At 64.3% G+C, this 54,607-nt stretch carries 61 protein-coding genes, 1 tRNA gene and 1 pseudogene (2 of these 63 only partly in view); 34 read left to right on the plus strand and 29 right to left on the minus strand.

All coding sequences use genetic code 11. From position 1 onward, the window contains the following. Positions 1-754 carry the 5' portion of a TPR domain-containing protein gene (locus tag K3148_RS08825; protein ID WP_221424461.1) on the minus strand. Its footprint begins 302 nt before the window's first position, so 754 of the gene's 1,056 nt are visible here — the first part of the coding sequence; its start codon is at positions 752-754; its stop codon lies off the left edge, out of view. A gap of 176 nt (positions 755-930) precedes the next feature. On the opposite strand from K3148_RS08825, the gene K3148_RS08830 reads away from it, so the two are divergent. The 8 genes from K3148_RS08830 to K3148_RS08865 all read left to right on the plus strand — a co-directional run bounded on the left by K3148_RS08830 (position 931) and on the right by K3148_RS08865 (position 12,549). Then, positions 931-1,788: a hypothetical protein gene (locus tag K3148_RS08830; protein ID WP_221424462.1), complete on the plus strand. Its 858-nt coding sequence runs from the start codon at positions 931-933 to the stop codon at positions 1,786-1,788. After that, positions 1,788-3,563: a cytochrome c3 family protein gene (locus K3148_RS08835; RefSeq protein WP_221424463.1), complete on the plus strand. Its 1,776-nt coding sequence runs from the start codon at positions 1,788-1,790 to the stop codon at positions 3,561-3,563. The genes K3148_RS08830 and K3148_RS08835 overlap by 1 nt, the downstream gene beginning before the upstream one ends. A gap of 238 nt (positions 3,564-3,801) precedes the next feature. After that, positions 3,802-6,546, plus strand: coding sequence for a cytochrome C (locus K3148_RS08840; protein ID WP_221424464.1), 2,745 nt, complete (start codon positions 3,802-3,804; stop codon positions 6,544-6,546). A 21-nt stretch (positions 6,547-6,567) separates the two neighbouring features. Next, positions 6,568-9,459 carry an SPOR domain-containing protein gene (locus K3148_RS08845; protein ID WP_221424465.1) on the plus strand — a complete coding sequence of 964 codons (2,892 nt, stop codon included), beginning with the start codon at positions 6,568-6,570 and terminating at the stop codon, positions 9,457-9,459. 48 nt (positions 9,460-9,507) lie between these two features. Then, positions 9,508-11,448: a heme lyase CcmF/NrfE family subunit gene (locus tag K3148_RS08850; RefSeq protein ID WP_221424466.1), complete on the plus strand. Its 1,941-nt coding sequence runs from the start codon at positions 9,508-9,510 to the stop codon at positions 11,446-11,448. Continuing rightward, positions 11,445-11,975: a redoxin family protein gene (locus K3148_RS08855; protein ID WP_221424467.1), complete on the plus strand. Its 531-nt coding sequence runs from the start codon at positions 11,445-11,447 to the stop codon at positions 11,973-11,975. Before K3148_RS08850 ends, K3148_RS08855 begins: the two co-directional genes overlap by 4 nt. Beyond that, complete coding sequence (locus K3148_RS08860) at positions 11,972-12,364, plus strand: cytochrome c-type biogenesis protein (protein ID WP_221424468.1); 393 nt, start codon at positions 11,972-11,974, stop codon at positions 12,362-12,364. Before K3148_RS08855 ends, K3148_RS08860 begins: the two co-directional genes overlap by 4 nt. Beyond that, positions 12,364-12,549 carry a hypothetical protein gene (locus K3148_RS08865; protein WP_221424469.1) on the plus strand — a complete coding sequence of 62 codons (186 nt, stop codon included), beginning with the start codon at positions 12,364-12,366 and terminating at the stop codon, positions 12,547-12,549. Before K3148_RS08860 ends, K3148_RS08865 begins: the two co-directional genes overlap by 1 nt. On the opposite strand, the gene K3148_RS08870 is transcribed toward K3148_RS08865, so the two are convergent. The 8 genes from K3148_RS08870 to leuC all read right to left on the minus strand — a co-directional run bounded on the left by K3148_RS08870 (position 12,550) and on the right by leuC (position 18,110). Then, positions 12,550-13,332 carry an NUDIX hydrolase gene (locus tag K3148_RS08870; protein WP_221424470.1) on the minus strand — a complete coding sequence of 261 codons (783 nt, stop codon included), beginning with the start codon at positions 13,330-13,332 and terminating at the stop codon, positions 12,550-12,552. A 532-nt stretch (positions 13,333-13,864) separates the two neighbouring features. Continuing rightward, positions 13,865-14,194: a Grx4 family monothiol glutaredoxin gene (gene grxD, locus K3148_RS08875; protein WP_221424471.1), complete on the minus strand. Its 330-nt coding sequence runs from the start codon at positions 14,192-14,194 to the stop codon at positions 13,865-13,867. Between the two features lie 38 nt (positions 14,195-14,232). Then, the gene (locus tag K3148_RS08880; RefSeq protein ID WP_221424472.1) at positions 14,233-14,466 is read right to left on the minus strand and encodes a BolA/IbaG family iron-sulfur metabolism protein; all 234 of its coding nucleotides are present in this window, start codon (positions 14,464-14,466) and stop codon (positions 14,233-14,235) included. Between the two features lie 4 nt (positions 14,467-14,470). Then, on the minus strand, positions 14,471-14,797 hold the full coding sequence (locus K3148_RS08885; RefSeq protein WP_221424473.1) for a DUF1476 domain-containing protein: 327 nt from the start codon (positions 14,795-14,797) through the stop codon (positions 14,471-14,473). Between the two features lie 72 nt (positions 14,798-14,869). Further along, positions 14,870-15,868 carry an NADPH:quinone oxidoreductase family protein gene (locus tag K3148_RS08890; RefSeq protein ID WP_221424474.1) on the minus strand — a complete coding sequence of 333 codons (999 nt, stop codon included), beginning with the start codon at positions 15,866-15,868 and terminating at the stop codon, positions 14,870-14,872. Beyond that, a complete protein-coding gene (gene leuD, locus K3148_RS08895; RefSeq protein WP_221424475.1) occupies positions 15,865-16,476 on the minus strand; it encodes a 3-isopropylmalate dehydratase small subunit in 612 nt (203 codons plus the stop codon). The genes K3148_RS08890 and leuD overlap by 4 nt, the downstream gene beginning before the upstream one ends. After that, on the minus strand, positions 16,476-16,634 hold the full coding sequence (locus K3148_RS08900) for an isopropylmalate isomerase (RefSeq protein ID WP_221424476.1): 159 nt from the start codon (positions 16,632-16,634) through the stop codon (positions 16,476-16,478). The genes leuD and K3148_RS08900 overlap by 1 nt, the downstream gene beginning before the upstream one ends. A gap of 39 nt (positions 16,635-16,673) precedes the next feature. Continuing rightward, positions 16,674-18,110, minus strand: a complete 1,437-nt coding sequence (gene leuC / locus K3148_RS08905; RefSeq protein ID WP_221424477.1) for a 3-isopropylmalate dehydratase large subunit — start codon at positions 18,108-18,110, stop codon at positions 16,674-16,676. Between the two features lie 90 nt (positions 18,111-18,200). Here leuC and K3148_RS08910 point away from each other — a divergent pair, with 90 nt between their 5' ends. Genes K3148_RS08910 through K3148_RS08920 form a run of 3 tightly spaced genes read left to right on the plus strand, consistent with a single transcriptional unit; the run spans position 18,201 to position 19,924 of the window. Continuing rightward, on the plus strand, positions 18,201-18,623 hold the full coding sequence (locus K3148_RS08910; RefSeq protein ID WP_221424478.1) for an acyl-CoA thioesterase: 423 nt from the start codon (positions 18,201-18,203) through the stop codon (positions 18,621-18,623). Positions 18,624-18,665: 42 nt separating this feature from the next. Beyond that, the gene (locus K3148_RS08915; protein ID WP_221424479.1) at positions 18,666-19,427 is read left to right on the plus strand and encodes a fatty acid desaturase; all 762 of its coding nucleotides are present in this window, start codon (positions 18,666-18,668) and stop codon (positions 19,425-19,427) included. Continuing rightward, entirely contained in the window at positions 19,424-19,924 is a 501-nt protein-coding gene (locus K3148_RS08920) for a sterol desaturase family protein (protein ID WP_221424480.1), read from the plus strand. The genes K3148_RS08915 and K3148_RS08920 overlap by 4 nt, the downstream gene beginning before the upstream one ends. Before the next feature lie 37 nt (positions 19,925-19,961). Here K3148_RS08920 and K3148_RS08925 read toward each other — a convergent pair whose 3' ends face one another. From K3148_RS08925 to K3148_RS08985, 13 genes are all read right to left on the minus strand, one after another. Then, complete coding sequence (locus tag K3148_RS08925; RefSeq protein WP_006833396.1) at positions 19,962-20,120, minus strand: YqaE/Pmp3 family membrane protein; 159 nt, start codon at positions 20,118-20,120, stop codon at positions 19,962-19,964. Between the two features lie 74 nt (positions 20,121-20,194). Continuing rightward, positions 20,195-20,557, minus strand: a complete 363-nt coding sequence (locus tag K3148_RS08930; RefSeq protein WP_247711531.1) for a YbaN family protein — start codon at positions 20,555-20,557, stop codon at positions 20,195-20,197. Continuing rightward, positions 20,544-20,951: a SufE family protein gene (locus K3148_RS08935; RefSeq protein WP_221424481.1), complete on the minus strand. Its 408-nt coding sequence runs from the start codon at positions 20,949-20,951 to the stop codon at positions 20,544-20,546. The genes K3148_RS08930 and K3148_RS08935 overlap by 14 nt, the downstream gene beginning before the upstream one ends. A gap of 43 nt (positions 20,952-20,994) precedes the next feature. Continuing rightward, complete coding sequence (locus K3148_RS08940; protein WP_221424482.1) at positions 20,995-21,168, minus strand: hypothetical protein; 174 nt, start codon at positions 21,166-21,168, stop codon at positions 20,995-20,997. After that, positions 21,165-21,401 (minus strand): hypothetical protein, encoded by a 237-nt coding sequence (locus K3148_RS08945; RefSeq protein WP_221424483.1) that lies wholly within the window; start codon positions 21,399-21,401, stop codon positions 21,165-21,167. The genes K3148_RS08940 and K3148_RS08945 overlap by 4 nt, the downstream gene beginning before the upstream one ends. A 40-nt stretch (positions 21,402-21,441) precedes the next feature. After that, positions 21,442-21,729, minus strand: coding sequence for a hypothetical protein (locus K3148_RS08950; RefSeq protein WP_221424484.1), 288 nt, complete (start codon positions 21,727-21,729; stop codon positions 21,442-21,444). Then, on the minus strand, positions 21,726-22,022 hold the full coding sequence (locus tag K3148_RS08955) for a hypothetical protein (protein WP_247711532.1): 297 nt from the start codon (positions 22,020-22,022) through the stop codon (positions 21,726-21,728). Before K3148_RS08955 ends, K3148_RS08950 begins: the two co-directional genes overlap by 4 nt. After that, positions 22,022-22,330, minus strand: a complete 309-nt coding sequence (locus K3148_RS08960; RefSeq protein ID WP_221424485.1) for a hypothetical protein — start codon at positions 22,328-22,330, stop codon at positions 22,022-22,024. The genes K3148_RS08955 and K3148_RS08960 overlap by 1 nt, the downstream gene beginning before the upstream one ends. Continuing rightward, complete coding sequence (locus K3148_RS08965; protein ID WP_221424486.1) at positions 22,330-22,638, minus strand: hypothetical protein; 309 nt, start codon at positions 22,636-22,638, stop codon at positions 22,330-22,332. The genes K3148_RS08960 and K3148_RS08965 overlap by 1 nt, the downstream gene beginning before the upstream one ends. Before the next feature lie 32 nt (positions 22,639-22,670). Continuing rightward, positions 22,671-23,048: an envelope stress response membrane protein PspC gene (gene pspC / locus K3148_RS08970; RefSeq protein WP_221424487.1), complete on the minus strand. Its 378-nt coding sequence runs from the start codon at positions 23,046-23,048 to the stop codon at positions 22,671-22,673. Continuing rightward, positions 23,045-23,341 (minus strand): envelope stress response membrane protein PspB, encoded by a 297-nt coding sequence (pspB, locus tag K3148_RS08975; protein WP_221424488.1) that lies wholly within the window; start codon positions 23,339-23,341, stop codon positions 23,045-23,047. Before pspB ends, pspC begins: the two co-directional genes overlap by 4 nt. Positions 23,342-23,344: 3 nt before the next feature. Beyond that, positions 23,345-24,142: a phage shock protein PspA gene (pspA, locus tag K3148_RS08980; RefSeq protein WP_221426670.1), complete on the minus strand. Its 798-nt coding sequence runs from the start codon at positions 24,140-24,142 to the stop codon at positions 23,345-23,347. A 101-nt stretch (positions 24,143-24,243) separates the two neighbouring features. Next, the gene (locus tag K3148_RS08985; RefSeq protein WP_221424489.1) at positions 24,244-24,396 is read right to left on the minus strand and encodes a hypothetical protein; all 153 of its coding nucleotides are present in this window, start codon (positions 24,394-24,396) and stop codon (positions 24,244-24,246) included. Positions 24,397-24,553: 157 nt separating this feature from the next. Between K3148_RS08985 and pspF the strand changes: the two genes are divergently transcribed. The 10 genes and pseudogenes from pspF (at position 24,554) to rbfA (ending at position 35,740) form a co-directional block, all read left to right on the plus strand. Beyond that, positions 24,554-25,585, plus strand: coding sequence for a phage shock protein operon transcriptional activator (pspF, locus tag K3148_RS08990; RefSeq protein ID WP_221424490.1), 1,032 nt, complete (start codon positions 24,554-24,556; stop codon positions 25,583-25,585). A gap of 200 nt (positions 25,586-25,785) precedes the next feature. Next, on the plus strand, positions 25,786-27,324 hold the full coding sequence (locus K3148_RS08995; protein ID WP_221424491.1) for a type II secretion system protein GspD: 1,539 nt from the start codon (positions 25,786-25,788) through the stop codon (positions 27,322-27,324). 294 nt (positions 27,325-27,618) lie between these two features. Next, the gene (locus K3148_RS09000; protein WP_247711534.1) at positions 27,619-28,749 is read left to right on the plus strand and encodes a S8 family serine peptidase; all 1,131 of its coding nucleotides are present in this window, start codon (positions 27,619-27,621) and stop codon (positions 28,747-28,749) included. Between the two features lie 190 nt (positions 28,750-28,939). Continuing rightward, positions 28,940-29,497: a ribosome maturation protein RimP gene (gene rimP / locus K3148_RS09005; protein WP_221424492.1), complete on the plus strand. Its 558-nt coding sequence runs from the start codon at positions 28,940-28,942 to the stop codon at positions 29,495-29,497. Further along, positions 29,497-31,137 (plus strand): transcription termination factor NusA, encoded by a 1,641-nt coding sequence (gene nusA / locus K3148_RS09010; RefSeq protein WP_221424493.1) that lies wholly within the window; start codon positions 29,497-29,499, stop codon positions 31,135-31,137. The genes rimP and nusA overlap by 1 nt, the downstream gene beginning before the upstream one ends. Beyond that, on the plus strand, positions 31,118-31,846 hold the full coding sequence (locus K3148_RS09015) for a DUF448 domain-containing protein (RefSeq protein ID WP_221424494.1): 729 nt from the start codon (positions 31,118-31,120) through the stop codon (positions 31,844-31,846). The genes nusA and K3148_RS09015 overlap by 20 nt, the downstream gene beginning before the upstream one ends. Before the next feature lie 20 nt (positions 31,847-31,866). Then, the gene (gene infB, locus K3148_RS09020) at positions 31,867-34,383 is read left to right on the plus strand and encodes a translation initiation factor IF-2 (protein WP_221424495.1); all 2,517 of its coding nucleotides are present in this window, start codon (positions 31,867-31,869) and stop codon (positions 34,381-34,383) included. After that, a complete protein-coding gene (locus K3148_RS09025) occupies positions 34,380-34,799 on the plus strand; it encodes a PaaI family thioesterase (RefSeq protein ID WP_345719528.1) in 420 nt (139 codons plus the stop codon). The genes infB and K3148_RS09025 overlap by 4 nt, the downstream gene beginning before the upstream one ends. Before the next feature lie 53 nt (positions 34,800-34,852). Continuing rightward, a pseudogene (locus tag K3148_RS13910) lies at positions 34,853-35,143 on the plus strand (DUF1697 domain-containing protein); the annotation flags it as partial. Between the two features lie 195 nt (positions 35,144-35,338). Then, entirely contained in the window at positions 35,339-35,740 is a 402-nt protein-coding gene (gene rbfA, locus K3148_RS09035; RefSeq protein WP_221424496.1) for a 30S ribosome-binding factor RbfA, read from the plus strand. On the opposite strand, the gene K3148_RS09040 is transcribed toward rbfA, so the two are convergent. Next, on the minus strand, positions 35,741-36,304 hold the full coding sequence (locus K3148_RS09040; RefSeq protein WP_221424497.1) for a YceI family protein: 564 nt from the start codon (positions 36,302-36,304) through the stop codon (positions 35,741-35,743). It abuts the gene before it with no gap. A 44-nt stretch (positions 36,305-36,348) separates the two neighbouring features. Then, positions 36,349-37,986 (minus strand): AbgT family transporter, encoded by a 1,638-nt coding sequence (locus K3148_RS09045; protein ID WP_221424498.1) that lies wholly within the window; start codon positions 37,984-37,986, stop codon positions 36,349-36,351. Between the two features lie 95 nt (positions 37,987-38,081). Here K3148_RS09045 and K3148_RS09050 point away from each other — a divergent pair, with 95 nt between their 5' ends. The 7 genes from K3148_RS09050 to K3148_RS09080 all read left to right on the plus strand — a co-directional run bounded on the left by K3148_RS09050 (position 38,082) and on the right by K3148_RS09080 (position 45,050). Then, positions 38,082-38,660, plus strand: coding sequence for a thymidine kinase (locus tag K3148_RS09050; RefSeq protein ID WP_221424499.1), 579 nt, complete (start codon positions 38,082-38,084; stop codon positions 38,658-38,660). Positions 38,661-38,699: 39 nt separating this feature from the next. Further along, positions 38,700-39,389: a site-2 protease family protein gene (locus K3148_RS09055; protein WP_221424500.1), complete on the plus strand. Its 690-nt coding sequence runs from the start codon at positions 38,700-38,702 to the stop codon at positions 39,387-39,389. Beyond that, positions 39,386-40,306 carry a tRNA pseudouridine(55) synthase TruB gene (gene truB, locus K3148_RS09060; RefSeq protein ID WP_221424501.1) on the plus strand — a complete coding sequence of 307 codons (921 nt, stop codon included), beginning with the start codon at positions 39,386-39,388 and terminating at the stop codon, positions 40,304-40,306. Before K3148_RS09055 ends, truB begins: the two co-directional genes overlap by 4 nt. A gap of 5 nt (positions 40,307-40,311) precedes the next feature. Continuing rightward, complete coding sequence (gene rpsO, locus K3148_RS09065) at positions 40,312-40,581, plus strand: 30S ribosomal protein S15 (RefSeq protein WP_221424502.1); 270 nt, start codon at positions 40,312-40,314, stop codon at positions 40,579-40,581. 178 nt (positions 40,582-40,759) lie between these two features. Then, a complete protein-coding gene (gene pnp / locus K3148_RS09070; protein ID WP_221424503.1) occupies positions 40,760-43,048 on the plus strand; it encodes a polyribonucleotide nucleotidyltransferase in 2,289 nt (762 codons plus the stop codon). Between the two features lie 179 nt (positions 43,049-43,227). Beyond that, positions 43,228-44,289: a class I SAM-dependent methyltransferase gene (locus K3148_RS09075; protein WP_221424504.1), complete on the plus strand. Its 1,062-nt coding sequence runs from the start codon at positions 43,228-43,230 to the stop codon at positions 44,287-44,289. A gap of 80 nt (positions 44,290-44,369) precedes the next feature. After that, on the plus strand, positions 44,370-45,050 hold the full coding sequence (locus K3148_RS09080) for a spermidine synthase family protein (RefSeq protein ID WP_221424505.1): 681 nt from the start codon (positions 44,370-44,372) through the stop codon (positions 45,048-45,050). Here the strand turns inward: K3148_RS09080 and K3148_RS09085 are convergent. Beyond that, complete coding sequence (locus tag K3148_RS09085; RefSeq protein ID WP_221424506.1) at positions 45,047-46,237, minus strand: GGDEF domain-containing protein; 1,191 nt, start codon at positions 46,235-46,237, stop codon at positions 45,047-45,049. The genes K3148_RS09080 and K3148_RS09085 overlap by 4 nt on opposite strands. 253 nt (positions 46,238-46,490) lie before the next feature. Then, complete coding sequence (locus K3148_RS09090; protein ID WP_221424507.1) at positions 46,491-47,168, minus strand: GcrA family cell cycle regulator; 678 nt, start codon at positions 47,166-47,168, stop codon at positions 46,491-46,493. Positions 47,169-47,241: 73 nt separating this feature from the next. On the opposite strand from K3148_RS09090, the gene K3148_RS09095 reads away from it, so the two are divergent. After that, entirely contained in the window at positions 47,242-48,147 is a 906-nt protein-coding gene (locus K3148_RS09095; RefSeq protein ID WP_247711535.1) for an ABC transporter permease, read from the plus strand. A 54-nt stretch (positions 48,148-48,201) separates the two neighbouring features. Next, positions 48,202-48,277 (plus strand) — tRNA-Ala (locus K3148_RS09100). Positions 48,278-48,283: 6 nt separating this feature from the next. On the opposite strand, the gene K3148_RS09105 is transcribed toward K3148_RS09100, so the two are convergent. Together K3148_RS09105 and queF are read right to left on the minus strand one after the other, a co-directional pair. Next, complete coding sequence (locus K3148_RS09105; protein ID WP_221424508.1) at positions 48,284-49,078, minus strand: DUF1499 domain-containing protein; 795 nt, start codon at positions 49,076-49,078, stop codon at positions 48,284-48,286. Between the two features lie 14 nt (positions 49,079-49,092). Next, positions 49,093-49,551 carry a preQ(1) synthase gene (queF, locus tag K3148_RS09110; protein WP_221424509.1) on the minus strand — a complete coding sequence of 153 codons (459 nt, stop codon included), beginning with the start codon at positions 49,549-49,551 and terminating at the stop codon, positions 49,093-49,095. Between the two features lie 103 nt (positions 49,552-49,654). Between queF and K3148_RS09115 the strand changes: the two genes are divergently transcribed. Genes K3148_RS09115 through K3148_RS09130 form a run of 4 tightly spaced genes read left to right on the plus strand, consistent with a single transcriptional unit; the run spans position 49,655 to position 53,910 of the window. Beyond that, on the plus strand, positions 49,655-50,764 hold the full coding sequence (locus tag K3148_RS09115; protein WP_221424510.1) for a hypothetical protein: 1,110 nt from the start codon (positions 49,655-49,657) through the stop codon (positions 50,762-50,764). A gap of 37 nt (positions 50,765-50,801) precedes the next feature. Then, entirely contained in the window at positions 50,802-51,635 is an 834-nt protein-coding gene (locus tag K3148_RS09120; protein ID WP_221424511.1) for a sulfurtransferase, read from the plus strand. A gap of 2 nt (positions 51,636-51,637) precedes the next feature. Further along, complete coding sequence (metC, locus tag K3148_RS09125; RefSeq protein WP_221424512.1) at positions 51,638-52,849, plus strand: cystathionine beta-lyase; 1,212 nt, start codon at positions 51,638-51,640, stop codon at positions 52,847-52,849. 2 nt (positions 52,850-52,851) lie between these two features. After that, positions 52,852-53,910, plus strand: coding sequence for a mechanosensitive ion channel family protein (locus tag K3148_RS09130; protein ID WP_221424513.1), 1,059 nt, complete (start codon positions 52,852-52,854; stop codon positions 53,908-53,910). 9 nt (positions 53,911-53,919) lie between these two features. Here the strand turns inward: K3148_RS09130 and K3148_RS09135 are convergent, their stop codons facing one another. After that, on the minus strand, positions 53,920-54,607 hold the 3' portion of the coding sequence (locus K3148_RS09135; RefSeq protein WP_221424514.1) for a 2OG-Fe(II) oxygenase. Its footprint extends 395 nt past the window's final position; only the last 688 of its 1,083 coding nucleotides appear in the window; the start codon falls outside the window, past its right edge; its stop codon occupies positions 53,920-53,922.

A 54,607-nucleotide genomic window follows, 5' to 3' on the forward strand; every position in this document is an offset into this window, starting at 1 on the left:
GCGGGGCGGCGTTGAGGCGATCCGAAACATCGGTGCCAAGCTCGGCGGCGAGCGCGTCGATATCGCGGCGCACGTCGGCCTGCCACGGCGCATCGGGCGGGGCGGCGTTCGCGAGTTCGATCCACAGGTCGAGCGCCTCCTTTTGCTTACCCTGCTGCGCCAGCCAGCGCCCGCGGAAATAGCGCGCGCGCGGTTCGGTGGGATCGATGGCGAGCGCCTGCTCGAAAGCCTGCCGCGCGTCGGCCGTGACCTCGCCCTCCGCGACCGCGACCAGCGCTTCGCCATAGCCCGAGCGGGCCGCGGCGCTTTGCGGGAGCAGCTCGATCGCGCGCTCGAAAGGCGCAATCGCCTGCTGCGGGCGGTTGGTCATGAGATAGGACCAGCCCAGCATCCGAAAGCCCTCGCCATCCTCGGGGTTCGCCTCCAGCCGCGCGGCGAGCCGGTCGATCATCGTGTCGACGTCTTCAAGCTGCTGCCCGCTCTGGTTGAGCGCCATGGCGCTTCCGGGCACAGCGCTCGTGGCCGAGCCATCGTCTTGTGACCTCAGCAGCAGCACCGCCAAGGTCGCGGCCACCAGCACACCGGCCCCGATCAAGAGCAGCCGCGTGCGGTCGAAAGCGGGCTTGGCGGGGGCATCGCCGGTCACGGTTTCGCCGGTACCGGTTGCGCGCGCCGACTGGCTCTGCTGCCAGAGGCGCATGGCGACAATACCGACGGCCATACCGGCCAGCGCGGTCAGGATCGTAGCAAGCACTCGAAATCTCCCAATACACGTGCTTCGCGACCGCATTGGGCTTTTGCCACTTGCCCGGCACTATACTGATCGGGACGCGCTTCGCCACGAAATATCCGAAAACTTGCGCGGCGGGTTTCTGTTACCTAAGATCGGATCGGGGCGTGTGACCACGTTTAGAGGCGGAGCCCACCGCCATGGATACGATAACTACCCAGCCCGTCGGCCGCATTCGCCGACTGCGACTCAGGCCTCGCCAGCCCGAGCGCCTCGCTTCGGTTATCGTCCTGGCCCTTGTTCTCGCCGCGCTGGTCTACGGCTTTCTCCATCGCAACGACAGCTGGCTCGATCCCGAGGATGGGGTCGGCTACTGGCTGGGCATCGCAGGCGCTTCGATGATGCTGATCCTGCTCATCTACCCCTTGCGCAAACGCAATCCCAAGCTGCGCCCGCTGGGATCGGTGGGGTTCTGGTTCCGCTTCCACATGCTGCTTGGACTGCTCGGGCCTGTAACGATCCTCTACCATTCGCGCTTCGGCTGGGGCTCGCTCAACAGCGGAATGGCGCTGATGGCGATGATCATCGTCGCCTCGAGCGGGCTGATCGGACGCTTCCTCTATTCGCGCGTCCACCGTGGCTACTCGACCCGCACCATCGCCATCCGCGACCTGAAGCGCGACATGGACGAACTGCTGGACGACCTCGAGCACGAGCATATCGGCGACGCTTACGTCATCGACACGCTGCACGACCTTGAGGATCGCGCGCTGGCATCGGGCCGGTCCTTCTGGTCCGGGGCTCGGTCCTTCGTCAGCCTGCGCCTGCGCTCGCTGATCATCCGGCGCGAGATCCGCCGCCAGTTGCAGGACCCGGACGCAAAGCATCGGGAGGAACTGCTGCTGGGGCTGGAAGATTTCTTCCGCGCGACTCGCCGCGCGTCCAGCTTCGCCTTCTACAGCCGCCTGCTTCGCCTGTGGCACTATCTCCACCTGCCGCTGTTCGTGCTGCTGGTGGCGGCTGTCACGCTCCATATCGTTGCGGTGCACCAGTACTGATGCGCAGCCTGCGCGCCTTGATCACGCTGTTGCTGCTGATGGCAGCCGCGCCGCTGATGGGGCAATCGATCATCGAGCGGCTGGTCACGCCCGGCCCGCTGTCGCAGCCGCACGCAAAGCTGGAGGACAGCTGCAATTCCTGCCACGCCAACTTCCGCAAGGAGGCGCAAAACTCCAAATGCCTCGCCTGCCATACCGATGTCGCCTCCGACATCCGTGCCGGTGCCGGCTATCACGGGCGCAGTTCCAACGCGCGGCGCAGCGACTGCAAGACCTGCCATACCGAGCATAAGGGACGGCGCGCCAACATCGTGCGGCTCAACACCCGCACCTTCAACCACGATTTGACCGATTTCCCGCTGCGTGGCGGCCATGCGAAGGTCTCCTGCGCCTCGTGTCACACGGGCGGCAAGGCCTACCGCCTCGCGCCGACCACCTGCCGCGGCTGCCACAAGAGCGACGATCCGCACAAGGGCCGCCTCGGCCCGCGATGCCAGGATTGCCACCAGGTCTCGAGCTGGCAATCGCTCAAGCCCTTCGACCACTCCAAGACCGGCTTCCGCCTCACCGGCGCGCATTCGGGGACGAGCTGCATGTCCTGCCACAAGGGTCAGCAATGGTCGGGGCTGACGACGAGTTGCTACGGCTGCCACAAGCAGGACGACGCGCATAACGGGACGCGTGGGACCAATTGTTCGAGCTGCCACACGACCAGTTCGTGGCGCGACGTGAAGTTCGACCACGACACGACCGGTTTCTCGCTGATCGGGGCGCATGCGCAGGCCAGTTGCTCCTCGTGCCACGGGGCGAACAATGCGATCAAGAACCCGCCGACGACCTGCTACGGCTGCCACGAGAAGGACGACAGCCACCAGGGCGCGAACGGGACGCAATGCGCGGATTGCCATGTCCCGCAAGGCTGGTCGCGCATCCAGTTCGATCACGACCGGCTGACCGACTTCCCCCTGCGCGGCGCGCACAGGCAGGCGAGCTGCGAAAGCTGCCATATCCACCCGCCGAAGGTCGCCGCTCCGCCGACCACCTGTTTCGGCTGTCACGAGGAAGACGACAGCCACAAGGGCGGCAACGGCACCGACTGCGCGCGTTGCCATACCGAAACCGACTGGGAGGCGGTGGAATTCGACCACGCCACCATGACCGGCTTCCCGCTGCTCGGCAAACACGCCCAGGCACGCTGCGAGGATTGCCATATCGAGGCCTCGGACCAGGTGAAGCTGGTGCCGCAATGCGCGTCCTGCCACTATGAGGACGACGTCCACAAGGCGGAACTCGGCCCCTCATGCGGGCGCTGCCACGACTCAAACGACTGGACGACCAACATCAGCTTCGACCATGCGCTGACCAGTTTCCCGCTGCTGGGCAAGCATGCCGATATCGATTGCACGGACTGCCACGCCGACCAGACATTTACGGTCAAGGGCCCGCAATGCGCCGATTGTCATGTCGACGAGCACCACGAAGGCCGTCTCGGCACGCCCGCACAATGCGGGAATTGCCACAACGCCAGCGACTGGAAGGCGTGGAGTTTCGATCACGATACGCAAACCCAATTCCCCCTCACCGGCAAGCACAAGGGGCTGGTATGCGAATCCTGTCATGCGAGAGCGGGGGACCCGGCCGAACTCTCGTCGACCTGCGCCGATTGCCACCGCCGCGATGATGTCCACCGCGGCGAATTCGGGACCGATTGCCAGCGTTGTCATGTGACGGACGACTGGTCGAAGGTCATTTTGCCCGAGGATCGCGGCAAATAACTGGAACCCCGGTCCGATTTATATTCTTTTTGCCGATGAAGCGCCCCGTGCATACGACGAACCGATGGTCGGACTCTATCGCGTGGGCTGCCATTCTGACAGTTTGCAGCGCGAGTGGCTGGGGGCTGCCGCTTGATGAAAGAAGATCACGTCGGTTTTCTCGGGTCGTCGAGTTGCCGAGGGCACCCCAGTGTTGAACAAGCTTTCGACACTAATTATGATGGTCTTGGCCAGCTTCATGCTTCTGGCCGCCCCTTCGTTCGGCCAGCAAGAATCGCGTTTCGAGAACTTCGATCACTTCTCCACCGGGTTCCCGCTGACCGGCCAGCACGCGGCCGTCCAATGCGAATCGTGCCACATCGACGGGCAATTCAAGGGAACGCCGACACGCTGTGCAGACTGCCACAATTCGGTGAGGGCGGAAGGCAAGCCCGCCAACCACCCGCAAACGCAGGCCAATTGCGATAGCTGCCACGCAACCAACCAGTGGACGATAAGTCGCTTCGACCACAGCGGCGTCACCGAACGTTGCGCCTCCTGCCACAACGGAATCCAGTCGAGCGGCAAGCCGGCCAACCACGTGCCTAGCTCGCAGGAATGCGAGAACTGCCACACGACTTCCAGCTGGACCAACGCGACCTTCGATCACAGCGCGGTGACCGGCAATTGCGTGTCCTGCCACAACGGCACGACGGCGACGGGCAAGCCTGCCAACCACATCCCCTCGAGCAATGTCTGCGAGGACTGCCACCGGACCACCGCCTGGGTGCCGGCAAACTTCGATCACGCAGGGATCACTGGCAATTGCTCAAGTTGCCACAATGGGACGACGGCGACGGGCAAGCCTGCCAACCACATCCCCTCGAGCAATGTCTGCGAGGATTGTCACCGGACCACCGCCTGGGTCCCTGCGAGCTTCGACCACGAGGGCATCACTGGCAATTGCTCAAGTTGCCACAACGGGACGACTGCGACCGGCAAGCCGGCCAATCACATTCCTTCGAGCAACGTCTGCGAGGACTGCCACAGGACAACGGCCTGGGTCCCTGCGAGCTTCAGCCACGCGGGCATTACGAACAATTGCTCGAGCTGTCACAACGGTACGACGGCGATGGGCAAGTCCCCCAGCCACCCGCCGACCAACAACACGTGCGAATCGTGCCACACCACCAATGACTGGTCGCAGGTCCGGTTCGATCACCGCGCAACCAGCGCCACCTGCTCGACCTGTCACAACGGCACGATCGCAGAGGGCAAGGGGCCGACCCATATCCAGACCACCGCACAGTGCGACAGTTGTCACACCACCAATGCATGGAGCCCGGCAAGATTCTCGCATGAAGGGATAACTGGCAACTGCTCCTCCTGTCACAACGGCACCACGGCAACCGGCAAGCACGCCAACCATGTCAGCTCGACCAACGCCTGCGAGGATTGCCACACGACCAACGCGTGGAGCCCGGCGCGCTTCGATCACAGCGCCGCAACCGGTTCCTGTTTCTCCTGCCACAATGGCACGACGGCGACGGGCAAGCATGCGAACCACATTGCCTCGTCCAACGCCTGCGCCGATTGCCATACCACCAACGGCTGGACTCCTGCGCGCTTCGACCATTCAGGCGTGACCGGATCCTGCTTCAGTTGCCACAACGGGACGACGGCAACAGGCAAGCACGCAACGCATGTCGCATCCGCCAACACCTGCGACGATTGCCATACGACCAATGCATGGGTCCCCGCGCGGTTCGATCACAGCGCGGTCACCGGCACCTGCTTCAGCTGCCACAACGGCACTACGGCAACCGGCAAGCACGCAACGCACGTCGCCTCGACGAATTCCTGCGCCGATTGCCACTCTACCAATGCGTGGGTTCCGGCCAATTTCGATCACAGCTCGGTCACCGGGACCTGTTTCAGTTGCCACAACGGCACGACGGCCACGGGCAAGCATGCCGCGCATATCGCGTCGAGCAATTCCTGTTCCGATTGCCATTCGACCAACGCCTGGACGCCTGCAAACTTTGATCACAGCTCGGTCACCGGGTCCTGCTTCAGTTGTCACAACGGCACGACGGCGACGGGCAAGCATCCGGCTCACGTTTCCTCGACCAACACCTGTGACGATTGCCACACGACCAATGCCTGGGTGCCGGCGCGCTTCGACCACAGCGCGGCGACCGGGACCTGCTCGAGCTGCCACAATGGCACGACCGCTACCGGCAAGCACCCGGCGCACATCGCCTCGAGCAATTCCTGCGGCGACTGCCACACTACCAACGCGTGGACACCGGCCAATTTCAACCACGACAACATATCGGGGTCCTGTTCGTCCTGTCACAACGGCACGACCGCCACGGGCAAGCATGCGGCCCATCTCAACACCACGAACACCTGCGAAGACTGTCACCGCGTGACCAGCTGGGTTCCGGCGAACTTCAATCACGCGGCGGCCAACGGCACCTGCTCCAGCTGTCACAACGGCACGGCGGCGCCCGGCAAGACGCCGTCGCATCCCAACACCACCAACCAGTGCGATTTCTGCCATGTGACGAGCAGCTGGGCTGCGGTGCGCATGGACCATTCGCAGGCGCTCGGCACCTGTTCCAGCTGCCACAACAACACTCTGGCGACCGGCAAGCCGCCTTCGCATATCGCCACCACGGCGCAGTGCGATTCGTGTCACAGCACCAACGCCTGGACTCCGGCCAGCTTCAGCCACGATGGCGTGACGGGCAATTGCGTCAGCTGCCACAACGGGACGACCGCCACCGGCAAGCCCCCAACGCACCCGGGCACCACGAATGTCTGCGAAAATTGCCACCGGACGACCAACTGGACGACGATCAACATGTCGCATGGCGATGTCACAGGTCGCTGCGATGCCTGTCACAACGGCACGATCGCCGAGGGCAAGCCAAACGATCATCCCAACACGTCCCAGGATTGCGGCGCCTGCCACGACACCCGGAACTGGGACGACTGACCCGGTGAGCGGGAAGAGGAGATGCGTTTGAACAAGCACGTCTGGCTGAAGGGTGTCGCTTCGATCGCGCTGGTTGCGGGTGCGACGGCGGGCCTGTCGGGCACCGCGCAGGCGCAGGCCGTCACCGACCAGACGCTGTCTGACCTCAGGATCGAGCGGGCGGGGACCTGCACCACGCTGACGGTCGAATTCAACATCCGCCTGCAGATCCTGAGTTATTATCCCAGCCGTCCGGGGCGCGAGCTGCATATCCGCGTGCGCCCGCTCGACCCATCGGCCAATCTCGCCGCGCGCGATGCGCTGCGCCCTCCCGGCAGCCTGCCCGAACTGCGCTCCATCGAATACGACGGCACCGATCCGGGCGGTCCGCTCGTCTCGCTCTATTTCCAGCAGGACATGGAGTTCGAGGTCGAGGGCGGCCCCCGGCCGGATTCGCTCGTCATCAAGCTATTTAGGCCCGGCGAGGGGCGCCAGTGCGCGCTGGTCGAGGCACCCGCTCCTGCGCCCGTCATCGCAACGCCGACGCCCTCTCAACCCGCCGTCGTCGCGACCGAGCCCGAGATCCCGCCGGGCCGCTTCGTCGTCAACGCCATCTCGGCCCCCGGCGAGCTCGGCGAACTGACGCCAGAACAGCGCGCGGCGATCGACGACCGCGTCGCCTATGACAGCGCAGTCGACCGTGAGGGCGAGGAATGGCACCGGCTCCGGCTCGGCTTTTACGAGACCCGCGCGGAGGCAGAAGAGGCGGCGGCAAACTTCGCCGACCTCTTCCCCGGCGCCTTCGTGCTCGAAGTCACGCCCGAGGAACGCGAAGAGGCCATCGCCACCCGCCTGCCCATCGCTGCGCCGGTCCAGACGGCGGCGGGCGCGGCGCAAGCCGGCATTCCGTCCGGCCTCTATATCGTCAACGCCATCTCCAGCCCCTCCGAACTGGGCGAGCTTACGCCTGAGCAGCAGGACGCGATTAGCGGGCGGGTCGCTTACGACAGCGTGGTCGAGCGCGACGGGGAGGAGTGGCACCGCCTGCGCGTCGGTTTCTTCGAAACCAAGGAGCAGGCCGATGCCGTCTCGGCCCAGCTGGAGGAGGTCTTCCCGGCGGCCTGGACCCTGCGCATCACGCCGCAGGAACGCGCCGAGGGCATCGCCTCGCGCATGGACACGGGCGAGCTCATCGTCTCGCGCACCCCGCGCCCCGCCATCGTGGCCAGTCCGGAGCAATCGGCCGAGGTCGATCGCCTGATCCTGGAAGCCGAAGCCGCCATTGCGCTGGGCAATAACGACCGCGCGATCCAGCTGCTCACCAACGCGCGGGGCCTGCCCGAGGCGCAGAGCACCCCGCGCGCGATCGAGCTTCTCGGCCTGACGCGCGAGCGCAAGCAGCAGGTGGCGCAGGCGCGCGCGGAATATGAGGAATATTTGCGCCGCTACCCGGAAGGCGAAGACGCCGAACGCGTGCGCCAGCGGCTTGCCGCGCTCTCTGGCCCGGTCCAGACCGCCGAGCTGCGCGAGGCCGAGGGCGGCAATCCCGCCGCATGGACCTGGGACGTGCGCGGCAGCTTCTCGCAATTCTACTATCGTGACCAGAGCCGGACGCGTTTCGTCGATGCCTCCGTGCCCGAAGAGGACCCCGACGAGGACGACCAGGTTAATCTCAACCAGCTCCTGACCTCGGCCGACATAGCGATCATGGCGGGCAACGACCGCGAGCAATTCGAAGCGCGCGCTTCGGGCTCCTACGTCTGGAATTTCCGTTCGGGTGGGCGCGATCTGAAAGCGATCACCGCGCTTTATGTCGGCGCATCGGACGCCGAAACCGGCATCGCCTCGCGCTTCGGGCGCCAGACGCGCAATTCGGGCGGCGTCTTCGGCCGTTTCGACGGGACCTGGGTTGGCTGGCAGGCGAGCGACAAGGTAAGGGTGAACGCGGTGGCGGGCTTTCCCGTCCTCACTTCGCGCCAGACCCGTATTTTGAAGGAACGCCATTTCTACGGCGCCAGCATCGACTACGGCAGCCGCAGCGACACGGTGCAGGCAACGGCCTATTTCCTCAATCAGGAGGCGCAGGGCGGCTTCGTCGACCGGCGTTCGATCGGGGCCGAACTGAGGCTGCGCAAGGATCGCTTCAACGCGTTCGGCCTGCTGGATTACGACATTCATCACGAGGAAGTGAACCTCGCTCTGGCAACGCTCGCCTATACGGCGGAGGACGGCTCCAACCTCAGCATGACGGCGGATTATCGCCGCTCGCCGCTGCTTACGACCAGCAACGCGCTAATCGGTCAGATCGGGGTGATCGACGCGCTGCCCTTCACCGACCTGCGCGACCTGCTGCGGTTCTATACCGAGGACGAGATCTACCGGATCGCGCGCGACCGCACGCTGGTGACCAAGTCGCTTACCACCGCCTATTCGCGGCCGATCACCGAGAAGCTGCAGGCGAATTTCGACTTCACGCTGACCGAAACCAGCGGTTCGCCGCTGATCCCGGCGACCGACGGGACTCAGGAGATTCCTGCGCTCGCCAGCACCGGCACGGAGTATTATTTCGGCGCGCAGCTCGTCGGCACAGGCTTCCTTTGGGACAACGACATTTACATCCTGTCGGGCCGCTATGCCGATACACAGCGCTCCAACAGCTACACGGTCGATTTCAACGCGCGCGTGCCGCTGACCGACAAGGTCCGCCTGACACCGCGACTGCGTTACGGGCGGCGCGAGGACCGGGTTTCGCAGACGACCTACGAGCAGTTCCAGCCCAGCCTGCGCGTCAACATCTATCCCTTCCGCCATGGCGAGATCGAGCTGGAGGCGGGGATGAACTTCGCCTCGCAGCGTATCCGCGAACCGATGGGTGTCTCGACATTCGACGAGACGGGGATAATATTCACCGCAGGCTACCGGCTTGATTTCTGATCGCGCCGGGCCGGAACGGAAACGCACCGCATTGGGGAGGGGGTTTCTATGATTGCCGAGGCCGGACTTGCCGCCCTGTGGCTGGCCGCCGCGCTGACAATCGCGCAGCTTGCGCTGGGCGTGCTCGGCCTGCGCCGTGCGGGAGAGGGGCTAGCCGAGGCCATCATCCCCGTCTCCGTGCTGCAGGCACTGCTGGTCACGTTCAGCTTCGTGTGTCTGGTGACGCTGTTCATGCGTTCGGACATGTCGGTGTTGCTGGTCGCCGCGAACAGCCATTCGGCCAAGCCCATGATCTACAAATTCGCCGGGACATGGGGCAATCACGAGGGCTCCATGTTGCTGTGGGTGACGATCCTCAGCATCGCCGGCGCGACCATCGCGGCGTTCGAGCGCAAGCTGCGGACCGACACCAAGGTCGCGACCCTGGCCGCGCAGGCCGCCATCGCGCTCGGCTTTTACGGGTTCCTTCTGCTCTCCTCCAACCCCTTCGAGCGGATCGAGAACGTGATCGAAGGGGCGGGCCTCAACCCGCTGTTGCAGGACCCCGGCCTCGCCTTCCACCCGCCCACGCTTTACGCGGGCTATGTCGGCATGTCGGCGGCGTTCTCCTTCGCGGTGGGCGCGCTGGTTACCCGCGATGTCGGCCCGGAATTCGCCCGCGCGATGCGGCCGTGGATTCTCGCCTCGTGGATATTTCTCACCATCGGGATCGTGGCGGGGAGTTACTGGGCCTATTACACGCTGGGCTGGGGCGGCTGGTGGTTCTGGGACCCGGTCGAGAACGCCTCGCTCATGCCCTGGCTGGCGACGACCGCGCTGCTGCATTCGGTCACCGTCCTCGCCACGCGCGACGGTTTGCGGGCGTGGACGATCATGCTGGCCGTGCTCGCCTTTTCCATGTCGATGGTTGGCACCTTCCTCGTACGCTCGGGCATTCTCACCAGCGTCCATTCCTTCGCCGTCGATCCGGAGCGCGGGGTGTTCATTCTCGGCCTGCTGGTGTTCTACATTTGCGGCGCACTGGCGCTGTTCGCGCTGCGGATCGGGACCGTGCGCGAAGGCAGCCGGTTCGATCTCGTCAGCCGCGAATCCGCGCTGGTGATGAACAATCTCCTGCTCACCGTGATCCTCGTCGTGGTGCTGTGCGGCACGCTCTATCCGCTGGCGCTGGAGCTTGCGAATGGCGAAAAGATCTCGGTCGGCGCGCCCTACTTCAACGCGGTGGCGGGGCCGCTGGCGGTGATCCTCATGCTGATCCTTGCTGCAGGTCCGCTTCTGCGCTGGCGGACCGACAGCACGAAGAAGCTTGTCGACCGCATCGCGCTGGCGCTGGTCTCCGGGGCGGGGGCGGCCTTGCTGCTGGCGGTGTTCGCCGGAGACCTCGGGATACTGCCCTATCTCGGCCTCGTTGTGGCCGCGGTCGTCGGCGTGGCGAGCGTCGCGCCCTTGTGGAAGCGCAATTTGCGCCGCACGCCGCTCTTCACCTGGGGCATGGTCATCGCCCACCTCGGCTGCGCGGTTTCAATCGTCGGCATGGCCAGCGAGAGCGCCTTCACTCAGGAAAACCTCGTTGCCATGGAGATCGGCGAGACGCAGCGCATCCACGATTTCGAGGTCACGCTGGAGGATGTGCGCGAGGCACCGGGACCCAATTACGCTGCGCTTGAAGCGGTAGCGATCGTGCGCCGCGAGGGCGAAGAGCCGCTCCGCATGGTCCCGCAGCTGCACCAGTTCTCCGACCCGGTGATGCAGACCAACCAGGCCGCTATCGAAACCTATTGGAATGGCCAGCTCTATATCGTGCTGGGCGATCGCTCGATCGGCAACCGCTTCCTGATGCGACTGTGGTGGAAACCCTTCGTCACCTTTATCTGGCTGGGCGGGATCATGATCGCGCTGGGGGGCTTGCTCTCTCTTGTCGGGCGCGTGCGGCGCGACATCGTGAGCCGTAAACCGGCGGCTCCGGAATTGAAGGGAGCGCCGGCATGATGCGCAAACCGCTCCTCTGGTTGCCCATGGTGCTCGGCCTCGGGCTGTTCGTGCTGTTCTACCTCGGGCTCGAAAATCCCGGCCAGCGGATCATCAATTCCAACGTCATCGGCCGGGAACTGCCCGAATTCAGCACGCAGGTCGCCGTGGAAGGCGTGGAGCCTGTCAGCAGCGAGAACCTGCGCGACGGCAAACCGCGGCTGGTCAATGTCTTCGCCAGCTGGTGCGCGCCCTGCATCCAGGAAATCCCGGTGCTGCTGCGGCTGCGCGCGCAGGGGATCGAGATCGACGGCATCGCGGTGCACGATCGGCCCGCCGACATTTCGCGCTTCCTCGCGGAGAACGGCAATCCCTACCGCCGGATCGGGCTCGACAACGAAGGCCGCAGCCAGCTGGAGATCGGCTCGTCGGGCGTGCCGGAAACCTTCGTGATCGATCGCGAGGGGCGGATCGTCTACCAGCACATCGGTATCGTGACCGAGCAGGACATTCCCGACATTCTCGCCCGGCTCGGGGAGACGGGATGATGCGGCAGGTGCTCCTTTCGATCTTTCTCCTGACAGCAGCCCCGCTGGCGGCGCAGGACTATGCGCATGAGGCTCTAGCCGATCCCGCACAGGAAGCCGCCGCGATCGAGCTGATGGACTCGCTGCGCTGCGTGGTGTGCCAGGGGCAGCCGATCTCGGGGAGCAACGCCGACATCGCCGGCGATATGCGCCGCATCGTGCGCGAGCGGATCGCGGCGGGAGAAAGCCCAGAGCAAGTGCGCGAGTGGCTGATCACCCGCTATGGCGATTTCGTGAGCTTCAAACCGGTGGTGAAACCGGCAACCTGGGGGCTGTGGCTGGTTCCGCTGGCGGCGCTGCTGCTCGGCCTTGTGCTGGTCTCGCGCCGCGTCCGGTTGAGGAGGAACTGATGGGCTGGCTCATTACCCTCGCGCTGACCGCGCTTTCCTTCGGCTTCCTCTATTTTAGCAAGCAATGCTCGCGCCAGGCGCTGGAAATTTGCGCCGCGGCCCTGCTGATCGGGATCGCGGGGTACGCCTGGCAGGGATCGCCCGACATGGAAGGCAATCCGGTGAGCCGCGCCACTCCGCGCTGACTAGCCCCGAGCCACGGTGTCGAGCGGTTCACCGGTGACCGGATAGCCGAGGTCTTCGCCGATCTCGAGCCAGCTCTTGCCTTCGCGCTCCCCCATGAACGGCGTGATGGTGCGCACGGGGATGCGGTCGGCCTGTTCCTTGGCCGCGGCGTAATCCTCGAACAGGGCGAGGCGTTCGAGGTTGCGGCGGGTGGGGAAGATGATCTTGATCTCACCGCGCGCCGCCGCGTCGAGCGCGCCTTGCGCGGTGGTCCAGAAGAGATGCGTGTTTTCCGACAGATCGGCCTCGATCTCCACCGCGCCGGTGCCGAGATCGGCGATGTAGAAGCGGGTGTCGTAGACCCGCGAGAGCTTTTCGTTCTTGGGAAACCAGCGCGCGAAGGGCGTAAGCTGGGCAAGGTCCAGCTCCCAGCCGAAATGGTCGAGCACGCTTTCCAGATCGCCCGTCTGCATGAGATAGCGCCGCGCGGCGCGCGCCTTGTCGGCGTCGATATCGCCCGCAAGACCGATGGCGAGGCCGGTTTCCTCCAGCGTCTCGCGCACGACGGCGATCTGGTGCGCGGCTTCGTCCGGATCGAGCGGGCCGCCCATCATCGCGCCGAGATCGAAGTCGGCCGGATCGACGCGGCCACCGGGGAAAACCGCCATGCCGCCTGCAAACACCATCTCGCGGCTGCGGATGGTCATCAGGATTTCGGGCGGTCCGCCGTCCTTGGCATTGCGGAAAATAACTACGGTTGCTGCGGGGATTCCATCGGGCGGGCTATCATGGTTCGCGCTCATGGCCGCCTGTGTGCCGCCAAGCGGCGCGCTTGCCAAGCTGTGAAAGTTAACGCGGGGGAGTCGGGAAATTTTACACACGGGCCGCCGCGCAAACCGGTGTTAACCACTGCCTTGCGCGAGTTTGCGATGCTTTTCGAGTTTGGCACGGGCCATGCATAGTATCCCGTGTCCCAAAAGTCTTCGAGAGGCGGACCGTCCCGGTCTCCTAGGTCCGCCTCCCCGATACAAAGAAACCCGCCCGGTCGTCCCACCGGGCGGGTTTTTGGTTTTGTGTTGGCCTCAGGCGCCGGCGGCTGCGTCCGCAGCCTTGGCTATCCTCGCTCATGCGACCTAAAGGTCGGGTGGCCATAGGCCAGCTGCGCTTCCGCTGCGGGCGGCCGGTCGGCCTTGCACTCGCCTGCGGCTCGCGTTGGGGCGCTATTTCTTAGGGTCGAACTTGGTCACGGCAGTCAAAGGGCGACCGCCCGCCCGCAGCGGGTGCAGCTTGCTGCACGTCTAGCGAGGACGCTCGCACGCAGGTGCGAGCGAAAAACTAGGACGCCTTGGCCACCTTCTTCTCGTCCATGAGCGTCTGCAACTCTCCCGCCTCGAACATTTCCATCATGATGTCGCTGCCGCCGAGGAATTCGCCTTTTACGTAAAGCTGGGGGATGGTCGGCCAGTCGGAGTAGGCTTTGATGCCCTGGCGGATTTCCATGTCCTGCAGCACGTCGACGCTGTCATAGGCGACACCGCAATGGTCGAGGATGGCCACCGCGCGGCTGGAAAAGCCGCACTGCGGGAAGAGCGGCGTGCCCTTCATGAAGAGGACGACGTCGTTTGCCTTGACGATGTCGGAGATGCGCGAATTTACGTCGGACATGATTGCCCTGCCTTTGAATTGCTAAATCTGGTGAGAGATCAGTTGGGGGCTTGGGTGGTCAGTTGCAAGGCGTGGAGCTCGCCGCCCATACGCTCACCCAGCGCCTCGTAGACCAGTTTGTGCTGGGCGACGCGGGTCTTGCCGGCGAATTGCGGCGCGGTGACCTTGGCCGCCCAGTGATCGTTGTCGCCCGCAAGATCGCGCATCTCGACGACCGCGCCCGGAAGCGCGGCCTCAATCAGCGCGACGATGTCTTCGGCTGGCATCGGCATGGGATCAGTTCTCGTCGCTCATGTACTGGCGGCGCGCCTCGATCTGGCATTCGTCGAGCTTGGCGCGGATGTCGGCCTCGCTGACGTCGCACTCGGAAGCGGTCAGGTCGCCGAGGAGCTTGCGAATGACGTCCTCATCGCCCGCTTCCTCGAAATCGGCCTGCACGACCGCCTTCTTGTAGGCGTCGGTTTCTTCCTCGGTCAGGCCCATCAGGCCCGCGGCCCATTCGCCCAGCAGGCGGTTGCGGCGCGCGGCGATCTTGAATTCGGTTTCCTGATCGAAAGCGTATTTGGTTTCTTCGCCGCGTTCGCGATCCTTGAAGTCGGTCATGTCTATCCCCTTGGAAGCTGTTTCCTCTCGAATAGGGACGCCCAAGGGGCGCGGCAAGGGCGCAGGCGCGGTTTAATCCATCGTCACCACGAGCTTGCCGATCGCGCCGCGGTTTTCGAGCTTCGCGATGGCTTCGTGCGCGCGCTCGATGGGATAGGTTTCGGAGACCAGCGGATTGATCTTGCCCGCCTTCCACAGGTCGAACAGCTCGGCGATATTGGCGTTGTTCTTTTCCGGCTCGCGCGCGGTGAAAGCGCCCCAGAACGCGCCGCGAATATCGCAGCTTTTCAGGAGGGTCAGGTTGAGCGGCATCTTGGCGATCCCGGCGGGGAAACCGATTACGAGGAAGCGACCCTCCCACGCGATCGAGCGCAGCGCGGGTTCGGAATAGTCGCCGCCCACGATGTCGTAGACGATGTCGGCACCGTTCGGTCCGACGGCATCCTTGAAAGCCTGCGCCAGTGCTTTGGACTGGTCCTTGTCGAAGGGCGCGCGGGGGTAGATCACCACCTCGTCCGCACCGGCCTGCTTCGCGACCTCGCCCTTTTCTTCGGTGGAGACGGCTGCCACCACGCGGCAGCCATAGGCCTTGGCGAGTTCGACCGCCGAGAGGCCCACACCGCCCGCCGCACCGAGCACGAGGACGGTTTCGCCCTCCTTGATGTCGCCGCGATCCTTGAGGCCGTGAATGGTCGTGCCATAGGTCATCAGCAGCGCGGAGGCCTGCACCAGGTCGATGCCTTCGGGCACCTTGAACAGGCGCGCCGCGGCCACTGCGACCTTCTCCTGCAGGCCGCCATTGCCGACGCCGCAGATCACCCGGTCGCCGACGGCAAAACCTTCCACGCCTTCGCCCAGCGCCTCGATAGTGCCGGAAATTTCGCCACCCGGTGCGAAGGGGCGGGGCGGCTTGAACTGGTACATGTCACGGATGATCAGCGTGTCGGGAAAGTTGATGGCGCAGGCCGCGACATCGATCAGCACCTCGCCCTTGCCGGGGGTGGGCGCCTCGATATCCTCGACGACGAGGGTTTCGGGGCCGCCGGTCTCTTTCGACAGGACTGCTTTCATGCGTGCTCTCTCCGTGTTCGTGTCGGCGCGTCCAGCCAGGGAAGGCTGTCGGCGCGCTTTTTCTCATGCGTTTCGATTGCCGCGTCGCGCTCCAGTGTCAGGCCGATCTCGTCGAGGCCATTCAGGAGGCAATGCTTGCGAAAAGGATCGACTTCGAAGGCGAAGCGATCCTGGAAGGGGGTGGTGACGACCTGGTTTTCGAGGTCGATGGTGATGGGGTGGTCTTTCGCGACTTCGAGCAGCCGGTCGACCTGCTCCTGCGGCAGTTCGACCGCAAGGATGCCGTTCTTGAAGGCGTTGCCCGAGAAGATGTCCGAAAAGCTCGGCGCGATTACGGCGGTTAGCCCCATGTCGAGCATCGCCCAAGCGGCGTGCTCACGGCTGGAGCCGCAGCCGAAATTGTCGCCCGCGATCAGGATCGGCGCGCCGGCGAAATCCTCCACATCGAAGGGATTGCCGGGGGCCGCGCGTATCGTCTCGAACGCGCCCTTGCCGAGCCCCTCGCGGCTGACCGTCTTCAGCCAGTGCGCGGGGATGATGACATCGGTGTCGACATTCTTGAGGCCCAGCGGGATGGCGCGGCCCGAAATGGTCGACACCTGTTTCATCAATCGGTCTCCGGTTTCTCGCCCGACGGGATCGGCCCGGGCTGGGCGGGTTTGATCTTCTTGTCACGGCGCTTGTTCGCATAGAGAAGCGCGGCGGCGATGGCGGCGGAACCGATCGCACCTGCGATGGCGGCCTTGCCCTTGGGGAGTTTTGTCATGACCCCCTCATGGTGTTTGCGCGAGGCGAGGGCAAGGGGTCACACGTCCAACAGCTTGCGCACATCGGTCAGCCGTCCGGTCACGGCGGCGGCGGCCGCCATGGCGGGGCTGACAAGGTGCGTGCGGGAGCCCGGACCCTGCCGGCCGACGAAATTGCGGTTGGAGGTCGAGGCGCAGCGTTCGCCCGGCGGGACCTTGTCGGGGTTCATCGCGAGGCAGGCCGAACAACCCGGCTCGCGCCATTCGAAACCGGCGTCTGTAAAGATGCGGTCGAGCCCCTCTTCCTCGGCCTGCCGCTTGACGAGGCCCGAGCCCGGCACGGCGATGGCCCAGCGCACATTGGGTGCCTTTGTGCGCCCCTTGAGTATCGCCGCAGCCGCGCGAAGATCCTCGATCCGGCTGTTGGTGCACGAGCCGATGAAGATGTTCTCGATCTCGACTTTTTCGAGCGGTGTTCCGGGAGCGAGACCCATGTAGTCGAGGCTCTTGCGCGCCGCTTCCTGCTTGGACGGGTCGGTAAAGCTTTCGGGCGAAGGTACCTCGCCGCCAATGGGCATGACGTCCTCGGGACTGGTGCCCCAGCTGACCGTCGGCTCCACATCCGCCGCATCGATCACGACGGACTTGTCGAAGGTGGCTCCTTCATCGGTGGCGAGCGAGCGCCACCAGTCGACCGCCTTGTCCCATGCCTCGCCTTTCGGGGTGTAGGGGCGGCCTTCGAGATAATCGTATACCGTCTGGTCGGGCGCGATCAGCCCGGCGCGCGCACCGCCCTCGATGCTCATGTTGCAAACAGTCAGGCGGCCTTCGACGCTCATGCGCTCGAACACCGGCCCACGATATTCGATCACGTGACCCGTGCCGCCGGCCGTGCCGATCACGCCGATGATATGGAGGATCAGATCCTTTGGCGTCACGCCGGGGCCAAGCTCGCCTTCGACCCGTACTTCCATGGTCTTGCTCGGTCGCAACAGCAGCGTCTGCGTGGCGAGCACGTGCTCGACCTCGCTGGTGCCGATCCCGAAGGCGAGCGCACCGATACCGCCATGCGCAGCGGTGTGGCTGTCGCCGCAGACGATGGTCGTGCCGGGAAGCGAGAAGCCCTGTTCGGGGCCGACGACATGGACGATCCCCTGCTCGGGCGCGACGGCGTCGATATAGTCGATGCCGAAAGAAGGCGCGTTGGCCTCGAGCGCGGCGAGCTGCGCAGCGCTCTGCGCGTCGGCGATCGGCAGGCGGGAGCCGTCGGGCGCGAGGCGCGCGGTGGTGGGCAAATTGTGATCGGGAACCGCGAGGGTCAGGTCGGGACGGCGGACCTCTCGCCCGGAAAGCCGCAGCGCCTCGAAGGCCTGCGGGCTTGTAACCTCATGGACAAGGTGCCGGTCGATATAGATCAGGCAGGTGCCATCGTCCTGCCGCTCCACGACATGGGCGTCCCAGATTTTCTCGTACAGTGTGCGCGGTTTGCTCGCCATGACCGGCCTTGTGCTCCCGGATCGGGACGGGCGCAAAAAGGCAAATCCAGAGTCTTCCAAACTTCATCTTTCTGTGCTTTACTTACACTCATGTCAGCAAAGCCATTCTCCTTTCCGATCAAGGTCCTGCCCGCCGATATCGATTTCATGGGGCACGTGAACAACGCGCGCTACCTGAACTGGGTGCAGGATACGGTGCTGGCGCATTGGCAGAAACTCGCGCCTGCCGAGGAAGTGGCGAGCAAGGCGTGGGTCGCGCTGAAGCACGAGATCACCTATCGCAAACCGGCTTTTCTCGACGACGAGGTCATCGCCGAAACCGTGCTCGAAAAGATCAAGGGCGCGCGCAGCTTCTACAACACGGTGATTCGCCGCGGCGAGGATGTGCTGGCCGAGGTGAAGAGCATGTGGTGCTGCCTCGACAGCGACACGCACCGGCCTGCGCGCATCAGCGCCGAAGTGGCCGAGCGGTATTTCGGCATCACCCGCAAGGGCGAAGCGCCCACTGGCTAAGCCGCCTTTGCAAGGCTGACCGCAATCCTTATATTGCACGGAATGGCCGAAAATTCGCCAACAGCAGCACCTGCGCGCAGGCAGGCGGCCATCGGGCTGACGCTGGCCCTGTGCATTTTCGCAAGCTGGCTGGCGCTGCACATATTCTCGATGTTCGTGTTCGACCTGACGTGGGCAACGCTCCCATTGGCGCTCGTCATCGCCGCCCTGCAATGTTGGCTGTCGGTAGGCCTTTTCATCGTCAGCCACGACGCGATGCACGGTTCGCTCATACCGCGCGGGGGCAAGGCGAACGATGTCGTCGGCGGCTTCCTGCTTTTCATCTATGCGGGTTTTTCCTGGAACCGGATGCGCAGTGCGCATTTCGCCCATCACCGCGAGCCGGGTAGCGCGAGCGATCCCGATTTCAGTGTCGACCACCCGGCCGATTTCTGGCGCTGGTACAGCGAATTCCTGCGCCGCTACTTCGGCTGGCAGTCGATCGTTTTCGTATTCACCGTCGTGCTGACCTACTGGCTCATCCTCGGCGTGCCGGTCGAGAAGATCGTCTTGCTTTACGGTTTGCCCGCCATCGCCTCCTCGATGCAGCTTTTCTATTTCGGCACGTTTCGCCCCCACCGCCATGCCACCGATGGCTTTGCCGACCGGCACAACGCCCGGACCGACGATTTCGGCTGGCTCAAGTCGCTCGCAACCTGCTTTCATTTCGGCTATCATCACGAACATCACCTCGCGCCGCATGTCCCTTGGTGGAAGCTGCCCGAGGCCCGTCGCACCACCCGCCCGTCACAGGTTTCCGCATGAGCGTACCCGCCATCCTCCTGACCGTTTTCCTCTCGATTGCCGGGATGGAACTGTTTGCCTGGTGGGCGCACAAATACATCATGCACGGCTGGGGCTGGGGATGGCACCGCGACCATCACGAACCGCATGACAAGAAGCTGGAAAAGAACGACCTTTACGCGGTGACTTTCGGGACGATCGTCTTCGGCATGTTTGCCGCGGGGTATGTGTGGTCGGACCTGCTGTGGTGGGTTGCTTTCGGCATCACCTGCTACGGCCTGATCTACACCCTTGTTCACGACGGGCTGGTCCACCAGCGCTATTGGAAATGGGTGCCGAAGAAAGGCTATGCCAAGCGGCTGGTCCAGGCGCACAAGCTCCACCACGCTACCATCGGCAAGGAAGGCGGGGTCAGCTTCGGTTTCGTTTTCGCGCAGGACCCGGCCAAGCTGAAGGCAGAGCTGAAACGCCAGCGTGAAGCCGGTGAAGCCGTGGTACGCGAAAGCGCCGGAGCGTAGAGACGCCCCGGCGCTTCCTTTGATCGCTGGTGCGATCCTATCGCGCGTAATTCACATACAGTCCGTGGATCAGGCCCGGGATGAAGCCGAGCAGGGTCAGCACGAGATTGATCAGCGTCGTCTTGCCAAGCCCGTGCTTGGCAGCAACGCCGAGCGGGGGCAGCAGGATCGTCGCGATCAGGATGAGAATAGCCATAGTAGAGTGTCCTTGTGTTCGCCCTCCCGTCGTGTGGCGTATCAATGATCCGAGCTAGTCGGCGTTCCTCACACCTATTCGTTGCGGGTGGCAATCCACGCGCCGGCGATCAACAGTATCGCGATGGAGATGTAGTAATAGGGCGCGCCGAGCGTGTACCAGGTTACCACCGCGCCCACGGCCATTGCGCCGATCGCCATGGTCTTGGCCGGACGGCTGATGGCGCGGCGGTCGCGCCAGTCCTTTACCTGCGGCCCCCAATGGGGATGGTCGAGGATCTTCTTTTCGAGTTCGGGGCTGGAGCGGGCGAAGAAATAGACCGCCACCAGCAGGAAGGGGACGGTCGGCATGATCGGGAGGACCGCCCCGATGATGGCCAGCGCCAGGGCGATATAGCCCAGGACACGATAGGCCAGCCGCATCTCAGGCGTCCGCAATCCGGGCGGCGTGTTCCTTCACCAGCGCGATCATGTTGGGCACGCCCTGCGTGCGATTGCTCGAAAGCTGGTTCTTCAGGTCGAAGGGCTGGAGCGCCTCGTGGATGTCCATTGTGGCAACCTCGCTCGCGGGCCTGTCCTGGACGGCAGCGATGACCAGCGCGACGATGCCCTTGGTAATCGCGGCGTTGCTGTCGGCAAGGAAGTGGAGGCGCGCGGCATCGCCGGTGGGGTAGACCCAGACGCTGGCCGAGCAGCCGCGGACCAGCGTGGCGTTGGTCTTGAGCGCATCGGGCATCTCGTCGAGCTCGCGACCCAGCTCGATCAGCAGGCGATAACGTTCGTCGCCTTCGAGGAAGTCGTATTCTTCGGCAATGTCGGAAAGGGTTCGCATGGCGGCGCGCTCTAGCGAGCCGCAGGCCGTGCGTCCATCATGCTCAGCCGGCGAGGCCGCCGGGGCGGGTGAAAGCGTGGTAGATGACATAGATCCAGCTGATGAAGCCGTGGAAGATCGCCCAGAGGATCGACTGGTTCTGCGACCAGGAGATCGCCACAGCGATCGCGCTGCCGAGACCGATGCCGGCCTTGGCGGCGTCGCTCCCGCCGCTCACAGGTCGACCCCGCTGGCGATGTTTTCGAGCTTCTTGATGCGTTCTTTCAGGTCCGCCAGCTCGATGCGGGCGGCGCCCATTGAGGAGCCTTCCTCTGCCCGCGGGCCGCTGTGGCCTTCAAGTTCGCTGCGTTTGAGTTCCAGCCAGCCCTGCCAGCCGCGCAGCATGGCCGCTGCCACGATGAGCAGGCCGGTGAGGGCCGCTGCTGCAATGATGATTGTCGGGTCGAACATTTTCCCTATGTCCTCCTTGAACCTGTGTTTTCCTGCCGCCTCAGTCGGCCTGCTTGTCCCGCAGGGCTTCGATCTCGGCGGAAATCCTCTTGGTTTCCTGCGCATCGAGCGAATTGCCGTCGGTGGCGATCCGCTCCAGCACCTTGATGCGTTCGCGCAGGGCCTCGATTTCCTTCTTGGTTTCCGCATCGCGAGCCTGCGGCGCGTAATGCTCGTTGCCTTCCTTGTCGGTCAGCACGCCGCGCTCGGCCCGGTTGCGGGCCTTGGCCATCTGGACCACGCCCCACACCACGATGGCGATAATGGCTACGACGGCCCAGCTGCTCACGAGGCTTTCTCCTCGACCGCGTCCAGCATGCGCAGTTCCTCGATCTGCGAGGCGAGCGCGTGGTTGCTGTCGGTGGCGATGCGTTCCAGCACGCGGACGCGCTCTTCCATCTTGGAGTAGTCGCCGTTCGAAAAACGCGCCTGCTCGGCCTTGGCTTCTTCGGCGCGCGCCTGCAGTTCCAGTTTGCGTTCCTTGTGCTCGTGTTCCCGCTTGTTGATCGCATAGGCGAAGGGGAAAACGATGCTCAGCACGATCAGGATGAAGCCGAAGATCAGGGCCAGGTCGGCGTCCATCAGTTGGCCTCCGACTTGCCGCGCAGCTGTTCGATCTCGCTGGTGAGATGATAACCGCTATCGGTAACGATGCGCTCGACATTGCCGAGCCGGTCCTTCAGCGAGCCGAGTTCGGCGCGCAGTTCGGCGTTTTCCTGGGTGAGCAGCTTGACCCGCTCCACCGCCTGGTCGTTCTTCGGATAGACCGGCTTGCCCCAGCTGTTTTCCAGCGGATAGCCGTTCTTCATCTTCATCCAGTTGCCGAAGAGGTAGCCGACGGTCATGATCGCGACACCCGCGATGATCGCTGTTTCGGACAGAAATTCCATTACACGCGCTCCTTGTTGAGGGCATCAAGCGGTACACCGCTCCCGGCTTCGTCTACCCGGCGCTCGTCGCGAAGGGCTTCGATCTGGGTGGCAACGTCATAGCCCTTGTCGGTGACGATGCGCTCGAGCACGCGAACGCGGTCCTCCAACTGCGTGACGCGGCTGGCGTATTGTGCGGCCTGTTCGGCCGTCTGGCTTGCCGTCGCTTCGATCCGCTTTTCTTCCAGAGACTTCTGGTGCTTGGACCACACGATGAAGGCAACCATGATGAACGGCGCCAGCGGTATCAGTAGAGCCATATCGAACATTGTCTTCGTATCCCCTCAAATGGCTGGCGCGCTCAGCGCAGGCGTTCGATTTCGGCCGTGAGGCGCGGGTTGCTGCTGACGTAATAGGCTTCGACATCGGCCAGGCGGCGATCCACGTCCTTCATCTTGGCGCGAATTTCGCGCGCGGTGCGCTTCGGGTTCTGACGGACGCGCTGCCAGTACCGCTGCTCGTCCGGTTCCGAATAAAGATGCGCCGGCTTCTTGTTCAGCAGGATACCGGCAAGGAAGTAGAACGGGATCGTCGAACCGCCGCTGATGAAAGTAAGTGCGAGGAAGCCGAGGCGGACCCAGAAGGCATCGACGCCGGTATAGTCCGCGATGCCCGAGCACACGCCCATCAGCTTCGCATTCTGCTTGTCGCGATAGAGGGTGGTCCGGGGGCTGTTCACTTTGCTGCTCCTTTTTTCTCGGCGATCAGCTGTTCGAGTTCGCGCAGCTGCTGATTGTCCTGCTCGCTGTCGTAGGCGAGGCGGGCGGGACGGAAGTCGGGGTTGTCGGATGAGACCAGGCGCTCGACCGTGTCCATCCGCTCGTCGAGGCGCTTGGCAAGGTTGTAGAGTTCCTCGAGCAGGGCCTCGTCATCGGTGGTGATGGTCGCCGAGGTCTTCCACTTCGTGATGTAGTGGAGCACGATCCAAGGCAAGGCGATGAAGATGGCGACAATGGCTAGTACTTCTTCCACGGATCAGTCCTCTTTCTGGGCGTCGTCGTTCATGCCGAGCGCCTTTTTCATTTCTGCCAGTTCGTCGTCGATCGCATCGGCGCCTTCCAGCGCGGCAATCTCGTCGGCGAGGCTCGGCTTGCTGTTGCCTTCGATGGCCAGCGCATCGGCGCGGCCTTCGGCGTAGTCGACCCGGCGTTCGAGCTGGTCGAAGCGGCTGAGCGCATCGTCCACCCGGTCTTCGGTCATCAGGCTGCGCAGCTTGACGCGGTTCTCGGCGCTTTCGAGACGCGCCGCGATGGCGGTCTGCCGGCTGCGCGCTTCGCGCAGGCGGTTCTGCAGCTTGTGAATGTCCTTCTCATACGCCCGCAGCGCGTCGTCGAGCACGGCGATTTCCTGCTTGAGCTGGTCGGCCATGTCGGCGGCCTTCTTCTTTTCCACCAGGGCTGCGCGGGCAAGGTCCTCGCGGTCCTTCGACAGCGCGAGCTGCGCCTTCTCGCCCCAGTCGGCCTGGAGCTTGTCCAGCTTGACCGTGTGGCGATGCATTTCCTTCTGGTCGGCAATGGTGCGCGCCGCGCTGGCGCGGACTTCGACGAGGGTTTCCTCCATTTCGAGGATGATCATCCGGATCATCTTCTGCGGGTCGTCCGCCTTGTCGAGCATATCGTTGAAATTGGCCGCGATGATGTCGCGGGTACGGCTGAAGATTCCCATCAAAGGTGCTCCGCTGGAGAAAAAGTCTTGGGCCCGGCCCTGTCCCTGGCGCTGGGTCGGGGTGGGCGAACGACGAAGCCGTTCTACCTCACCATCGAGCCGCGACAAGGTTACGCGGGTAGGGCGGGCCGAAGCGCCTGCAGCGCGAGGGGTGCGCTGGGGACTGTCGGGAGACAGGCGCTCCGGCCCAAGGGGGTGCTTGTTATCGGTCACGCGATTTCCACTTGCTGGATCGCGGCGATCGCCGGCATCGGCGTGGTCACCGCAATCTGCGAACTCAGAGCCACGAAGGCGGTCATCATCGCGATGCTTGCGAGGGCGGCCTTGCCGAGCGTGGAGCTGAAGAACTGGCGGTTGTACATGGTGTCCTCCCTTGGACGTGTGTGCTTGTTGTCCCCTGTTCAGCAAGCAGCGTGCCAAACTCGAATTCTCGCGGAAATGTACCGATTTGACATTTATCGACCAACGACATGATGGCGGCTATTGCCAACCCTTGGCGTAAAATCCTATATCTTGGGTATGGAGCGGGAAAATCAGTTCATTGGCCAGTCCGGCGCCTTCCTCGATGCGGTCGAGCGGACCAGCCGTGCAGCCCCCATGCGGCGCCCAGTTCTCGTCATCGGCGAGCGCGGTACGGGCAAGGAACTGATCGCCGAGCGCCTCCATCGCCTCTCCACCCGCTGGGACGAGCCGCTCGTCACCATGAACTGCGCCGCGCTGCCCGAAACCCTGATCGAGGCCGAATTGTTCGGCCACGAGGCCGGGGCTTTCACAGGGGCTACCAAACAACGTGTCGGACGCTTCGAGGAAGCCGACAAGGGCACGCTATTTCTCGACGAACTGGGCACTTTGTCGATGGGCGCACAAGAACGCCTGCTGCGCGCTGTGGAATATGGCGAGGTTACCCGCATCGGTTCCTCACGCCCGATCCGCGTCGACGTGCGCATCGTTGCGGCGACCAACGAGGACCTTCCGGCGAAAGCAGCGTGCGGCGAGTTTCGCGCCGACTTGCTCGACCGGCTGAGTTTCGAAGTCATCACCCTGCCGCCCCTGCGCGTGCGCGAAGGCGATATTCGCGTGCTCGCCGATTACTTCGGCCGCCGAATGGGCGCGGAGCTGGGCTGGGAGGCCTGGCCGGGTTTCGCCGAGCATGTCGCCGACGAACTGGAGAACCACCAGTGGCCGGGCAATGTGCGCGAGCTGCGCAATGTGGTGGAGCGCGCGGTCTATCGCTGGGACAATTGGGGCACGCCCATCGGCCACGTCCAATTCGACCCGTTCGACAGCCCCTGGAAGCCCGCATCGCCGCCCACGCCCAATGCGCAGGTATCCGCCGCCCAAACGGTGGTTGCTGCGACGCCCGCTGGACCGGATCTCGACGCCATCGACGACCTGCGCACCGCAGTGGACGAGCACGAGAAGGCGATCATCGAGCATGCGCTCGGCAAGCACCGCTGGAACCAGCGCCAGACCGCCAAGGCGCTGGGGCTGAGTTACGACCAGCTGCGCCATGCGATCAAGAAGCACGGCCTGATGGAAGAGGCGGAATAGCTGATCGGTCGCGTTGGCGCCCACATAGGGCGCGCAGGTGCCTCGCTGCGATCATGTGCGGCAAACTTGTCACGCCGTCGAATATTGCCGGGAAAGCCTATTGCGGGAGCAGGAAACTGCGGTAAGGTCCGGGTTTGGGATTGGGAAATTTCTGATTGATGTTGAGGGTGAGCGCCCGGGTCGCAGGGCATCGCATTTTCTTGATCGTTTTGATGGTGCTCGCCGTTTGCGCGGCGGCCGTGCCTGGCGCCGGCCTGCGGGCGCAAGTCGTGCCCTCCGTTCTCGAAGACATCACGCTCGTAACGGACGATGAGGGCGCGGCCACTTTCATGCTCCGATTCTCGCCGACAGAGCCGCGGTTCGCTACGATCGACACCAACCCGACGCGCCCCGAACTCGTTCTTGCCACGACTCTGAAGGCGGGCCGTGTTCCCAACCGTCCAACGTACCGGGGGCTTGTCCGCTCGATCCAGTTCGTGACCGAAGGTTCGAGCCTGGTCATGCGGTTCGATGCGGCGCGGCCGTCGCGTATCGAGGCGCAGCGGATGGGAAATAACGCAGTGCAGGTCCGCGTGGAACTGGTCAGCGACGAGGAGACGATTGGCAGTCGTCCGATCGGATCGGCTGGCGAAGAGGTCCTGCCGCAGCAGGAATTGCAGCGGGGTCCGGTCGATAGCTACCAGCCGGGTGACGCCTACGAGCTCGTCTTCCTGAAGTATGCCGATGTCTCGGAGATCGTGGGTCTCCTGGCCGAGGGCGCGGAGATTGCGCCCAACGATGTCTTCATCCGGCGCGAGCCGGGTTTCGGCTCGCCCGGTGCCAACCAGTCGACTTCCTATATAGGCGCGCCTCAGCAGGCCGAGCGTGAAGACCAGCCCTTGGGCCAGAACGTGGGTAACGGCCTTGCGGTCGATCGCCGCCTTAATGCGATATGGATTACCGGAAGCCCTGAGCGGATCGAGCGGGTGAAGCGCCAGATCGAGTTGATCGACGTGCCGGTCGATAGCGTGATCCTCGAAACGCAGTTCGTCGAGCTGACGGAAACCGGCGCTCGCAACCTTGGGATCGACTTTACCAATTCGAACGGCCAGATCGCCGTTGGCAATCTGGCCACCGGCGGCTTCCTGCCCTTCGGCGTCGATCCGGAGGACGTCCTTCCCTCGGGCCAGCTGCAGGCCGCGATCTATGCCCAGATACAGAACGGGGAGGGGCGGATCGTATCGCGCCCTCGTATCGCGGCGCAGAGCGGCTCGACGGCGAAGATCATCACCGGCGATGCCTTGCCCATCCTGACCTCGATCCAGCTGTCGGGCGTCAACGGCGTTTCGCAGCAGGTTCAGTACGTCAACGTCGGTGTCACGCTGCAGATCGCGCCCCGTGTCAGCACCGATGGCTACATCACCTCCAAGATTTACGGCGTGGTGAGCAGCGTGACCGGGTTCAGTCAGGGTTATCCGACGATTAGCCAGCGCGAGGCGGAAACGAGCGCCTCGGTCCGGGATGGCGAGACCTTCGTGATCGGCGGACTGACTCAGGAAAACGTCCTGGTTAACAAGTCCAAGATTCCGCTGCTCGGGGACATCCCCCTGCTCGGAAACCTGTTCTCGACCGAGCGGTCCACCAGCACGACAACCGAATTATACATCGTCATCACGCCGAGGATCGTGCGTCATCGGCGCTTCGAGAACCAGCCGCCAAGCATGGCGGAGTCAGCGAACGATATTTCAGGAGAACAATAAAAATCAAAGGGTCGCTCACGCGCAATCATAACATTTGTTGAGCGAAGCATGTAAAATTTGATATTTTGACGCCGTTTATAAACAAAACGGCGAACGGTATTATTCGTGCGAAAGTAAATAGAGTTCATATTGTCGCAAATATGCAACGATCTGTCGGGAAAGCTTGGGTTAACCTGAAATACCGTTAAAGCCCCTCTCGACAGTCTTCTTTCCTGAGTTAGTAATCTTGGCATCAGTTTGGTGCGGGTCGCGTGCCGCTGACACATCTAGGAAATCTCTGGAGGGACTGTACTCATGAAAGCCAAGACACTCGCCGCGCTCGCCGCTCTTCCGATGCTGGCGGTAGCCGCACCGGCTCAGGCTCAGCAGGCCGGCGAAAAGATCGCAAACAGCTACATTTGCGTTTTCAACAAGGGCGTTTCGCGCGGCAATGCGCAGGCCGAAGCCAACCGTTCGGTCCAGGCTGAACAGGCTCAGCTTAAGCACGTCTATTCGGTCGCTCTGCGTGGCTTCGCGGTGAACGCTGCGCCTCAGGCCATTGAGAACATGCAGCGCAAGAACGCCAACATCGCCTATTGCGAGCAGGATCAGGTCGTCACGGCTATTCAGGTTCGCGGCAACGGTCTCGCCGGTAAGGGCAAGCCCGGCGGCGGCGGCGGCGCACAGCCCCCGCAGGAAACCCCCTGGGGTATCGCACGCGTCAATGGCGGCGGCGCCGGCAACTTCGCTACGGCTTGGGTCATCGACAGCGGCATTCAGCTCGACCACCCCGATCTGAACGTCGACGTCGCGCGCTCGGCGAGCTTCGTACGCGGTGACGCGGGCGACCAGAACGGCCACGGCACCCATGTCGCAGGAACGATCGCTGCCATCGACAACAACATCGGCGTTATCGGCGTCGCGCCGGGCGCTCCGGTCGTGTCGGTTCGCGTTCTCGACCGTCGCGGCTCGGGTTCGAACTCGGGCGTGATCGCTGGCATCGACTATGTCGCACAGTACGGTCAGCCGGGTGACGTTGCCAACATGAGCCTCGGTGGCGGTGTCAGCACTGCGCTCGACCAGGCTGTGGTCAATGCTGCTTCGGGCGGCGTGCGTTTCGCTCTCGCAGCGGGCAACGAAAGCGACCATGCCAACAACCACTCGCCGGCTCGCGCAAACGGCCCCAACGTCTATACGATCTCGTCGTTCGCGATCGGAGACAACTGGTCGAGCTTCTCGAACTACGGCAACCCGCCGGTCGATTTCGCCGAGCCCGGCTCGTCGATCAAGTCGACCTGGATTGGCAGTGGTTACAACACCATTTCGGGCACCTCGATGGCAACGCCGCACTTCGCCGGCATCCTGCTGCAGGGCAATCCCGGTAACGGTGGCCGCGTGAACGGCGATCCGGACGGCAACCCCGATGTGATCGGCGTCGTCCAGTAAGCTTAAAGCGTCTCGAGTATTGAAGGGCCCGGCACTGCGCCGGGCCCTTTTTCTTTGTCCTTGCTTTTGCGCGGACTCGCGCCTATCTCGCCATCCATCCCGACATTGTCGCGACACTGGAGGGGCTGGCGCCGCAAGGGGCCGGCACGAAACCTCGTTGTCGCCGTATATGTCCGAAACTGGAGTGCGAATGGCCGATCTTGAACGTCTCACCGAAGTCATCGAACCCGAAGCGCAGGCGCTGGGTTTCGAGCTCGTGCGCGTCAAGATGATGCCGTCCGAAGCCGGTGACGGCGGGATGGCCCTCCAGATCATGGCGGAGGACCCGGCCACCGGCCAGCTTGTGATCGAGCAATGCGCCGCGCTGTCGCGCCGCGTGTCCGACACGCTCGACCAGCTGGAAGAGCAGGGCGAGGTGCTGGTGCCCGGCGCCTATCACCTCGAAGTGTCGAGCCCCGGCATCGACCGCCCGCTGACCCGCGCCAAGGATTTTGAGAACTGGACGGGCCACGAGGCGAAGGTCTCGCTGACCGAGAAGGTCCACGGGCATCGCAACCTCAAGGGGGTGCTCAAGGGGCTTGATGGCGACATGGTCACCATCGAGGACACCAAGACGGGCGAAGTTTCCTTCCCCCGCAATCTCATTCATTCAGCGAAGCTCGTCTTGACCGACGAACTGATTGCCGCCACCCAGCCGCTCGATACGAGCGGTGCCGACGACATCGAAGAAGAAAAGGCAGACGACTGATGGCCAGTGCCATTTCCGCCAACAAGGCTGAACTCCTTGCAATCGCGAACGCGGTCGCATCGGAAAAGATGATCGATAAATCCATCGTGATCGAAGCGATGGAAGAGGCGATCCAGAAGTCCGCTCGCAACCGTTACGGCGCGGAAAACGATATCCGCGCCAAGCTCGACCCGCAGACCGGCGACCTTCGCCTGTGGCGCGTCGTCGAGGTCGTCGAAGAGGTTGAGGACTATTTCAAGCAGGTCGATCTAAAGGCCGCTCAGAAGCTCGAAGCTGACGCGAAAATCGGTGACTTCATCGTCGACCCGCTGCCCCCGGTCGATCTCGGTCGCATCGACGCGCAGTCGGCCAAGCAGGTGATCTTCCAGAAGGTCCGCGACGCTGAGCGCGAGCGCCAGTTCAACGAATTCCAGGATCGCGCAGGCGAAGTCATCACCGGCGTTATCAAGTCGGTTGAATTCGGCCATGTGATCGTCAACCTCGGCCGCGCCGAGGGCGTCATCCGCCGCGACCAGCAGATCCCGCGCGAAGCCGCCCGTGTCGGCGAACGCGTCCGCGCGCTGATCACCAAGGTGGAACGCAACAACCGCGGCCCGCAGATCTTCCTCAGCCGCGCGCACCCCGACTTCATGAAGAAGCTGTTCGCGCAGGAAGTGCCCGAAATCTACGACGGCATCATCGAGATCAAGGCCGCCGCCCGCGACCCGGGCAGCCGCGCCAAGATCGGCGTGATCAGCCACGACAGCAGCATCGACCCCGTCGGCGCCTGCGTCGGCATGAAGGGCAGCCGCGTCCAGGCCGTCGTGCAGGAACTGCAGGGCGAGAAGATCGACATCATTCCCTGGTCGGAAGATGGCGCGACCTTCATCGTGAACGCGCTCCAGCCGGCCACCGTCAGCCGCGTCGTCCTCGACGAGGAAGATGGCCGCATCGAAGTGGTCGTCCCCGACGATCAGCTCAGCCTCGCCATCGGTCGCCGCGGCCAGAACGTGCGTCTCGCCAGTCAGCTGACCGGCAACCAGATCGACATCATGACCGAGGAAGAAGCCTCGGAGAAGCGCCAGAAGGAATTCGCCGAGCGCTCGAAGATGTTCGAAGAGGAACTGGACGTCGACGAAACGCTCTCGCAGCTGCTCGTCGCCGAAGGCTTCGCCGAACTCGAAGAAGTCGCCTACGTCGAGCTGGAAGAGCTTGCCAGCATCGAAGGCTTCGACGAGGAACTGGCCGAAGAACTCCAGAGCCGCGCTCAGGAAGCGCTCGACCGCCAAGAAGCCGCGCACCGCGAAGTGCGTAAGGAACTCGGCGTCGAGGATGCGCTGGCCGAACTGCCGCACATGACCGAAGCGATGCTCGTCACGCTCGGCAAGGCCGGCCTCAAGACGCTCGACGACGTGGCCGACCTCGCCACCGACGAACTCATCGCCAAGAAGCGCGAAGCTCCGCGCCGCCGGAACAATGCCGACGGTCCGCCGATGCGGCGCGACCGTCCGATGCGCGAGGCTGACAAGGGCGGTGTGCTGGGCGAATACGGCCTCACCGAAGAGCAGGGCAACGAGATCATCATGGCTGCCCGCGCGCACTGGTTCGAAGACGAAGAACCGGCAACTCAGGAGGCCGCCGATGCGGACTCCACCCAATGAGCGCCTGAGCCCCGACATCGCTGAAGCCCCCAAGGCACGGAAAGCCTCCGAGCCCGAACGACGCTGTATTCTGACCGGAGAGACGGACTCGCGCGATGCGCTGGTCCGCCTCGCCGCTTCGCCTTCCGGCCTCGTCCTGCCCGACGCGCAGGAAAAGGCTCCGGGACGCGGGGCGTGGGTGTGTTCCTCACGCGCCGCAATCGAGGAAGCGCAAGGCAACGGCAGGCTAAAGGCGGGTCTGTCGCGCGCCTTCAAGACCGGCGACCTCGAAATACCCGAAGAGCTCCCGCAGAAGATCGAGGATGCGCTCAAACGCGTATTTCTCGACCGGCTGGGTCTCGAAATGCGCGTCGGAGCCCTTATCTTGGGTACGCAGCGCATTGCCGAGACAGCCCGTTCGGGCGGCATCTCGGCCCTGTTCCATGCCAGCGACGCGAGTGAGGACGGGCGCAAGAAGCTCGACCAGGCCTGGCGCGTCGGGCGCGATGCGGAAGGCAGCGGGATGCGCGGCTGGACGCTGCCACTGGACCGCGACGCACTGTCTGTGGCATTGGGCCGCGACAATGTGGTCCATCTGGGCCTTGCGAACGATGCGGCAGCCGCTCGGGTGATGAAGCCCTTGAAGCGGCTGATGCATTATCTGGGGCACGACATCCCCGAAGAATTCGGGCGCGCGTCTTCGCGCCGCCCTGACGATACGAACGATTGAACGAAGAGAAACGAGCTAGAATGAGCGACGACGACAAGAAACCGGCCCGTAAACCGCTGACCCTGAAGGGCGCGCAACCGGGCGAGGTCAAGCAGACCTTCAGCCACGGCCGCACCAACAAGGTGGCGGTCGAGGTCAAGCGCCGCCGCAAGCTCCTGAAGCCCGGCGAGACCCCGCCGCCGCCTCCGCCGCCCGCGGCCGAAGAGGCTCCGGCCCCTGCACCCGCACCTGCACCGGCGGCCAAGGCGCCTGCGCCAAAGAAGCCTGCTGCGCCGGCTGAAACCCCGCAGGAACGCGTCGCGCGTCTCCAGCGCGAGGCCGAGGAAGAGCGCCTGCGTCTCGCAGAGGAAGCGCGCAAGCGTGACGAGGAAAACGCCAAGAAGGCGGCCGAGGACGAGAAAAAGCGCGTCGCGGAAAACAAAAAGGCCGAAGCCGAAGCCGCGAAGAAGGCCAAGGAAGAGGCCGCCAAGCCCAAGGAAGAGACGGCGCCTGCCAAGGACGAGGCTCCCGAAGAGACCTCCGGTGGTACGAGCGCGACTCCTGCAGCGCGCAAGTTTACGCCCGTCAAGCGCCCGGAAATCAAGAAGCCGGAACGCAAGAAGAAGGAAGATAAGCCCACGCGCACGGACGAAAAGCCCGACAAGCGGCGTTCGGGCAAGCTTTCGGTCAAGAAGGCCCTCAACGAGGACGAAGGCCGCCGCGCCCGCAGCCTCGCCGCGCTCAAGCGCGCCCGCGAAAAGGAACGTCGCCTGCAGGGTGGCGGTTCGAACAAGCCGCGCGAAAAGCAGGTCCGCGACGTGATCGTGCCCGAAGCCATCACGGTTGGCGAACTCGCCAAGCGTATGGGCGAGAAGGGGGCCGACCTCGTGAAGGAACTCTTCAATCTCGACATGATGGTCACCGTCAACCAGACCATCGACCAGGATACCGCTGAACTGCTCGTCGAACAGTTCGGCCACAATATCCAGAAGGTCTCCGAGGCCGACGTCGACATCGCGGTCGAAGAAGATGTCGATCCGGAAGAGACGCTCAAGCCGCGTCCGCCGGTCGTCACCATCATGGGCCATGTCGATCACGGCAAGACCTCGCTGCTCGACGCGCTTCGCGGCGCGAATGTGGTGAAGGGCGAAGCCGGCGGCATCACGCAGCACATCGGCAGCTACCAGGTGAAGACGAAGGGCGGCGACAAGATCACCTTCCTCGACACGCCGGGTCACGCCGCCTTCACGCAGATGCGCCAGCGCGGTGCCAACATCACCGATATCGTGGTGCTGGTCGTCGCGGCGGATGACGGCATCATGCCGCAGACGATCGAGGCCATCAATCACACCAAGGCCGCCGGTGTCCCGATGATTGTGGCGATCAACAAGATGGACAAGCCCGAAGCCAACCCGGATAATGTCCGCACCCGCCTTCTCGAACACGAAGTGATCGTAGAATCGATGTCGGGCGATGTGCAGGACGTCGAAATCTCGGCCAAGGCCAAGACCGGTCTCGACGAACTGCTCGAGAAGATCGCGCTGCAGGCCGAACTGCTCGAGTTGAAAGCGAACCCCGACCGCATGGCCGAGGCGACCGTCATCGAGGCGCAGCTCGACAAGGGCCGCGGCCCGGTGGCCACCGTGCTCGTCACGCGCGGTACGCTGGAGCGTGGCAACACCTTCGTGGTCGGCACCGAGAGCGGCCGTGTCCGCGCCATCGTCGACGACCAGGGCAAGCAGATCAAGAAGGCCGGACCTTCCATGCCGGTCGAGGTCCTCGGCCTTGGCGGTGTGCCGAGCGCAGGCGACGTCCTGACCGTGGTCGAAAACGAACAGCGCGCCCGTGAAGTCGCGTCCTATCGCCAGGAAAAGGCGACCGAGAAGCGCACCGCGCTCGCCCCGACCAGCTTCGATACGATGTTCAACAACCTCGCATCGAATGTGATCGAATTCCCTGTGCTGGTGAAGGCCGACGTGCAGGGTTCGGTCGAGGCGATCACCTCGGCGCTGCACAACCTTTCGAACGACGAGATCAAGGTCCGCGTCCTGCACGCAGGCGTGGGTGCAATCACCGAAAGCGACGTGACGCTGGCTTCGGCCTCGAACGCGCCGATCATCGGCTTCAACGTCCGCCCGAACGCCAAGGCCCGCGAACTGGTCAAGCGCGACGGTGTGGAGATGAAATATTACGACGTCATCTACCACCTGACCGAGGAAATCGCGAAGGAGATGGCGGGCGAGCTGGGTCCGGAGCGGATCGAGAACGTCGTTGGCCGCGCTGCCGTCAAGGAAGTGTTCCGTTCAGGCAAGAAGGACAAGGCGGCTGGCCTGCTGGTCGAGGAAGGCGTCATCCGCAAGGGGCTGCACGCACGCCTCACGCGCGAAGACGTTATCGTCTCGGCCACGACCATCGCCTCGCTGCGCCGCTTCAAGGACGATGTGGACGAAGTCCGCGCCGGTCTCGAATGCGGTGTGGTCCTCGCCGACACGAACGACATTAAGCCGGGCGACCAGCTTGAAGTCTTCGAGGTCGAGGAGCGCGAACGCACGCTGTGAGCGACGATCCCACGAGGCACGCCCTCGGCGCCGCGCATGCGGATCTGATGGGTGTCGCTTTCGAAAGTTTCGATGCGGAGCGTGAGGAAATCACGCTCCGTTTTCGTGCCCCCGACAGCTTCATCACCCCGCGCGGTAGCGTGCAGGGCGGGCTGGTGGCGGGCTTCCTCGACGAGGTCATGGGTTGGGCGCATGTCTGGGCCACCGACCATGTTGAAGCGCCGCTCAACCTCGAAATCTCGATGACACTGCTGCGCCCCGTCATGGCCGGGCCGCTGTTAGGCAAGGGCCGCGTCATCCGCCGCGGCCGCCGCGTCATTTTCCTCGAAGGCGAATTGTTCGACAGCGAGGGTAACCTCCTTGCCCGTTCGACCAGCACGGCCATCCCGACACCGCGTCCGGGCGGCGAGGGATGACGACGCGTCTGGCTCTCTTGGGGAGCATCAACGTCGGCGGCAATCGCATCAAGATGGCGGATTTGCGCGCGCGGATGGAGGAGCGTGGCTTTGGCCGCGTAGAAACGGTGGCGGCAAGCGGGAATGTCATCCTCGCCAGCGAAGATGCCGAGGACGCTCTTTGCAAACGGATCGCGGCGCTGATCGAGGAGGACTTCGGCATCGCCGGTTTCGTTGTCGTGCGAACGCTCGACGAGGTCCGCTCGGCCATCGAGGACAATCCCTTCCATGGCGAGGGATCGGACAAGATGGTGCACACGATCTTCCTCCCGCACGCGCCGGTCGAGGGCGGATTCGATGCCCTGCTTGAAGCGCATCGGGGCCGCGGCGGCGAAAGGCTCGCGCTGGGTGACCGCGCGCTCTATCTCGACTATGTGCACGGCGTCGGCGTCTCCGACCTCACCGGGCGCTTCATCGAAAAGCGTCTCGGCTGCCGGGGGCACGGCGCGGAACATGACCTCGCTCAAACGCATTCTTGGAAAGATGGAAACATTCGCCTGATGGCAAAGCACCAGCATTCGACCCCCGAACAGCAATCGGTCCGGGTCCTCAAGGTAGGCGAGCGGGTTCGCCATATCCTGTCCGAACTTCTCGCGCGCGGCGAGGCGCATGACGACGTGCTGCGCGCGCACAACATCGCGGTTACCGAGGTGCGCATGACGCCCGACCTGCGCAACGCCAAGGCCTATGTGAAGCCGCTGCTGGGCAAGGACGAGGCCGAAGTGTTGAAAGCGCTGCGGACCAATACCGCCTTTTTCCAGAAGGAAGTCGCCCAGCGGCTCGGCCTCAAATTCGCGCCCAAGCTCTCCTTCAAGCCCGACGAGAGCTTCGACGAGGCCGATCGGATCGAGCGCCTGCTCGACGATCCGCGCGTGGCCCGCGATCTCGACGAGGAAGAGTGATCAGCCCGGCGTCATCCGCGCCCTGATCTCGATATCGACCTTTTTCCCGACGATCAGCGAATAGGCCGTCATCCCGAACTCGCGCCGGTCGATTGTCGTCGTGCCGGTCAGCCGCAACGGCCCGCCGGCTTCCGCGTCGCGCGGCGGCGTGTCGAAGGTGATGTTGAGACGGACCGGCCGCGTGACCCCGCGCGCCGTCAGCTGGCCGTCGACATGACCGCGCCGCGCGTCGGTGAGCTCGAGGCCGGTTCCCCGGAAACGCACCGTTGGGTATTTCTCGACCCAGAAGAACTTCTCGCCTCTGAGCCGGCGCAGCGTCACCCTGTCGGGCGCCTGCAGGGCGCGTGCGTCGAGCGTCACGTTGAGGCGCATGGATTGCGGATCGGCTGGCGAAAGCGTCGCGCCGCCCGTGACCTTGGGAAACTGAGCCGTCTTGCTGGCGAGGCCGAGGAAGGCGACCTTGGCCGAGACCGACGTTGCCTCCGTATCGACCACATAGCGAATCGGTCCCGGTGCTGCGGCCAGCAGCAAAAGGGTGATAGGGAGCAGGGCAATCCGGGGCATCGTAAGTCTCTCCTCTGCCCCTGCTCGATCCAGCTCCCTTCAATCTACCTCGAAGTGCCGGGAAGCGCGTAGCCGACCGGCGCATCGGGTCCGAGCGGGAAGCCGAGGTAGAACCATACCACGATCAGCACCGTGCCGGAAATCAGCAGCCAGACCGAATAGGGCAGCATCATCGCGGTCAGGCTGCCGAGCCCGAAATCCTTCTGCCAGCGCTGGGCGAAGACGAGGATCAGCGGGAAATAGACCATCAGCGGGGTGATGATATTGGTCGCACTGTCGCCCACGCGGTAGGCGGCGGTCGCACCTTCAGGGCTGATGCCGAGCAGCATGAGCATCGGCACGAGGATCGGCGCGAGCAGCGCCCACTTGGCCGATGCTGAGCCGACGAAGAGGTTCAGCAGCGCCGCGAACAGCACCATCAGGCCGAGCACCAGCGGCAGCGGCAGGCCGGTGCTCTCGATCCCGGCGGCGCCATGCACGGCCGTGATTAGGCCGAGGTTCGACCAGCCGAACATCGCCACGAAATGCGCCGCAGCGAAGGCGAGGACGAGGTAATAGCCCATATCCTTCATGCTCTCGGCCATCATGTTCACGAGGTCGCGGTGATCCTTGATCGTGCCGGCCGCGCGGCCATAGGCCCAGCCGGTCAGGAGGAAGAGCAGGAAGAAGCCCGCCACCAGGCTGCGGTACAGCGGCGCAAGCTCGGTGTGGATCGAGCAGTCGGCGATCGCCGCGCCGTCTTCGGCGACACAAGCGGCCTCGTCGATCAGCGGGGTGCCGGGTGCGAAGACCATGAGCAGCCACAGGGCGACCACGCCCAGCGCGGCAAGACCGGCGGCGCGCAGGCCCTTGGAAGCGGCGGCATCGTCATGCTCGGCCGGGTCGGGGCTGGTGTCGGACGCGTCGACACCGGCGGTCGCGCCGCCTGTCCACGGGCCGAGGCGCGGCTCGATCACCTTGTCGGTGACGTACCAGATGATCGGCAGGAACAGGAAAGTCATCGCGCTGATGAAGTACCAATTGCCCGCGATATTGGCCGTCCATGCCGGATCGAGCGCGCTGGCGCCGACCGCTTCCTCGGTAATGCCGAAGAGCAGCGCGTCGAGCTGGCCGGGCGAGATATTGGCCGAGAAACCGCCGGACACACCGGCAAAGGCCGCGGCGATCCCCGCCAGCGGATGGCGACCGGCGGCGGCGAACAGGATGCCCGCCAGCGGGATCAGCACGACATAGCCTGCGTCTGCTGCGTGGTTGCCCAGCATGGCGACCAGCGCCACCACGGGGGTGAGCAGCGCCTTGGGCGCGGCCTTCACCGCCTTCGACATACCGGCGGCAAAGAAGCCCGAACGCTCAGCCACGCCCGCGCCCAGCATCACCACCAGCACGTATCCGAGCGGGTGGAAGTGCGTGAAGGTGGCGGGCATTTCGACCCACAACCGCTGGATGTTCTCGGGCGACAGCAGGCTGACTGCTTCGATCACCAGCGCGCCGCCAGTGCTTTCGTCGATGGCAGTCGGGTGCAGCGCGGAAACGCCGCTCAGCGCGGCGATGACGGAAACCACGACGAGCGCGATGATCAGGTAGAAGAAGATAAAGACCGGATCGGGCAGCTTGTTGCCCGTCCGCTCAACCCAGCCGAGAATGCCTGTCTGTGTGCCGCCTGTCGCGCTTGCGTCTGCCATCGTCCGTCCCGGATATTCCTTGTGCGGGGCGTCATCCCCAATCCTGTCTGTCACCCTGCTTAACAGCCCTGCGCGCTCAGGCTAGGCCTTGCGGCATGGCCAAGCTTTATTTCTATTATGCCAGCATGAATGCGGGCAAGAGTTCCACGTTGCTCCAGACCGCGTTCAACTATGGCGAGCGGGGCATGAAGGTCTCGCTGTGGACTGCCGCGCTCGACGACCGGCCCGGCTTCGGCGCGATCTCCAGCCGCATCGGGCTCGCGAGCGACGCGCACCGTTACGAGGCCGATACCGATATCGAGGCCCGCGTGCTGGACGAACACAAGGATACGCCGCTCGCCTGCGTGCTGGTGGACGAGGCGCAGTTCCTCACCCGCGAGCAGGTCTGGCAGCTGGCCCGGCTGGCGGATGAGGCGGGCATCCCGGTGCTGTGTTATGGCCTGCGCACCGACTTCCAGGGCGAACTCTTCCCCGGCTCGGCGGCGCTGCTGGGCATTGCCGATGCGCTGGTGGAGATGAAGGCGGTCTGCGACTGCGGCCGCAAGGCGACGATGAACCTGCGCGTCGACGCCCATGGCAAGGCGGTGAGCGAAGGCGCGCAAACCGAAATCGGCGGCAACGATCGCTACGTCGCCATGTGCCGCAAGCATTTCAGCGAGGCTCTGGAGGGTTAGGGGGTGCGCATGCGCTCCGGCTTTCCTACATGACGCGGCATGACTGAAACGCTCACTCTCGCGGCGATCCTTATCCCGTGCCTCATCATCGCCATCGTCTTCCACGAGGTCGCGCATGGCTGGGTGGCGCTGGCGCTGGGCGATACGACGGCGCGTGACATGGGGCGCCTGACTCTCAACCCGATCAAACACGTCGATCCGGTCGGAACGCTGCTCGTGCCCGGCGCGCTGGCGCTGATGGGTGGGCCGATTTTCGGCTGGGCCAAGCCGGTGCCGGTGAACGCGCGACGGCTCGACAACCCGCGCTATGGCATGATGGCCGTCGCGGCGGCCGGTCCCGGAACGAACATCCTGCTCGCATTGGTGGGAGCCGTGGTCTTCGGCGTGATAGCAGGATTTGCCAGCAATTGGGGCGTGGGTGTTCCGGAATGGCTGATGACGGCGTTCGGCGCCTTCATCCTCATCAACGTCTTCCTCGCGCTCTTCAACATGCTGCCGATCCCGCCCTTCGACGGATCGCACATCGTCGGCGGCCTCATGCCGAGGCGCTGGGCGCATCACTGGCAGAAATTGCAGGCCATGGGGATGCTGCTGCTCGTGGTGCTGATCGCAGCCACCTGGGCTTTCCCCGATGCGCGCTGGATCGAGAACACGATCCTCCCGCCGGTCGAGTGGATGACCGGCCTGTTCTACTCGGTCGCCGACAGCATAGTCCGGGTCATCGGTTGACCGAGCGGACCAGACCCGCCCCGCACGGCTGGCTCGTGCTCGACAAGCCGCGCGGGCTCGGTTCGACGCAGGCGGTCGGGCTGGTGAAGCGCGTGCTGCGGCAAGGTGGTTACAAGAAAACCAAGGTCGGGCATGGCGGAACGCTCGATCCGCTGGCGGAAGGCGTGCTCCCTATTGCGCTTGGCGAGGCTACCAAGCTGGCGGGGCGGATGCTCGATGCCAGCAAGATCTACGATTTCACGATCATCTTCGGCCAGCAGACCGACACGCTCGACACCGAGGGCGAGGTGGTCGAAACCTCCGATCGCATCCCGGCGCGGGAGGAGATCGAAGCGGTGCTTCCGCAGTTCACCGGCGCAATCGAGCAGGCCCCGCCCGCCTTTTCGGCGATCAAGATCGATGGCAAGCGCGCCTATGACCTCGCCCGCGCTGGGCAGGACGTGGAGATGAAGCTGCGCGGTGTGACCATCCATGCGCTGGATTTCGTCGGGGCTACCGAGGGAGAGGTCACCCTCCGTGCGCATGTCTCAAAGGGCACATACATCCGTTCGCTTGCACGGGACATCGCACACGCGCTTGGAAGCTGCGGTCACGTCACCTATTTGAGGCGCATCAAGGCTGGCCCTTTCACCGATGAACAGGCGATTCCGCTGGACTCGGCAGAGGAAATCGCTATGGGCGCGCCAATCGAAAACCTTCTCCTGCCGCTAGAGGCGGGACTGGACGACATCCCGGTCCTTACCCTCGAACCCGACAGCGCGCAGGCGGTCCGCCAGGGCCGGGTGTTGTCGGACCTGCCCCATAGCGACGGGCTCCACCTTGCGAAGCTGGGAAATACCCCGGTGGCCTTGATGGAACTCGAAGCTGGCTCGGCCAAGGTCGTGCGGGGTTTTAACCTACCGGATGTCGCGGAGTAGAATGAATGTCGGTTACCACCGAGCGTAAAGCTGAAATCATGAAGGATCACGCACAGGGCAAGGGCGACACCGGTTCGCCGGAAGTCCAGGTCGCGATCCTGACCGAGCGTATTCGCAACCTCACCGATCACTTCAAGGCCAACCACAAGGACAACCACTCGCGTCGTGGTCTCCTCATGATGGTCAACAAGCGCCGCAACCTTCTCGCTTACCTGAAGAAGAAGGACGTCGAGCGTTACAACGCGCTGATCCAGAAGCTGGGTCTTCGCAAGTAAGAGTTTCGGGAGGGGCGGCTCGGAAGGGCCGCCCCTCTTGCTATCCGGCTCCGTGGTAATTCGGCCCCGGAGCGGACCCACGGGGCAGATGTAGTCCCCGAACCGGACCGGGACGGAATACCCGGCACAGTAGGCCCCGCGCGGCAATGTGGCCTCCGCGGGTTCATAAGGAAAATACATGTTCGACAAGAAAACCGTATCGATCGAGTGGGGCGGAAAGACCCTCACCCTCGAAACCGGTCAGATCGCCCGTCAGGCTGACGGCGCCGTGCTGGCCACCTATGGCGAAACCGTGGTGCTCTGCGCCGTGACCGCCGCCAAGAACGTCAAGGAAGGCCAGGACTTCTTCCCGCTGACCGTTCACTACCAGGAAAAATTCTCCGCCGCGGGCCGTATCCCGGGTGGCTTCTTCAAGCGCGAAGGTCGCGCCACGGAGAAGGAAACGCTGACTTCGCGCCTGATCGACCGCCCCGTGCGTCCGCTCTTCCCCGAAGGCTTCTACAACGAAATCAACGTCATCTGCCAGGTTCTCTCGTTCGACGGTGAGACCGAACCCGATATCGTCGCGATGATTGCCGCTTCGGCCGCGCTGACTATCTCGGGCGTGCCCTTCATGGGCCCGATCGGCGCCGCACGCGTCGGCTTCCGCAATGGCGAATACGAACTGAACCCGAGCCTTGCCAACGCGCTCGACGAAGAAGGTCGCCTCGACCTCGTCGTCGCCGCCACGCAGGATGCGGTGATGATGGTCGAATCCGAAGCCAAGGAGCTGACCGAAGAGGAAATGCTCGGCGCCGTCATGTTCGCGCATGACGAAAGCCGCAAGGTCATCGGTGCGATCATCGATCTGGCTGAACAGGCTGCCAAGGATCCGTGGGAAATGGATACCTCGGACGACACCTCGGCGATCAAGGAAAAGCTTCGCGGCATCATCGGCGACGATATCGCCGCTGCCTACAAGCTGACCGACAAGTCGGCCCGCTCGGACGCGCTCAACGCGGCACGCGCCAAGGGAAAGGAAGCCTTCGCGGACGAAGAAGCGCAGACGCAGCTCGTCGCCAACAAGGCGGTGAAGAAGCTCGAAGCGGAAATCGTTCGCGGCGCCATCATCAAGGACGGCACCCGCATCGACGGCCGCAAGCTCGACCAGGTTCGCCCGATCGAAGCCATGGTCGGCCTGCTCCCGCGTACGCATGGTTCGGCGCTGTTTACCCGCGGTGAAACGCAGGCGATCTGCACCACCACGCTGGGCACCAAGGATGCCGAGCAGATGATCGATGGTCTGGAGGGTCTCTCCTACAACCACTTCATGCTGCACTATAACTTCCCGCCCTATTCGGTCGGTGAGGTCGGCCGCTTCGGTTTCACCGGTCGCCGCGAAACGGGTCACGGCAAGCTCGCATGGCGCGCTCTGCACCCCGTGCTGCCCGACCATGAAGACTTCCCCTACACCATCCGCGTCCTGTCGGACATCACCGAGTCCAACGGCTCGAGCTCGATGGCGACCGTTTGCGGCGGCTGTCTTTCGATGATGGATGCTGGCGTTCCGATCGAACGTCCGGTTTCCGGCATCGCCATGGGCCTGATCCTCGAAGGCGACGAATTTGCTGTCCTGTCGGACATTCTGGGTGACGAAGATCACCTCGGCGACATGGACTTCAAGGTTGCCGGTTCGGAAGCTGGTATCACCACCATGCAGATGGACATCAAGGTTGCCGGCATCACGCAGGAAATCATGGCCAAGGCGCTGGAGCAGGCGAAAGCCGGTCGCCAGCACATCCTCGGCGAGATGGCCAAGGCGCTTGGTTCGGCACGTAGCGGCGTTTCCAAGCACGCTCCGCGTATCGAGACCATGCAGATCGACAAATCGAAGATCCGCGACGTCATCGGTACGGGCGGCAAGGTGATCCGCGAGATCGTCGCCGAAACCGGTGCAAAGGTCGACATCGACGACGAAGGCGTGATCAAGATTTCGTCGAGCAATGCCGACGAGATCGAAGCAGCACGCAAGTGGATCGAAGGCATCGTCGAAGAGGCGGAAGTCGGCAAGATCTACACCGGCAAGGTCGTCAACATCGTCGACTTCGGGGCATTCGTGAACTTCATGGGCGGCAAGGACGGTCTCGTCCACGTCAGCGAAATGAAGAACGAGCGCGTCGAAAAGCCGACCGACGTCGTGTCGGAAGGCCAGGAAGTGAAGGTCAAGGTCCTCGAGATCGACCAGCGCGGCAAGGTCCGCCTGTCGATGCGCGTGGTCGACCAGGAAACCGGCGAAGAGCTGGAAGACACCCGTCCGCCGCGCGAACCGCGCGGTGACCGTGGCCCGCGTGGCGGCGGTGGCCGTGGCGGCGATCGTCGCGGCGGTGGTCGTGGCCCGCGTGGCGGCGGTCGTGACCGCGGCGGCGACCGTGGCGGCAACAACGACGGGGGCGGTGAAGCCCACGTGCCGGACTTCCTGAAGGACTAAGTCTTTCAAAGCCAAGACATGAAGAGGGGCCGCGGGTTCGCCTGCGGCCCCTTTTTCGTGCGCGGGGTGCAAATGTGCTAGACCGTCGCTCCAACCGCAGACCGCCATCCAAGAGCCGAGTCGCGGAAGAATGAGAACGGATCGCTCGGTGTCGCTTGTCCAGCACGAGGGAGAGCGAAATGGTCCAGCAGATCGACATGAACAAGGTAGAGGAACTCGCCGGCAAGGTGATTGGTGACGTGGCAGGTGCGATGAGCCTGTTCATGGCCTATATGGGCGACAAGGCCGGGGTCTTCGACAAGCTCGACGGGCAGGGGCGCGTCTCGCTGGAGAAAGCGGCAGAGCTGACCGGCCTCAATCCCAAATACCTTCACCAGTGGCTCGGCTCGGTCTGCGCGGCGGGCTACATCACCTACCACGCCGAGGACGACAGTTTCGAGATCACGCCCGAGCAGGCGCTCATCATGGGCCGCGAGGGGCAGCCCGCCTGCATGCAGGGCTTTATCGAACTGCTGGTGGCGCAATATGCGGCGCACGAAAAGGCGGTCGAAACCTTCCAGACCGGCGAAGGGCGCGGCTGGGACCAGCACCTGCCATGCTGCTTCAACGGCATCGATCGCTTCTTCCGTCCCGGTTACGAAGCCAATCTTGTCGAGGAATGGATCCCGGCGCTCTCAGGCGTCGAGGCCAAGCTCAGGGACGGGGCGAGCATCGTCGACATCGGCTGCGGGCATGGCTCCTCAAGCATCCTCCTCGCCAAGGCTTTCCCCAACAGCACGGTCTACGGCATCGACTTCCACGAACCCTCGATCGAGGCCGCGCGCCAGCAGGCGCGAGAGGCCGGCGTCGACAATGTGAAGTTCGACGTCGCCCGCGCGCAGGATTACTCCGGCGAGGGCTACGATTTCGCCTGCATCTTCGACGCCTTGCACGACATGGGCGATCCCGTCGGCGCGGCGCGGCATATCCGCGAAACGCTGAAAGAGGATGGTACTCTGATGCTTGTCGAGCCGATGGCGGGCGACACCATGGCGGAGAACATGCACCCGCTCGGCCAGATCTTTTACGCTGGCTCCACGCTCATGTGCACGCCGGCCAGCCTGGCGCAGGAGGTCGGCCTTGGGCTTGGCGCGCAGGCGGGCCAGAAGCGGCTCACCGAAGTTCTCAACGAAGCGGGCTTTGCCAATGTGAAACGCGCCGCCGAAACGCCCACCAATATGGTGCTCGAAGTCACGAACTGACCCTCGAGCTAACCATGGCGCGCGGGAGCGTGGCGCGCTAAGGGGTGCGCCCCTTTCAACGCCTACCGAGAAGGCCTGCCATGCTCCCGCGCGAAACCCTTGCCACTGCCGAGATCCCCGGAGGCGACACGCTGACGCTTGTCAGCCACGGGCGCGATTTCATCATCATGCTGGGGCGAAACGAGTTGATGGGCACGCGCATGCAGTTCAGCGAGGAACAGCTGGCCGAACTGACGCTGGCCGAACTGCGCACCTCGGCCCCTCGCGTCCTCATCGGCGGCTACGGCATGGGGTTCACCTATCGCAAGGCGCTGGAGAAGGGCGGGGCGAAGGCCGATATCGTGGTGGCCGAGATCGTTCCGGAAATCCTCGAATGGGCGGAAGGGCCGCTGGCGCACCTCACAGGCGACACGCTCGACGATCCTCGTGGCGATGTCGTCCTGTGCAATGTCGCCGCGCTGATCGATGACGCCAACGATGGCACCTGCGCAAAATGGGACGCGATCCTGCTCGATGTCGACAACGGCCCCGACGGGATCGTGCGCGACGGCAACGAGCGGCTCTATTCGAAGACCGGCCTCGGCAAGGCGCGCGACGCGTTGAACCCCGGCGGAGTGCTGGCCGTATGGTCGGCCGCGCCCGACCATCGCTTCCGCATGAGGCTGAAGGACGCGGGCTTCGACGTGGAGGAGCGCACCGTGCGCGCGCGCCCGAACAACAAGGGACCGCGCCACACGATCTGGTTCGCGCGTAAGCGCTAGCCGGTAGTGGCGACCGGGCCGACTGAGGTTGCAGGCCGGAACTCGGTCAGCATCAGGCTGCGATTACGGCCCCCTTCCTTGGCGGCGTAAAGCGCCCGATCCGCGCGCTTCATGGCGGTGCTCAGCGTGTCGCCCGATTGCACAGCGGAAAGGCCGGCGCTGGCGGTAATCGGATAGGGTATTTCGGGAATATTCGCATGGACGGCCTGCGTAATGCGGCGCCGCGCGGCCTCGGCATCTTCCTGCCACGACTCCCCATAAAGCAGCAGGACGAATTCTTCTCCGCCAAGCCTTGCGACAAAGAGATTTCCGGCATCCAGCCCCTGCGCGATGGCGATCAGGACCTTGTCGCCGACATCATGGCCGAACTGGTCGTTGATCCGCTTGAAGTGATCGCAATCGATCAGCGCGATGCCCTTGGGCCGGCGCGGCCCGTCGCTTTCGAAACGTTGCTCCAGTCCCCGGCGGTTGGCGATATTCGTCAGCGGGTCGAGGGCAGTTGCGAGTTTTGCCTCGCGCATATCGGCAATCGCGCGGTCGCGTTCCGATTTGATTGTCATGAAGCCGTCGGTCACGCCGGTCGCGGTGAAAATGAACTCGACCATCAGGGCCGCGCTCATGGCTTCCAGATAGAAAGGCATCATGCCGCCCACGAGCAGCTCATGGAGCAGCGCGGCGATGGCGACTCCCAGGGCAGGGGTCCAGGCGAAGGCCTGGAATACCGCCGCGCGGCTGCCCTTCCGAATGGCACCGACCAGGCCGGTAATCAGCATGGCCAGGAGGCCGAGTACGAGGAGATCGTGCAGCCAGTCGAGCCTCTCGGCAAAGACGACCGAGGGAAGGAGCGCGATCGGGAGCAGGCTGAAGGGCAGCATGCGGCGCAGCAGCTTGCGCTCTTTCCGCGCGCGAACCCGCGCCTCGATAAAGGAGGCGAGCATCAATCCGGTGAAGGCGAGCCCCAGATCGGTCGCCAGCACGCCGATTAGCAACCGTTCCTGCGGGGACAAGAATTCGGGAGTGGGCATTCCCGGTGTGAGGCCCCACACCATGACGGCGACGGCAGTCACGCGGGCGACGATCCAGATCAGGAAGGCGCGCCGAATCATCGGCAGCAGCGCAAGCGCGGTGCCGCCAAAGATGATCGCGCTGGCAAAGAATGCGCCCATGGCGGCGCTCGCCCAGTCCATTTCCTGCCCCTGCTTGCCTTCCTCGCCCCATGCGAGGATCCGGCCATTCTGCCCCGTCCTAGTCTCAAGGCTTGAGATATTGGTGAAGGAGCGTGGTAAGTATCGTGGAAAGATTTGGGGAGAAGCCCGAATATTCCAATGGTTGCAGGACTTAACAGTCGGCCAGGGGAGGCCTTAACGCCTCTTGCACCGAACACAAAAACCCCGCCACTCCGTTTGGAAGGGCGGGGTCTTTGAAAAACTTATTGAGCGGTCAGCGCACGCGCGGTCCGCCGAAAGGCAGGGGGGGAGGGGGACGGCGCGCACCGCGGGGCAGCTGGGCCTGGTAGGCGCGTCCGCAATGCTCGACGCAATAGGGGAAGCCGGGGTTCACGGCCTCGCCGCAGAAATGGAAGTCGGGTTCACCCGGATGGCCCATCGGCCAGCGGCAGACCTTGTCCGACAGGTCGAGCAGGCTGGTCTTGTCGGCGATCTCGGGGCTCGGCTTGGCCGGCACGAGGCGGCGCGGCGGGGCGGGCGGGATCGGTGGCTGCTGGTCGCCCGGGCCCTGGCGCAGGAAGCCGCCCGGACCGACCGAGACGATCTTGGGCAGGTCGGGGCGCTTGTCCGGCAGCGGCTGCGAGGGGATCGCGGCATCGGCCGAGGGCGCCGGCTTGGCAGCGGGCTTGGCCGGAGCGGGAGCCGGCGTAGGCGCAGGGCGCGGCGCGGCCTTCTTTGCGACCGGCTTGGGAGCAGGCTTGGGCTTGGGCGCGGCTTTCTTCTTTTCCGCCGCCTTCACCGGCGAGGGGCGCGACTTGAGGCCAAGGCGGTGGGCCTTGCCGATCACCGCGTTGCGGCTGACGCCGCCCAGCTCGTCGGCGATCTGGCTGGCGGTGGAGCCGCCTTCCCACATTTTCTTCAGCGTCGCGATCCGTTCGTCGGTCCAGCTCATGCGCAATCAATATCCTTCGTGTCTCCACCGGCCACGCTTGCCAGCGGAAGTGCTTGGCCCTAGGCGCGAGCCCATGGCCGATCAAGTCCAACCCGTCCCCGCCACGCATTCGGGCAGCGATGATGCCTCTTTCACCGATAATACGGGTAAGGGGAGGGGCAGTTTCCCGAAACGCGGAGAACCGGTGATCACCGGGCTGAACCGCGTGGGACTATGGAGCCTCTATATTAAGGAGGTTCGCCGGTTTCTCAAGGTCCAGACGCAGACGATCTGGGCTCCGGCGGTCACGACGCTGCTGTTTCTCGTCATCTTCACCGTCGCGCTGGGCCGCGAAGGGCGCGAAGTGCTGGGCGTGAACTTCGCCACCTTCGTCGCGCCGGGGCTGATCGTGATGGGCATGATGCAGAACGCCTTTGCCAATTCCAGCTTCTCGCTGCTGTCGGGCAAGATCCAGGGCACGATCATCGACCTGCTGATGCCGCCGCTCTCGACCGGCGAGTTGATGACCGGCATCGTGGCCGCTGCGGTGACCCGCGCGATCGCCGTCGGAGGCGCGGTGGCGCTTGCCATGCTGTTCTATCCCGGCGTCGACCTCTCGCTGGCGCACCCATGGGCGGTGGCATGGTTCGGCCTGATGGGCGCCATCATGCTCGCGCTGATGGGCCTGCTCGCCTCTATCTGGGCGGAGAAGTTCGATCACAACGCGGCCGTGTCCAATTTCGTTATCGCGCCGCTCAGCCTACTGTCGGGCACGTTCTATGTAATCGACAACCTCGCGCCCGCTTTCCAGGCCATCAGCCGGCTGAACCCGTTCTTCTACGTGATCAGCGGTTTCCGCTTCGGCTTCCTCGGGCAAAGCGACATCGGGGACACCAATGCGGCGCTGGTGCAAAGCGCCATCGGGCTGGGCGTCTTCAACTTGGTTTTCGCCTTCGTGGTCTACCGCATTCTCGCCTCGGGCTGGAAAATCCGCAGCTGATTTCGGCTTTTCCTGAAGGCTGACAGACGCTAAATCCCGTCTCCAGCCTGGAACGGGGCCGTAGCTCAGTTGGGAGAGCGCGTCGTTCGCAATGACGAGGTCAGCGGTTCGATCCCGCTCGGCTCCACCAGGCGGTTTATTCCCCCAGCCGCGCCTCGATCGCCTCGCTCAGCTCGCGCAGACGTGCCGCGTTGTAGCCGAGGTCGGAGAGGCCCACGCGGCTGACCGAACGCAGGTCGATTATCCCGTCACCTACGCGCGCGACGACATCGTCCTTGAAGCCGAAGGCGAAGGTCTCCGCCGTGCCCTCGACCGTTCCGGCCTGCACGTCGCTGCGGATGTCGGCAAGGCCGATGTCGCTCATCGCTGCGGAAACTTGCGCCATGGCGTCCGAGCGGTCCATGGTGAAGGGGATCGGCTGAAGCTCCGGATAGGATTCCGCGATGATCTGCGCGTGGCTCTGGCTCGCCAGCGGGCTGTCGGACATACCGTCCTTCCACGCGTCGAGCTCGCCCAGAGGCGTTGCGTAATCGTTCACCGGATTGGCTCCGATCTCCTGGCGCGCGGCCATGGTGGCGGCGGAGAAGCTGGGCGGATTGGCCGTGTCGGTCGCCACATCGTGGATCGGCGGCACGCTGGAGGCGGTGTTGGCGACGGAAAGCAGCCCGGCCATCAGCGTCGCGGGGATGGCCAGCGCCAGCGCGGCTTTCCACCACTGGCCGCGCGGCCCTTTCCATAAGGCGAGCACCAGCGCGACGAGCGCCACCAGAGCGGTGATCGCAATCAGGATCGGCCCGGCGCTGCGCACCATCGTGCCGAGTGCAAACTTCCAGTCGACCATGCCGAACTTGGGCCCGAAAACAGCAACCGCGAACCAGAGTAGCAGCGCGAGGGCCAGCCACAGGGCGTATTTGGGCAGTTTCGCGATCATCGTGTTTCCTCTCCTCAACCGCGTCCACGGTAGGACGAAACGCCCTGGTCGGGAACCCAGAGGCCTTCAGGCATCGGTCCGCTCTGCCAGAACACGTCGATCGGGATGCCGCCGCGCGGGTACCAATAGCCGCCGATGCGCAGCCATTTGGGTGCCATTTCCTCGAACAGGCGCTGGCCGATGCCGACGGTCACGTCCTCGTGGAACCCGCAATGGTTGCGGAAGGAGCCGAGAAAGAGCTTGAGGCTCTTCGATTCGACGATGGTCTCGCCGGGCGCGTAATCGAGCACGAGATGCGCGAAATCGGGCTGACCGGTCACCGGGCAGAGCGAGGTGAACTCGGGCGCGGCGAAGCGCACCATGTAAAGCTGGCCCTTGCGCGGATTTGGCACGTAATCGAGTTCGGCCTCGTCCGGCGAGGTGGGCAGGGGGCTGTTCTCGCCCAGGAACTTGGGTTTGGCTGTGTCGCTCATGCCGCGCATCTGCCGCGAATGCCGCGCGTGCGCAAGCCGGGGCTTGGAAGTCGGCGCTTCAGTGCCTATTCAGCGCGCCGATCCGATCAGGCCCCCTTTGCCCATGAAAACCCGTTTCCATCTCCCCCTCGTCGCACTCGTCCTCGCTGCGCCCGCCGCGCTTTCCGCGCAGAGCGCCAACGACTTCCAGCTGCCGCCTAACCCCACGCCGACGCCCACATCGCGCGCTCAAGGACCGGTCGATACGGAAAGCGGTGCGCTGCCCAACGCGCCGCGTGTGATCGCGACGCCGACGGCGACGCCGACGCCCGCTCCGCGTCCCTCTGCGACGGTGCAGGCCCAGCCGAGTCCGACGCCGACCCCGGTTCCTTCGCCGACCCCTGCACCGGCAATCCGAACGACGACTCCGCAGCCGCGCCTGACCCCTCGCCCGCAGCCGAGCGCCTTGCCGACAGCCGAGGAGCGCTTGCCCCTCGATCCGGGCGAGACGGCTCCGATCGTACCGGCTCCGCTTGCGTCCGAAACGCCAACAAACGCGCCTGTCCCTGTTCCGAGCCTCCCCGCAGCCGGGGAAGAGGAAAGCGCGCCTGCTACCACTCCCGAGTGGCTTTGGCCTGCGCTGGGGGGCGGACTGCTGGCCCTGCTTGGCATCGGCTATTTCGCTACGCGCCGTCGTAGCACGGCGGCTCCGCCTGAGATCGAGCGCCCGATCGTCGGCAGCACCAGTGGGTTTGCCGCACCCAATGAAGTGCAAATCCGCGCCGAGGCCATCAAGCTCACCCGCTCGGTCATGAACGCGACGCTGCATTACCGCATTTCGCTCATCAACCGTTCGACACACGCGCTGTCGCAAGTCGCGCTGGGCGCCGATATCGTCACCGCGCATGGCGGCGTTCCGGTGGAGGAACAGGTGGCCACCGCCACCCAGCCGCTGGAGGTGCGCCACACGTTCGAGCGTATCGCGCCCGGCCAGAGCGTGCGTCACGAGGGCCAGATCACCATCCCGCTCGCCCAAGCCCGGATGATCCGGCAGGGCAGGACCGCGCTGCTCGTGCCTCTCCTTCGCGTGCGTCTTGATGGCGCGAGCGAGGAGCCGCTGGTGCAGACCTATGTCATCGGCCAGGGCATCCCCGGCGGTGGCCGCGTGACGCCTTTCCCGATGGACGACGGCCCCCGCAGCTACGAGCCGATTGCCGCGCGGGCGATCGACTGAATCGACAGCCCCGCATCGCGCCGCTAGCAAGCGGGTGATGGACAAGCTCGTTTCGACCGAATGGCTCGCCGCACGGCTGGACGCCGACGATCTGGTGATCGTCGATGCGACTATGCATTTGCCCGACACGCCCCGCAACGCGCGGGCCGAGTTCGAGGCGGGGCATATTCCCGGCGCGCGGTTCCTCGATCTCGCCAGCTTCATCGATACCGATTCCCCGGTGCCCAAGGCCGTGCCGACGCCGGCGCAGTTCGCCGAGCGCATGAGCGCGCTGGGTATCGCACCCGGGAGCCGCATCGTTCTATACGATGACAGCGACATTGCCTCCGCCGCACGCGCCTGGTCCATCCTCACCCGCTACGGCGAGCGCAAAGTCGCGATCCTCGATGGCGGGATTGCGAAATGGCGCATGGAGGGGCGCGCTTTGTCCGACCGCATCGTAGGCCACGCCGCCCGCCCGCGGCCCGAGCCTGAGATCGTCCGCGACGTGCGAAGCAAAGACGAGATGGTCGGCAATATGTCCGAGAAAGAGTGGCAGGTGGTCGATGCGCGCGATACGGAGCGCTTTGAAGGCCGACCGGGCAGCCAGTCGGAGGGGCACATCCCGGGCGCACGAAACCTGCATTACAAGCGGCTCCTTCGCGAGGACGGAACCTATCGCTCGCCCGACGCGATCCGGACCGAATTCGTAGATGCCGGGCTCGACCTCGACCGGCCTATCGTGACGAGCTGCAACAGCGGCATGACGGCTTCCGTCCTGCTCTTCGGCCTGGCGCTGATCGGTCGGAACGACGCGGCGCTTTATGACGGCAGCTGGCTGGAATGGGGCGCCGATCCGGAGACGCCCAAGGAAGCGGGAAAGGCACGCTGAGCATGGCGAAGGGGGGACACAAGAGCCATTCGCCCGTCACGCGGCTGGTCACCGGCGGGCGATCTGGCGACTTCGCCGAGCACGTGGTGAACCCGCCGGTCTGGCGCGCGAGCACGCATCTCTATCCCGATTGCGCGGCCCTGCGTGAGGGCGTGAAGGACAATGCGGACGGCCGCTTCTTCTACGGTCGCCGCGGCGCGCCGACGCAATGGGCGCTCTGCGAGGCGCTGACCGAGATGGAGCCGGGGGCCTCAGGCACAGTGCTCTATCCCAGCGGCGTGGCGGCGCTGGTTGGGGCGCTCTTGGCAGTGCTCAAGGCTGGCGACGTGCTGCTCGTCACCGACAACGCCTACGATCCGACGCGCGGTGCCGCGATGGGAATCCTGAAACGCTTCGGCGTCGAGCATCGTTTCTTCGATCCGCTTGACCACGCAGCCTATGAACAGGCTTTCTGCGAGCGCACGAAGGCGGTGATGCTGGAAAACCCCGGCAGCCTCACCATGGAAATCTGCGACATCCCGGCGCTGGCACACATTGCGCGGGAAAAGGGCGTAGTGAGCCTTGTCGACAACACCTGGGCGACCTCGTTCGGCTTCCCGGCGCTCGAACATGGGTGCGACATCGCGATCACCGCGCTCACCAAGCACGTCGGCGGCCATTCGGATCTGATGATGGGCGCGGCGAGTGCGGGCGAGCGCTGGTATCGCCGCCTGCGCCAGACCGCGCAGCAGCTCGGCCATGTCGTCTCGCCCGACGATGCCGCGCTTGCCCTTCGCGGTTTGCGCACCATGGGGCTGCGGCTCGAACGCGAGACGGCGAGCGCGCTGGCCTTGGCGCAGTGGCTCGAAGCGCGAAGCGAGGTCGCCCATGTGCTTTGCCCCATGCTGCCTGGTTCGATCGGCCACGATCTGTGGCAGCGCGATTTCACCGGGGGCTGCGGACTCTTCAGCTTTGTCCTGAAGGATCGCGACGATGCCGCGCGCTGCCGCCTGATCGACGCGCTCAAGCTGTTCGGCATCGGCTACAGCTGGGGCGGCTTCGAAAGCCTTGCCCTGCCGTTCGATGTCGAGCCCGTCCGAGCGAGAATGCCGTGGCCGAAAGACGGCTGGGGGGTTGAGGATCGCTACGGTATTCGCCTATCCATCGGCCTGGAAGATCCGGCCGACCTGATCGCCGATCTCGAACAGGCCTTCGCGGCGATGGACCAGGGATAGACGTGCAAGGCGAAACCACACCCGAGACAGCACCCAGCGCCGAGCCGACGCCGGTCGAACAGGCCTGGACTCTGGCCGAAGACGCGCCGGAAGAAACCAGCGTCGCCGCGGCGGAAGGCATCAAGGAAGCCGTGAGCGGCCAGAACGAGACCGTCGGTTCGATGGTCGAGGGTCTCGACGCGGTCGCGCTGAGCATGGGCGACATGCGCATTTCACTGTTCGACGTGCTGATCGTGGCCGTGATCGTCTTCGGCGTCTTGTTCATGGCGTGGTTCGTAAGCCGCCTTGCGCGCCGGATTGTGCGGCGTTTCAACAAGCTCGACGAAACCCAGCAATTGCTGGCCGAAAAGATCCTGACCATTGCCGTCTGGGCGGCGGCCTTCTTCGTCGGGATCGACCTGCTCGGCATCGACCTCACCGCGCTGGCGGTGTTCTCCGGCGCCTTCGGCCTTGCCATCGGTTTCGGCCTGCAGAAGACCTTCGGTAACCTCATTGCCGGGATCATCCTGCTGATGGACAAGTCGATCAAGCCGGGCGACGTGATCGCGGTGACCGACATGGCGGGCAACGAAAGCTTCGGCCAGATCCGCAAGATCGGCGTGCGCGCGGTTTCGGTGACGACGCGGGACCAGCGCGAATATCTCATCCCGAACGAAAACCTGATGATCAACCAGGTCGAGAACTGGTCCTATTCCTCCAAGAACGTGCGGATGCAGGTGCCGGTCGGGGTCAGCTACGAGGCGGACATGGACCTCGCCGAAAAGCTGATGCTGGAAGCGGCCAAGAGCTGCGATCGCATCCTGAAGGCCCCGCCGCCGACCGTGTGGATGAGCGAATATGGCGACAATTCTGTCAACTTCGTCATCCATTGCTGGATCAAGGACCCGGAGGATGGCGTCGGCAATGTGCGCAGCGCGGTGCTGAAAAAGCTGTGGTGGCTGTTCAAGGACAACGGGATCGAAATCCCCTTCCCGCAGCGCGACATCCACATCCGCTCCAGCGACCAGCTCGACCGCTGGTTCGAAGCGATCGCGCGCGAAGGCGGCCAGCGCGCGGACTGACCGCGCGGCCTATTTTGCCGCCACCGGCTCCTGCGCGGCGAGCTTGTCGAGATTGGCGTCCCTGATGGCGCGCGCTTCCTCGTCATAGAGGAACGGCAGGAAGGCATAGCGCTTGCCCTTCGTCACCGGTGTCGCCTCGTGCAGCAGCGAGCAGGAGAAGACCACCGCGCCGCCGGTCGGCGCGCGGTAGGTGCGCTGGCCGAACTCGGGAAAGCGCAGGTCGCCGCCCTCGTATTCATGCGCGTTGAGATTGACCGTGACGGCGAAGCGGCGATGCGCCGTGCCGAAGGTCGTGTTGTCGCGGTGCGGGCGGAAATGGCCCTTGCCCGCTTCGTAGCAGGCGACGATGTGCCGCTCGATGCGGGTCGCCTTGAAGGCGAAGGCGCGCTCGATGGCCGGGGCGACCCGCCGAGCGATCCGCTGCGACAGCGCCTGAATCAGCTTGGGGTCGGTAATGGTGGTATCGCGGCGCTGCTTGAAGCCATCATCGAGGATATGTGTGGTCTTGCCGTTCACATCGCGCATGAAGCCCGAGGGCGTGCCGCCATCGTTTTCGTAAAGCGAGATAAGGTGCTTGCACAGGGCTTCGTCGAACACGCCGGGGACAGTCAGTACCGGCGCCCAGCTGTCCTCGACCTCCGGCAGGCGGCGCTTCAATTCGGCAAGCGCAGCCTCGCCTTCCGTCACCGGATAGCGG

This window comes from Qipengyuania aurantiaca (assembly GCF_019711375.1).
In the GTDB taxonomy this organism is placed as follows: domain Bacteria; phylum Pseudomonadota; class Alphaproteobacteria; order Sphingomonadales; family Sphingomonadaceae; genus Qipengyuania; species Qipengyuania aurantiaca.

What these genes read in the sequence shown, in the direction of transcription:
- K3148_RS08915 (WP_221424479.1), top strand. Translation starts at nt 18,666, where the DNA reads ATGGCCGAAAATTCGCCAACAGCAGCACCTGCGCGCAGGCAGGCGGCC.
- K3148_RS08935 (WP_221424481.1), bottom strand. Translation starts at nt 20,951, where the DNA reads ATGCGAACCCTTTCCGACATTGCCGAAGAATACGACTTCCTCGAAGGC.
- K3148_RS08910 (WP_221424478.1), top strand. Translation starts at nt 18,201, where the DNA reads ATGTCAGCAAAGCCATTCTCCTTTCCGATCAAGGTCCTGCCCGCCGAT.
- K3148_RS08840 (WP_221424464.1), top strand. Translation starts at nt 3,802, where the DNA reads ATGCTTCTGGCCGCCCCTTCGTTCGGCCAGCAAGAATCGCGTTTCGAG.
- K3148_RS08890 (WP_221424474.1), bottom strand. Translation starts at nt 15,868, where the DNA reads ATGAAAGCAGTCCTGTCGAAAGAGACCGGCGGCCCCGAAACCCTCGTC.
- K3148_RS08945 (WP_221424483.1), bottom strand. Translation starts at nt 21,401, where the DNA reads ATGTTCGACCCGACAATCATCATTGCAGCAGCGGCCCTCACCGGCCTG.
- K3148_RS09095 (WP_247711535.1), top strand. Translation starts at nt 47,242, where the DNA reads ATGGCCGATCAAGTCCAACCCGTCCCCGCCACGCATTCGGGCAGCGAT.
- K3148_RS09045 (WP_221424498.1), bottom strand. Translation starts at nt 37,986, where the DNA reads ATGGCAGACGCAAGCGCGACAGGCGGCACACAGACAGGCATTCTCGGC.
- rimP (WP_221424492.1), top strand. Translation starts at nt 28,940, where the DNA reads ATGGCCGATCTTGAACGTCTCACCGAAGTCATCGAACCCGAAGCGCAG.
- K3148_RS09080 (WP_221424505.1), top strand. Translation starts at nt 44,370, where the DNA reads ATGCTCCCGCGCGAAACCCTTGCCACTGCCGAGATCCCCGGAGGCGAC.
- K3148_RS08865 (WP_221424469.1), top strand. Translation starts at nt 12,364, where the DNA reads ATGGGCTGGCTCATTACCCTCGCGCTGACCGCGCTTTCCTTCGGCTTC.
- leuC (WP_221424477.1), bottom strand. Translation starts at nt 18,110, where the DNA reads ATGGCGAGCAAACCGCGCACACTGTACGAGAAAATCTGGGACGCCCAT.
- K3148_RS09105 (WP_221424508.1), bottom strand. Translation starts at nt 49,078, where the DNA reads ATGATCGCGAAACTGCCCAAATACGCCCTGTGGCTGGCCCTCGCGCTG.
- K3148_RS08960 (WP_221424485.1), bottom strand. Translation starts at nt 22,330, where the DNA reads ATGGAATTTCTGTCCGAAACAGCGATCATCGCGGGTGTCGCGATCATG.
- K3148_RS08965 (WP_221424486.1), bottom strand. Translation starts at nt 22,638, where the DNA reads ATGTTCGATATGGCTCTACTGATACCGCTGGCGCCGTTCATCATGGTT.
- K3148_RS08900 (WP_221424476.1), bottom strand. Translation starts at nt 16,634, where the DNA reads ATGACAAAACTCCCCAAGGGCAAGGCCGCCATCGCAGGTGCGATCGGT.
- K3148_RS08830 (WP_221424462.1), top strand. Translation starts at nt 931, where the DNA reads ATGGATACGATAACTACCCAGCCCGTCGGCCGCATTCGCCGACTGCGA.
- K3148_RS08985 (WP_221424489.1), bottom strand. Translation starts at nt 24,396, where the DNA reads ATGTACAACCGCCAGTTCTTCAGCTCCACGCTCGGCAAGGCCGCCCTC.
- infB (WP_221424495.1), top strand. Translation starts at nt 31,867, where the DNA reads ATGAGCGACGACGACAAGAAACCGGCCCGTAAACCGCTGACCCTGAAG.
- K3148_RS08925 (WP_006833396.1), bottom strand. Translation starts at nt 20,120, where the DNA reads ATGGCTATTCTCATCCTGATCGCGACGATCCTGCTGCCCCCGCTCGGC.
- K3148_RS09120 (WP_221424511.1), top strand. Translation starts at nt 50,802, where the DNA reads ATGGACAAGCTCGTTTCGACCGAATGGCTCGCCGCACGGCTGGACGCC.
- K3148_RS08920 (WP_221424480.1), top strand. Translation starts at nt 19,424, where the DNA reads ATGAGCGTACCCGCCATCCTCCTGACCGTTTTCCTCTCGATTGCCGGG.
- pnp (WP_221424503.1), top strand. Translation starts at nt 40,760, where the DNA reads ATGTTCGACAAGAAAACCGTATCGATCGAGTGGGGCGGAAAGACCCTC.
- K3148_RS08955 (WP_247711532.1), bottom strand. Translation starts at nt 22,022, where the DNA reads ATGGACGCCGACCTGGCCCTGATCTTCGGCTTCATCCTGATCGTGCTG.
- K3148_RS09040 (WP_221424497.1), bottom strand. Translation starts at nt 36,304, where the DNA reads ATGCCCCGGATTGCCCTGCTCCCTATCACCCTTTTGCTGCTGGCCGCA.
- rpsO (WP_221424502.1), top strand. Translation starts at nt 40,312, where the DNA reads ATGTCGGTTACCACCGAGCGTAAAGCTGAAATCATGAAGGATCACGCA.
- metC (WP_221424512.1), top strand. Translation starts at nt 51,638, where the DNA reads ATGGCGAAGGGGGGACACAAGAGCCATTCGCCCGTCACGCGGCTGGTC.
- K3148_RS09115 (WP_221424510.1), top strand. Translation starts at nt 49,655, where the DNA reads ATGAAAACCCGTTTCCATCTCCCCCTCGTCGCACTCGTCCTCGCTGCG.
- K3148_RS08855 (WP_221424467.1), top strand. Translation starts at nt 11,445, where the DNA reads ATGATGCGCAAACCGCTCCTCTGGTTGCCCATGGTGCTCGGCCTCGGG.
- K3148_RS08860 (WP_221424468.1), top strand. Translation starts at nt 11,972, where the DNA reads ATGATGCGGCAGGTGCTCCTTTCGATCTTTCTCCTGACAGCAGCCCCG.
- K3148_RS08845 (WP_221424465.1), top strand. Translation starts at nt 6,568, where the DNA reads ATGCGTTTGAACAAGCACGTCTGGCTGAAGGGTGTCGCTTCGATCGCG.
- grxD (WP_221424471.1), bottom strand. Translation starts at nt 14,194, where the DNA reads ATGTCCGACGTAAATTCGCGCATCTCCGACATCGTCAAGGCAAACGAC.
- K3148_RS09075 (WP_221424504.1), top strand. Translation starts at nt 43,228, where the DNA reads ATGGTCCAGCAGATCGACATGAACAAGGTAGAGGAACTCGCCGGCAAG.
- K3148_RS09055 (WP_221424500.1), top strand. Translation starts at nt 38,700, where the DNA reads ATGACTGAAACGCTCACTCTCGCGGCGATCCTTATCCCGTGCCTCATC.
- K3148_RS08880 (WP_221424472.1), bottom strand. Translation starts at nt 14,466, where the DNA reads ATGCCGATGCCAGCCGAAGACATCGTCGCGCTGATTGAGGCCGCGCTT.
- K3148_RS08885 (WP_221424473.1), bottom strand. Translation starts at nt 14,797, where the DNA reads ATGACCGACTTCAAGGATCGCGAACGCGGCGAAGAAACCAAATACGCT.
- leuD (WP_221424475.1), bottom strand. Translation starts at nt 16,476, where the DNA reads ATGAAACAGGTGTCGACCATTTCGGGCCGCGCCATCCCGCTGGGCCTC.
- pspF (WP_221424490.1), top strand. Translation starts at nt 24,554, where the DNA reads ATGGAGCGGGAAAATCAGTTCATTGGCCAGTCCGGCGCCTTCCTCGAT.
- K3148_RS09015 (WP_221424494.1), top strand. Translation starts at nt 31,118, where the DNA reads ATGCGGACTCCACCCAATGAGCGCCTGAGCCCCGACATCGCTGAAGCC.
- K3148_RS08870 (WP_221424470.1), bottom strand. Translation starts at nt 13,332, where the DNA reads ATGAGCGCGAACCATGATAGCCCGCCCGATGGAATCCCCGCAGCAACC.
- K3148_RS09085 (WP_221424506.1), bottom strand. Translation starts at nt 46,237, where the DNA reads ATGGACTGGGCGAGCGCCGCCATGGGCGCATTCTTTGCCAGCGCGATC.
- K3148_RS09000 (WP_247711534.1), top strand. Translation starts at nt 27,619, where the DNA reads ATGAAAGCCAAGACACTCGCCGCGCTCGCCGCTCTTCCGATGCTGGCG.
- K3148_RS08835 (WP_221424463.1), top strand. Translation starts at nt 1,788, where the DNA reads ATGCGCAGCCTGCGCGCCTTGATCACGCTGTTGCTGCTGATGGCAGCC.
- rbfA (WP_221424496.1), top strand. Translation starts at nt 35,339, where the DNA reads ATGGCAAAGCACCAGCATTCGACCCCCGAACAGCAATCGGTCCGGGTC.
- nusA (WP_221424493.1), top strand. Translation starts at nt 29,497, where the DNA reads ATGGCCAGTGCCATTTCCGCCAACAAGGCTGAACTCCTTGCAATCGCG.
- K3148_RS08850 (WP_221424466.1), top strand. Translation starts at nt 9,508, where the DNA reads ATGATTGCCGAGGCCGGACTTGCCGCCCTGTGGCTGGCCGCCGCGCTG.
- K3148_RS09050 (WP_221424499.1), top strand. Translation starts at nt 38,082, where the DNA reads ATGGCCAAGCTTTATTTCTATTATGCCAGCATGAATGCGGGCAAGAGT.
- queF (WP_221424509.1), bottom strand. Translation starts at nt 49,551, where the DNA reads ATGAGCGACACAGCCAAACCCAAGTTCCTGGGCGAGAACAGCCCCCTG.
- K3148_RS09090 (WP_221424507.1), bottom strand. Translation starts at nt 47,168, where the DNA reads ATGAGCTGGACCGACGAACGGATCGCGACGCTGAAGAAAATGTGGGAA.